Source organism: Dickeya dadantii NCPPB 898 (genome assembly GCF_000406145.1).
In the GTDB taxonomy this organism is placed as follows: Bacteria; Pseudomonadota; Gammaproteobacteria; order Enterobacterales; family Enterobacteriaceae; genus Dickeya; species Dickeya dadantii.
Genome location: NZ_CM001976.1, coordinates 682,088 through 739,758, shown reverse-complemented (window position 1 = coordinate 739,758; position 57,671 = coordinate 682,088). Strand labels below are relative to the sequence as shown.

Here is a 57,671-nt window from a genome sequence, read left to right as displayed (position 1 = left end):
AGCTGTAACTTCCCGATAATCCTGCTGTCGATGTACTGGTCGAAGCTGACCAGCCGCGGCGCCATGATCGGCGGCTGGGCCGGGCTGCTGACGGCAATAATTCTGATGATTCTGGGGCCGACCATCTGGGTGAAAATCCTCGGTCATGCCAGCCCGATTTACCCGTATGAATACCCGGCGCTGTTCTCGATGCTGGTGGCCTTTATCGGTATCTGGTTTTTCTCGATTACCGACAATTCAGCCAACGCCGTCGAAGAACGCGGTAAATTCAAAGCGCAGTTTATCCGTTCGCAAACCGGCCTTGGCATATCCAAAGGGTCATCTCACTAAGAAAGGCGATACTCACGACAACCGGGGAGCTTGCTCCCCGGTTTTTTTTACACCTTCTCGCTTAACACCGCTTCCAGCAAATCCAGTTCCCGCAGCATTTTCTGCAGCGTTTCGTTGCTGATACGCTGCGTGGCGCGCAGGTGATACAGTTCGGCGCGCTCTGCACTAACGGCAGCCAGACGAAAGCGCCGTTCCAGATTTTCCACCGCCATGTTGTTTTCCAGCTCGTCGGTGCCCGCCACGCGGCGATGCAACATACCGATGACGCGGGCGCTCACCTCCGCCAGCACCTGATCGTCCAGATTTTCTTCCCGGTCCGCCGCCAGCCGTTCCTGCATTTTTTTCAGACTATCGATCGCAACCTGCGCCATCGTCACCCGTGCGATGCGTTCCTCTTTTTTCTGCACGCTGTGGTCGGTCAGCGTAATGCCCCTCAACAGCAGCGGTAACGCTATCACCCCGCACAACAGTGAAAACAGGATCACGCCGGTAGCGATAAACACCAGTTGATAGCGGGACGGGAACGGTGCGCCGCTGCTCAGAAACAGCGGGATGGACAACACACCCGCCAGCGTGATGGCGCCCCGTACGCCGGCAAAGGTGCTGATCCAGATCTCGCGCGAGGTGTAGTCGGCAAACAACATCGGACGCTTATTTTGTACATAACGGCTGTAGAGTTTCATCAGCCACAGCCAGGCAAACCGCAACAGCAGCAAAGCGCAATAGATCAGAGCGATGTCGGCGAATAGCATCCAGGTTTCGATGGTCGGATCCAGCTCCGCCTGCACAATCGACTCTTCAATCACGCCGGGCAGTTGCAGCCCCAGCATCAGGAACACCATGCCGTTGAACACAAACTCCAGCATGTTCCACACGCCGTTGGCGCGCAGTCGCATGTTGAGCGGCGCCTGCCGCAGCAGTTGGGTTCGGCTGATAGTCATCCCAGACGCCACCGCCGCCAGAATGCCCGATACGCCGAAATGTTCGGCGATCAGGTAGGCAGCGAACGGCAACAGCAGCAGTAACACGATTTGGGTGGCGGCATCGTCATCGTTCTGATGACCAAGCAACGACAGAGATTTACTGTAAACCCAGGTGACGCCGATCCCGGCCAGCAGGCCGCCCAGCGCGACCTGCAAAAACGCCAGCGTCGCGCCGTAAACCGTAAACACCATGGTTCCCATGGCGATCGCCACCGCAAACTTGAGCGACACCAGCGCCGAGGCGTCGTTCATTAACGCCTCGCCCTGTAGGATCCCCATCAGTTTTTTCGGGATCCGGTCTTCGCCGACAATGCCGGACAAGGCCACCGCATCGGTGGGAGACAGGACGGCAGCCAGCGCAAAGGCGGCCACCAGCGGCATTTCCGGGACCATCCAGTGCAATAGGTAACCGATACCCACCACGGTAATCACCACCAGTACCAGCGCCAGCCCCAGAATTTCACGCATATGGTGCAGAAACTCGCGGGTCGAGGTTTTCCAGCCGTCGGCGAACAGCAGCGGCGGAATAAACAGCACCATAAACAATTCGGGATTGAAGTCGACATGCAGGCCGAATTGCGGCCAGGCCAGCATGGCGCCCAGCACGATCTGCATCAGCGGCAGCGGTATCTGGAAAGGCAGGATGCGCGTCACTACGCCTGAAAGAGAGACGATCAGCGTCATAATCAGAATGGTGAAAAATATTTCCATGTGTTCCCTGGTTGCTTGCCGTTACATGAAAGGACGCCGGGTAGCCGCCATCGGGCGCCGACTGCACCATCCGGTGGATGATCTGTTGAAATAATAACAAGATACAAAGCAATGAACAGGAATCGAAGACAAAAAAAACCGCGTTTTCGGCACAGAGAAATAACAGAGGAATAAAAAAGGGGAACCGCGGTTCCCCTTAGAGCATGATGCGGTGCGGACGGCTTAGAGCGCCCAGCCGCCAGCGTAAAACACTACCAGCGCCACGGCGATAATCACGGTGCCGACATTCAGCTTGCGCCACTCGCCAGAGAACAGGCGGCCCAACACCAGCGCGCCAAAGCCCAGCATGATGCCGGTAACGATGTTACAGGTCAGCACGATGAATACCGCGCACACCAGACCGGACATGGCGTCCACAAAGTCGTTGAAATCCAGTTTGGACACGTTGCTCAGCATCAGCAGCCCGACATACATCAGCGCCGGCGCCGTCGCATAGGCCGGCACCAGATAGGACAGCGGCGACAGGAACAGGATCAACAGGAACAGCACACCCACCACGGTCGCGGTCAGGCCGGTTCTGCCGCCTGCGGCCGTACCCGCGGCGGATTCAATGTAGACCGCCGCCGGCGATGTTCCCACCAGACTGGAGAAAATGCTGCTGACGGAGTCGGCGGTCAGCGCACGGCCGCCATTGATAATCTGGCCGTCTTTGTCCAGCAGGTTGGCCTGCCCGGCTACCGCGCGAATGGTGCCGGTGGCATCAAACACCGCCGTCATCACCAGCGCCAGCACGCTCGGCAGCACCACCGGCTGCAACGCGCCCTTGATATCGAGACTAAAAATCAGCGACTGACCGTTAGCGTCGGTCAGGCTCGGCAGGGCGAACAGCCCCTGATATTTCACGTTAGGGTCAAAAATCAGGCCGATGACCGAAATGGCGACGATCACCAGCAGGATCCCGCCCGGTACGCGGCGTTTTTCAAGACCGATGGTGGCGGCCAGACCGATCAGCGACATCACCACCGGAAACGCGGTGAAATGCCCCAGCGCTACCGGCAAGCCGTCGATCGGGTTTTTAATCACCAGACCAATGCCGTTGGCGGCAATAATCAGCAGGAACAACCCGATACCAATACCGGCGCCGTGCGCCACGCCCATCGGCAAATTGCGCAGGATCCAGGAGCGAATACCGGTAGCGGAAATCGCGGTAAACAGTACGCCCATCATGAAAATGGCGCCCAGCGCGACCGGCACGCTGATATGCTGACCCAGCACCAGACTGAAAGCGGTAAACGCGGTCAGCGAAATCGCACAACCGATCGCCATCGGCAGGTTGGCCCACAGCCCCATCAGCAGTGAACCGACCCCGGCCACCAGACAGGTCGCCACAAACACCGCCGCCGGCGGAAAACCGGCTTTACCCAGCATGCCCGGCACGACGATGACCGAGTAAACCATCGCCAGAAAAGTGGTCAGGCCCGCCAGTACTTCCTGACGAACGCTGCTGCCGCGCTGCGTAATCTTGAAAAAGGCATCAAGCGCGCCTGCGGGACGGGCCGCATCGCCAGCCTGACGAGTGGTATTGGACATGGTGTATCCCCTGAAATGTCGTTGTTATTAAACGTTATAGCTATCAAACGTTATGGTTATCAAACATCCTGGCTATCAAGCGCCGTAACCGGCACCTGACCAGTATTCAGTAAAAACGGTATAATTCGACGCCCTTGCCAGACGCCGGACTGCCTGCCGTTTTCCCACTCCAGCCTGACACGCAAACGATTAACCGTTGCGTTACAAAGCGGCTGAATCCTGCCAGTTGTTGTTGAGGCGGCAGATTATCCTGCCTTCGGGACATCCATTTCAACTGCTATTCCCTGCTTTCACGCCGTAGTCGCGCTGAAAATAACGCCAACCAAACGCCGCATGCCGTTGCCGCAATCGTCAGCCAACGAGCACTCGCCACCGTTCGAACAGCAACATCTTGAGTATGAAAGAAAATAAAACCGTGGTTCAGGAAGAGCAGACTACATGTTCATATTTTTGTGATGTGCATCACAAAAAAGTTGACCACTCCCTGAGCAGGGTGTATCTTTAAAACCGTGAACAACATCACAGAAATAATGAATCACATAGAGGAATACGACAATGAAACTGCTGCACAAAATTATCGCCATGTTTGAAAACTTCACCATCAACTTCGGTACTTTCAACCACTAATTCTTTTATGCGTATGGGGGGAACATCATGAGTATTGTCCGTCAAATCACTCAAATCCTAAAAGCGCTGGGCAAAACCTACCGCGGTGTTAATCCCTACGCGCTGTTTCGTTAATCATCAGTCATTCTCTCCTTTTATGTGGCTGCCTTCGGGCAGCCACTTTTTTTTGCGCCCGGCCTTAGCGATACAGTGACGCCTCGCCGTACGGGCGAGTTTTGAAGCGACGGTGCAGCCACAAATACTGTTCCGGCGCACGCAGGATCTCGCGCTCAATCACCCGGTTCATGTAGTGCGCCGCCTGCTGCTGATCCTGACTCGGGTAGTCCTCCAGTTCCGGCTCAATCACCAGTTGATACCCTTGCCGATTCGGCTTGCGAATCAGCACCGTGGTGATCATCGCCGGTTTGGCCAGACGATGAATGGTGAACGTGCCGCAGGTCGTCGCCGCCTGCTCGACCGCAAAGAAAGGCGCGAACACGCTGCCTTTCGGGCCGTAATCCTGATCGGGCGCAAACCATACCGCTTCACCGCTCTTTAGCGCCTGCACCATGCCGCGCAGATCCTTGCGGTCAATCATCGCCTTGTTGGAGCGAGAGCGTCCCCAGGTCTGCACCAGTTCCATCAACTTATTGTTATGCCGCCGGTACATCGCCATCATCGGCTGGCACAGCCCCATGGCGCGGCCGCCCAGTTCCAGCGACATAAAATGAATGCCAATCACCATCACGCCGCGCTGTTCGCGCGCAGCCTGCTGAAGGTTCTCGAAGCCGGATACCTCGAACCACGCTCTGACCCGCCTGTCCGACCAGAACCAGGCCATGCCGGTTTCCATCAGCGCCATCCCCAGCGAGGCGAAATTCGCCTTCAGCATCGCTTCGCGCTGTGATGCCGGCATATCGGGAAAGCAGAGCTCCAGATTACGGCGGGCAATGCTCACCCGACGTTTGAGAAAATGACGGGAGCTGCGCCCCAGCCAACTGCCCAACCGCATCAGCAGCGGATAAGGCAATTGCACCAGCAGAAACAGCACGGCAAGGCCGAACCACAGCAGCCAGTAGCGGGGGTGGAACAATTCCCTGGTAAAGGTTTGTTGAGTCATTATGAATATCTTCTTGAGTGCCATGACAGCCAGTTTTAACAAACTAACCATGCACGACATTGTCGTTATCCAGGCAACCCGGAGGAAAACACAGTCAATGTGAAAAAAGAGGAGAAACGTGCGGCAAAGTACAGCTCGGTTATCACCGCGCCTCTCTGCCGCTAAAAAGCGACTCAGATTACCCGAAATCCACCAAAGAAAGGAGGGATTCGAGTGTAAAGATTGTGTGCGGCGACGATGTCGCTGCCGCGCGCCATCTAGGCGCGGGTCGCCAGAATGACGCTGGAAGCCTTAATCAGGGCAATCACCGCCGATCCGGCCTGCAATCCCATCTCTTCCACGCTTTCGTTGGTGACGCTGGCGGTCAGTTTCAGCCCTTTGGCGGTGGTGATATGCACCGTGGCGTGCACCGCGCCTTTGACCACGTCGTCAATCGCGCCGCTGAACTGATTACGGGCGGAGAAGTTCAGGCCGCAATCGGCCGAGGCCAGAATCACCCACGGTGCCTTGATCAGCGCCAGCGCCGCTTTACCGGGCGCCAGCCCGAGCGTCGTCACGCTGCTACGGGTAATCACGGTGGTCAGCTGTTCGCCGCTTTCCAGAGTTAGCACCACTTCGCTGTTGACCGCGCCTTCCGCCACGCGGGCTACGGTTCCACTCAGCTGATTTCTTGCAGAAACGGACATAAAACCTCCTGGATAAATCGGTAAATAACCATAAAAGCCGTTAATGGTTCATTAACCGCTTTTTCCCGCCGCAGTACAAGCCGTCAGCAACAGTTTTATTTTATGGAAACCATCGTCACCAAATCGTCACCGACCTGCCATGCCTTTGCAGTATTCCCTGCGCAGCATATGCCTTCCGTTTTACGAAACTCGTTGACTGGCATTAATCATCACCATGCAAAAAAACTGGCTCCCTTGGGTGATTTTATCGCCTTCTTTGCTGTTCCTGCTGTTGTTCACCTATTTTCCACTATTGCGATCCGTCTATGACAGCCTGTTCGATACCCGTATGGCGGGCGCGGGCGCATCGTTTGTCGGTTTGGGAAACGTTGCTCGCCTGCTGAATGACGCCGTATTCTGGCGCGCGCTGCTCAATAATCTGGTTTATATCCTGTTGACGGTGATCCCCGGCGTGGTGCTGGCGTTGCTGCTGGCGGTGGCGCTGTGGGAAAACCACGCGGTCAACCGCTGGCTGCGTACCGCCTTTTTTTTCCCGATGATCATCCCGATGGTCAGCGCCGCCGCGCTGTGGCTGTTTATCTTTATGCCCGGCATCGGCCTGCTGGATTATTATCTGACCAAACTGTTCGGCCCGATGAACAACAACTATCTGGGCCGCAGCAACAGCGCCCTGCTCGCCCTGGCGCTGATTGGCGTATGGAAATTCGCCGGTTACTACATGCTGTTCTTTCTGGCCGGCCTGCAAAGCATCCCGCCGTCCACCCGCGAAGCCGCGATTATGGAAGGCGCCTCGTCGACGCAGGTGTTTTTCCGGGTCACGCTACCGCTGCTGCGCCCGACGCTGAGCTTTGTCATTACTACCGCGCTGATTTACTCCATCACCCAAATCGACCACGTGGCGGTGATGACCCACGGCGGGCCGGACAACGCTACCACGGTGTTGCTGTATTACATCCAGAACCTGGCCTGGGACACCCACGACCTCGGCAAAGCCTCGGCCGCCACCTTCCTGACGCTGGCAGGGCTATTCGTTTTCTCGCTGGTTAACCTGAAAGTGCTTGAGAAAGGGGCGCATTATGAGCGTTGAAATCTCCCCCGCCGTGGCCTGTTCCACCCGCGCGCCTTTGCCGGCATGGCTGCGCTGGCGCCAGTCGCGCCGCGCGACCCTGAGCCTGCTGATGATCTGCGCCGCGCTGCTGTGGGTAAGCCCGTTTATCTGGATGCTCTCGTCGGCGTTCAGCGCCACCACCTTTGGCGCGGGCATGGCGTCGCTGTTGCCGCGCTGGCCGCTGACGCTGGATAACTTCCGCGACGCCTGGCAAAGCGCCGACTGGATAAGCCTGTACGCCAACACCATTTTCTTTACCTTCGGCACCTTTTTCGTCCAGTTGCTGACCATCACCACTGCCGGTTATGTCTTCGCCTGCCACGAATTCCGCGGCAAGCAGACGCTCTTCCTGCTGTTTCTGGTGCAGTTGATGATCATGCCGGTGGCGATGATGGTGCCCAACATGATGACGCTGAAGGCATTCGGTCTGCTCAATACCCTGACCGGCGTGATGATGCCCTATTTCACCTCGGCGTTTGGCGTATTTCTGATGCGTCAGGCGTTCCTGGCTATTCCCAAAGAGATTGAAGAAGCCGCGCTGATGGAGGGTTGCCGCTGGTGGCAGGTGCTATTTCGCGTGCTGCTGCCGATGTCCTGGCCCTCCATTCTGGCGTTCGCCACCGTCAGCATTACCTATCACTGGAACGAGTATCTGTGGCCGCTGATGATGCTCAACGACCCGGACAAACAGGTGTTGACCGTCGGGCTGGTGTCGTTCGCCATGGGCGCCGAATCCGGCGGCCAGTGGGGGATGATCAGCGCCGGGACGCTGATGGTGTGTCTGCCGCTGATGCTGGCGTTTATCGTTTTCCAAAAACAGTTCCTGAGAAGCTTTGGTTTCTCAGGGATAAAATAAGGAGTTTTTCATGCTGTTAGCGCAAATTTCCGACACCCATTTTCGCAGCTCAGGGCAAAAACTGTACGGTTTCATCGACATTAACGCCGGCAACGCCGACGTGGTGTCGCAACTTAACGCCCTGACCGAACGCCCGGATGCGGTGGTGATAAGCGGCGATATCGTCAACTGCGGTCGCCCGGCGGAATATCAGGTGGCCCGCCAGATTCTCGGTAATCTGACCTACCCGCTGTTCATCATCCCCGGCAACCACGACGACAAGACCCACTTGCTGGAATACCTGCAACCACTGTGTCCGCAACTGGGCAACGATCCGCAGAATATGCGCTACGCGATTGACGATTTCGCCACCCGGTTGCTGTTCATCGACTCCAGCCGCGCCGGCACCTCCAAAGGCTGGCTGACGGAAGAGACGCTGACCTGGCTGGAAGCGCAACTGATGCGTGACGACAAACCTACCGCCGTGTTCATGCACCATCCGCCGCTCGCGCTCGGCTCCGCCCAGATGGACCGCATCGCCTGCGAGAACGGCCACCGCCTGCTGGAGCTGGTGGAACGTTTCCCGTCGCTGGTGCGTATTTTCTGCGGGCACAACCACTGCCTGATCATGACGCAGTACCGTCAGGCAGTCATCGCCACCGTGCCGGGTACCGTCCATCAGGTACCCTACTACCACGAAGACACCCGCCCTTACTACGACATGTCGCCGCCCGCCTGCCTGATGCACCGTCAGGTGGACCAGCAGTGGGTCAGTTACCTGCATCCGCTGTCGCACTACGCCGGCCCGTGGTTGTACGACGAAAATATCAGTTGCCCGGTGGATGAGCGTTAATGGCTATGTTACGACTGCACAACGTCAGCAAGCAATTTGACGACAAACCGGCGCTGCGCTCGCTGTCGCTGGAGATCGCCGACGGCGAATTTCTGGTACTGGTCGGGCCGTCCGGCTGCGGCAAAAGTACCCTGCTGCGCCTGCTGGCCGGGCTGGAAACGGTAAGCGACGGCGAGATTTGGCTGGATGGCGACGACATCACCGCCCGGTCGCCGCGCGAGCGCAACTTCGCGATGATCTTTCAGAACTATGCGCTGTTTCCGCACCTGACGGTGAAAGACAACATCACCTTCGGCATGCAGATTCGCCATGAGCCGAAAGCAAGCTGGCAACCCCGGCTGGAGAAAGTGGCGCAATTGCTGCAACTGGACGAACTGCTGGACCGCAAACCGGGCAAGCTGTCCGGCGGCCAGCGCCAGCGAGTGGCGATGGCGCGCGCCATCGTCCGCAACCCCAAACTGTTTCTGATGGATGAACCGCTGTCCAATCTGGACGCCCGGCTGCGCACCGAAGTGCGCGACGGCATCATGACGCTGCACCGGCAGCTAAAAACCAGCACCGTTTACGTCACCCACGACCAGACCGAAGCCATGTCGATGGCGGATCGCATCGTGGTGATGAACCACGGCGAAGTCCAGCAGGTCGGCACGCCGGAGCAGTTGTATGCCTTCCCGACCAACCGGTTCGTGGCGAGTTTCATCGGCTCGCCGGCCATGAACATCATTACGCTGCCTTGCGCTGGCGGCGCGGTGCAGGTGGGTGAGCAAGCGCTTCCTCTGCCGCCGCACGCCAGCCAGCTCCGGCAGGTGTTTTTCGGCATCCGTCCGGAACACCTGACCGATGCCCCGGAAACCGAACCGCACATGCTGCGCCTGCCCGGCACCGTGACGCAACGAGAATTGATGGGCGCGGACTATCTGCTGCACATCAGCACGCCGATCGGCGAACTACGCTACAGCCGCAAAAACCGCGGCGACGCCCCGATGGTTGGCGATACCGTCAGCCTCGGCTTTTCACCTTTTGATGTTCATCTTTTTCATGCTGATACACAGCAGAACGTATACCAGGAGACCCCCCATGCATAAGCCCCTGAAACAGCGGTTACAGGCGCTCACCCTCGGCATCACGCTGGCCTTCGCCGGTTCGGCGCTGGCCAAACAGAACATCGACTTCATGTTTCCGGCCCCGGTGGACGGCAAACTGACGATGGAAATGACCCGCATCATCAAAGAATTCAACGGCTCTCAGCAGGATGTGGAAGTGCGGGGGATTTTCACCGGTAACTACGACACCACCAAAATGAAAGCGGAAGCGGCGCAGAAAGCCGGCCAGCCGCCTGCGCTGGTGATCATGTCCGCCAACTTCACCACCGATCTGGCGCTGAAAAACGAAATCCTGCCGATGGACGAACTGTTCAAATTCGGCAACGAAAAAGCCGGGGCGTTTTTGACCAACGAATTCTGGCCGGCCATGCACAAGAACGCGCAGGTGATGGGCGTGACCTACGCCATTCCGTTCCACAACTCGACGCCGATTCTCTATTACAACAAGACTATGTTCGAGAAAGCCGGCATCACGCAGGCGCCGCAAACCTGGCAGGCGCTGCTGGAAGACGCCAAAAAGCTGACCGACCAGAGCAAAGGCCAGTGGGGCATCATGCTGCCGTCCACCAACGACGACTACGGCGGCTGGATTTTCTCCTCGCTGGTGCGCGCCAACGGCGGTAATTACTTCAACGAGGACTATCCGGGCGAAGTCTATTACAACAGTCCGACGACTATCGGCGCGCTGCGCTTCTGGCAAAACCTGGTCTACAAAGACAAAGTGATGCCGTCCGGCGTACTGGACTCTAAGCAGATCAGCGCCGCGTTCTTCTCCGGCAAACTCGGCATGGCGATGCTGAGCACCGGCGCGCTGGGCTTTATGCGTGAAAACACCAAAGACTTTGAACTGGGTGTGGCGATGCTGCCGGCCAAAGAGCAGCGCGCGGTACCGATCGGCGGCGCCAGCCTGGTGAGCTTCAAAGGCATTTCCGACGAGCAGAAAAAAGCCGCTTACCAGTTCCTGAGCTATCTGGTCAGCCCGCAGGTCAACGGCGCCTGGAGCCGCTTCACCGGCTATTTCTCGCCGCGTAAAGCCTCATACGATACGCCGGAAATGAAAGCCTATCTGGAAAAAGACCCGCGCGCCGCCACCGCGCTGGAACAGTTGAAGTACGCCCATCCGTGGTACTCCACCTATGAAACCGTCGCGGTGCGTAAAGCGATGGAAAACCAGTTGGCTGCGGTGGTGAATGACGAGAAGGTCACGCCGGAAGCGGCGGCCAAAGCCGCCCAGCAGGAAGCGGACACCATCATGAAACCCTACGTGGATCAGACGGCGCTGGCCCCGGTGAAGTAATCTCTTAATCCCTTAACACCATGAAACGCCATGACGATGCCGGCCTGACCGGCATCGTTTTTTATCAACGTACCCGATCGCCGGAACCCTTGCCGACCACCGTTTGCACCAGATAAGTGAAGTAATGTTTTACCGACAGGGTCTGAATCATGCGCTGATCCCACTCCGCCAGTTTCTGCGGCGTAGACATGTCGATAGCATTAACCTGCGCCAGCCCGGTAATGCCCGGCAACACGTCAAATACGCCGCGCGCCTGACGTTCGGCCCTCAACTCCTGTTGATTAAACAGACAAGGACGCGGCCCCACCAGGCTCATCTCCCCTTTGAGGACATTAATCAACTGCGGCAACTCATCCAGCTTGGTTTTACGCAAAAACGCGCCTAACCGCGTCACGGCACTGCGGCTGGCGAGGTGAGTCGCTACCGACTCGGTCGTCACCGCCATCGTGCGGAACTTGATCAGGTTAAACGGGCGTTGATGCCGGCCTACCCGTTGCTGAATGAAAACCGGCGAACCGGTATCAAACAACCCCAACACATAAACAATCAGCATTACCGGCCACAGACACAGCAAGCCAATCAGCGCCAGTAATATATCCAGAACACGCAGCATAATAATCGGTCAACCTTGTTTGGATTCGGACTCGGGAACGCCGGACGTTTCCGCCAGAAACGCCTGCGCCGTGATGGCAATCGCCTGATGATAAGGGACGGCGGGCTGCCAGCCAAGCCGTTGCCGGGTTTCGCGGATATCCACCTGCAGCGAACCCAGCAGGCGCTCCGCCACCGCGGATTTCCCCAGCAGGGCCGCCGCGCTTTTCAGTACCCACGACGGCAGCGGCCAACAGCGGTTTTTCACCCCCAGCGCCGCCGCCATATCCGCCAGCAGACCGGCGGTGGAAACATCGTGGTCGTCCGACGCCAGCCACACCCGCCCCGGCGCCTGCGGATGGCGCAGACTCAGCAGAATCAGGTCGGCCAGATTGTCCACAAACACCATGCTGCGCTGGTTATGAACCGCCGCCAGCGGCAGCGGCACTCCTTTGCCGACCCAGTTCATCATCGCCCGGAAATTGGCTTTGACGCCCGGCCCATACACCAGCGGCGGGCGAATAATCACCACCTCAAGACCGGTTTCCTGCGCCAGACGCTGCAGCGCCTGCTCCGCCTCGTATTTGCTCAAACCGTAAGGATCGGCGGGCGGCACCGCCACGTCGGGCTGGAAAGGCCGGCCTGGCTGAGTCGCTTCGCCATTCACCTTGATGGAGCTCAGAAAGACAAACCGTTTAACGCCGGCTTGCGCGGCCTGCTGCGCCAGTCGCAGCGTTCCCGCCACATTGGTTTCCCGGTACAGTTGCAGCGCTTCGCCGCCGTCCTGCATCTGATGCACTCTGGCGGCGCAGTGCACCACCGCATCCACGCCTTGCAGCGCCGGCATCCAGTCTGTCGCGGCGGTCAGGTCGGCGCGAACCATCTGGCTATCGGACGCCTCTCCGCGCGCGCTGCAATGCCGAACACAGGCGATGCCTTGCTCGCTCGCCAGCGCGACCAGCCGTCTCCCGATAAACCCACGGCTTCCCGTTACTAAGATTTTCAATGTGGTTACCTTCAGCAGGAAAATACCTGATAATACCTTGGTACCCGCGATCCTCGAAATTGAGATTCGCACTGCTGGTCAAGACGTTGTCGGACCACTAAAATGTCCGCCTAATTACTCTAATTGCCGTCTCACACAGACATTCAGGCCCCAGATGTTTAAACCCATTCCAATTTTGCTAAGTGCTGAGCGTAGAAACAAACGCATCATGACGGTGATCTATGACGCGATCGCCATTGTGGTTTCACTTTATCTGGCCGTCGCCGTTCGTCTGGGCACCCTGGATTTTCCCGTAGGTTACGCTGAAATCGCCAGCGTACTGGTCACGTTGTCCATCACCCTGCTGGTATTTGTTCGCTGCGGCATGTACCGGGCGGTGCTGCGTTACATGATGCTGCCGGCGATGGGGTATGTTTTTCTGTCGGTGATTCTGTCGGCTATCAGCCTGGCGCTGAGTAGCTTCTTTTTTCAGTCGTTTGTGCCGCGCAGCGTCCCTTTTATCTATGCCGGGCTGGCGACGCTGGCGCTGGGCAGCCCTCGCGTACTCATCCGCACGTTTTATTACCACTATTACAAACGGCAAAAGCCCAATGTCTTTATCTATGGTGCGGGCGCAACCGGGCGCGACCTGCTCTATTCCCTGATCCAGGGAGACGAGTTTCATCCGGTAGTGGTGCTTGATGATGACGAAAAAAAGATTGGTCAAATCATCTGCGGTATCAAGGTGCACCACAGTCGTGAATTCGAAAAACTGAAACCGTTATATCAACCGGTAAAATTGCTGCTGGCGATTAATAACATCAAAAAAGGCCAGCGGTTGAGATTGCTGGAAAAACTGTCGCACTGGCCGATTGAAGTGCAATCCGTGCCCTCGGTCGAAGACATTGCCGCCGGGAAGGCGACTGCGACAGAAATACGGGATTTGGACGTGGCGGACTTGCTGGGGCGTGAAGCGGTAGGTCCCGACAAACAGCTGATGTCTAAAAACATTACCGGCAAATCGGTGATGGTCACCGGGGCGGGCGGCTCTATTGGTTCAGAACTCTGTCGGCAGATTCTGACGCAACATCCCCGCACGCTGGTGCTGTTTGAACTGAATGAATACAACCTCTATACCATCGACCAGGAGCTTCAGGGCATCAAGAAGCGTTTACTGCTTGATACCAAAATCGTTGCCGCGCTGGGGTCGGTGCAAAAGCAAAACCGGATACAGAAACTGATTCGGGCCTATCAGGTAGAAACCATTTATCACGCCGCGGCTTACAAGCATGTGCCGCTGGTGGAAGACAATGTCATCGAAGGTATCCGCAATAACGTCTTCGGCACGCTGGCCTGCGCCGAAGCCGCGATAGAGGAAGGAGTACGCAACTTCACCCTGATTTCGACGGACAAAGCGGTACGACCCACCAATATCATGGGGACCAGCAAGCGGATGGCCGAACTGATTCTGCAAGCGCTGGCGGAACGGCAAAACCAGACGACCTTCACCATGGTCCGTTTCGGCAACGTATTAGGCTCATCGGGCTCTGTCGTTCCTCTGTTTAAAAAACAGATTCGCCTGGGAGGACCGGTTACGGTAACCCATCCGGACATTACCCGTTACTTCATGCTGATACCCGAAGCGGCGCAACTCGTGATACAGGCAGGCGCCATGGGGATTAACGGACAGGTTTTTGTTCTGGATATGGGGGAACCGGTCAAAATCCTAGATTTAGCGCGCAGAATGATCAACCTGATGGGGATGAAAGGCTACATCGAAGGCTATGGTGAAGAGGGCGATATCGTTATTAAATTCACGGGCTTACGTCCGGGAGAAAAGCTCTACGAAGAGTTACTGATTGGCGAAAATGTGGAAGGCACCAGCCACCCCAGAATCATGACCGCGCAGGAAGAACGGCTAAGCTGGCAGGAGATGGAGCGGTTATTACAAAAGCTCGACAAGAGTTGCCATGATTATGATGTCGGCGACATCAAGAAGATATTGCTGGACGCGCCAACGGGATACACCCCCATCACGAATAATAAAGAGCATAAGCATCAACGGGTATGATTAATGGACGGAGCCGACCACATACCGTGGCTTTTTACCCGCTCCCGCCCATAGGTTTCTGTGATGGCCTGTTTCCGATAGCGCGTCGCTAAAACAGAGCGGCTACACTTACGCCGCCGTGGACGCCGAATTAAGCTCATCGTAGCGCTGCTGAGCGAGCATGACCTCATCGATATTGCTCTCTGCCCAGTGGGTCAGTTCATGTACGGTTTTGACCAGCGTCTTACCCAGCATGGTAATCGAATACTCCACCGTCACCGGCACCGTAGCGAACACCTGACGACGGATCATGCCATCGCGCTCCAGATGCTTCAGCGTCTGCGACAGCACCTTCTGCGATACGCCGTCAATGTCACGCCTCAATTGATTAAATCGTACCGGCTCGCACGCCAGACGATCCAGAATCAACAGCGACCACTTATTCGACAAGCGATCCAGCACCATACGCGCCGGACAGCCTCTGCTGTAGACATTGAATTCAGGCATCTCGTCACCTCTGTTCCATCTGCTATCGTTGATGAGTTTCTATTTCACACCTGAATAACCATACTGCATTTTGTTTCCTTTTGGGAGTTAGTTTATTTTTGAAACCATTAATAATGGGTAGCAGCGTTCGGGCGGCTCAACGTATTCGAGTGCACGCCGTTACGCCGCGGCGGCGATCGTTCTGAACCGGTTCTATCTGATGGATAGCCCGCTTCAGTACGCCGACCGACACCTGCCCCAGCAAAATGGGCGCAATGATCAACAACGCGCATCTCCAGACGAGCGTCTTCGCGGGTTTTAGCCGCCATAGCAACGCGCCCAGTAAAAACAGCGCCGTGATAATACCGAACGGATTACTCACCGTTTGCGTCAGAAAATAAAAAAAGGTCAGCAATCGGGATGGCGCATCCGGGTTCCACTGCCAGCCCGTCATCCATGCGATACCGGGCACCACCAATAATACAGCCAGGCAAATCCCCAATCCGGGGAATATTTTCGGTTGTTTTTTCATTACGCGAACATCTCTTTTTTTAGCGTACTATCAGCCGCTTTTTTAATACGATAAAACGCCTGACCGGTCAGTATCACTTCACCGGAATAAGGATTTCTTTGCTGTTATTGATTAGCAATAAAAAAGGGGATTATGGTTATTTTCCACTTTATTTATCGGTGGAAAACGGATGAAGTAAATCATTATTTTTCGTCGACTTTTCATTCATATCTAACGGGTGATTCTCGTGTATCTCATCCGCATGGGGATACCAGGCCGCCGGCGAAAGTATCCAGGTATTCCCCACTTTATTAACGCTCGCGTCGGCGGAACTTTGCTCAATCATAAAAAACGATACCACCGCCAGCATGATGTATAAGATATTTATCTTCATCCCGCACTCTCTATATATAAATAAAGGAAATAGCCAATCAATGCCTTATGCATCCGGCAGCGTACAGACATAAACCAGCGCGGGCGGAACGTTTTTCACCACGATAATCCGTTGCCAGTTAAAATAATGCGACAATAATTTCTCCGACAGCGGACTATATTGAAACTGAACAAACGTACTGTGCGGCGCCATGCGTTTATGAATCTGATTCAGAATGCGCATGCTAATTCTGGTCGGCATCGACAACAGCGGCAGGCAGGAAAAAACGATATCATAATGATTAATGAGCGTTTCTGCCGATGCCGCGACGACATTAAGCCGTTTATCCTCAATCTTTTGTAACTGATTAACGAATCTCGGATTAATTTCATACGCATCCAGCACGGCGTCGGCGCGCATCCGCTCAAGAATACCGTTGGTCAATACGCCGTTCGCCGCGCCAAGTTCGGCGATAGAAAGATTAGTGCACCAGTCCACCTGATTCATCATCGCGCGGCACAGCGTGGCGGATGACGGAATAACCGAACCTACCGAGCGCGGCGCGGCAATAAACTGCCGGACATATGAAAAATAATTTTTCAGTTGAGCACGAGACAACGCGCTATTTTGCCTATTCTGAATCATAGTCTGAACCAGCCTCCTGTATGCCGACAGGGTCTATTATCAGTTTGTCATGATGACCCAGGCTCAACGCATAAATTACAATTTTGTCAGGTTGACGATATCGTCTTTGCGCGCCGGCAGCACCAGCGTAAAACAACTGCCCTTCCCTTCCTCGCTCGCCACCTGGATTTTACCGCCATGCATCTCGGCGATGGTTTTCACCAGCGCCAGCCCTAAACCGGTGTTTTCCGCGTTGCTGCGGGCGTCGTCCACCCGATAGAAACGGTCGAAAATATGCGGCAAATGATCCGCGCTGATGCCTTCGCCGTTATCAATCACGCTCAGCCAGACCTTGCCGTTGTGGCTGGCCGCGCTCAGCAGGATTTTCCCGCCCGCCGGCGTATGGCGCAGCGCGTTGGACAGCAGATTCGCGAGCGCGCGTTGCACATGAATGGGGTCGGCATAGAACACGGCGTCGCCTTCGCTCGACAGCTCGATATCTTTTTCTTCCGCGAGAATATCGTAGAAATTGATCAGCCGGGCGAATTCGGTTGCGCTGTCCAGTTGTTCCACATTGAGCGGTTCGCGGCTGTTATCCGCCCGGGCCAGAAACAGCATGGATGAAATCATGCGCGACAGCCGTTCCCCTTCCTCTACAATCGCCGCCAGCGTTTCACGGTACTCCTCCTGGCTGCGCGCCTTGCTTTGCGTCACGCTGGCCGCCGAAATCAAATTGTTGATTGGGCCGCGCAGCTCATGGGCGATATCCGATGAAAATCGGCTCAGCTGTTTAAACGACGCTTCCAGACGGGTCATCATGCCGTCGAACGAGGCGGCCAGCGTATTGAGTTCCGACGGCCAGCGCTGCGTGGACAGGCGGGTGTGCAAGTCTTCCGCGTGAATATGCTCGATTTCCCGGCTCATGGTCCGCAGCGGCAGCAGCCCTTTGCGGGCCAACCAGTAGCCGATGGCGGAAAAAATGATGATGGACAACGCCGCGGCAATTTGCATGCGCTTCCAGTAATCTTCAATGATTTCATTGTTCTTTGAGACGTTTAGCGCCGCCTGCACCAGCCACGGCTGATTATCCTTGAGGACGAAATCGGTCGAGGCGATCAGGTATTTTTCGCTGGCTTCGTGCGCGCGGTAACGCCATGAGCTGTAGCGAAATTCACTGGATGGCGCAGGGAAATCCCGCTGCGGGACGCGCATATTTTTCGACTGCGCCCAGACCTTGCCGTCTGGGCTGATTATCCTGAGCGAAAGGCGCTCCTGACGGGCGACGAATTCGAACAGCTCCTGCTGCCAAAGGTCTTTCGGCCCCTGACGTTCGCTGATGGTAGCGGCGATTTCCTGCTGAAAGCGTAGCGTACTGCGCAGCTCATCTTCATCTTTCTGGCTAAGCTGGTTGCGCATCGTGGAGTACAGCAGCCCCGAAACGCTGTAAAGCACCAGGCTCATGGCAAGGGAAAAATAAAGCGTCAGCCTCAGGGTGATCGGGAAATTACGCGGTATCAGCATCATTTCTCACTTCCAGGACATATCCGGCGCCGCGGATGGTGTGCAGCAGTTTGACCTCATAATCATCATCGATTTTGCTGCGCAGCCGGCGAATCGCCACGTCAATGACGTTCGTTTCAGGGTCAAAATTCATGTCCCAGACCTGCTCCGCCAGTACGGTACGCGACAGCACTTCGCCGCTGCGGCGCATCAACAGGCTCAACAGCAAAAATTCCTTTTGCGTCAGCTCGATGCGTTTTCCGCCGCGCGACACGCGATGTTTCAAGAAATCCAACTGCAAGTTGCTGATTTGCAGCACGGACTCTTCCACCGCCGGCATATGTACCGCCTGCCGCCGCATAATCACGCGCACCCGCGCCAGCAGTTCGCTAAAGGAAAAGGGTTTGATCAGATAATCTTCCGCGCCCAGCTCCAGACCACGCACCCGGTCCTCTACCTCGTCGCGCGCCGTCAGGAACATGACCGGGGTCGGTTTCCCGGCCTGACGCGCCAGCTCCAGAATTTTCCAGCCGCTCATACCGGGCAGCATGACGTCGAGGATCGCCAGATCATAATCGTTGGTCAGCAGATAATGCAGGCCATCCACGCCATCGTGGGCGACATCGACCACGAAATCATTCTCCTTGAGCCCTTTGGAGATGTAATCCGCCGCCATGGTTTGGTCTTCTACCAGCAATAGTCTCATTGTTCCTCCACCCGATGCACCATGGTCGTCATGCCAACCTCAGGCCGATCAAACAGCAGATACAGCACGGGGGTAATAAACAGCGTAATCAGCTGCGAGAACAGCAGCCCGCCCACCACCGCCACGCCCATCGGCTGACGCAGCTCAGCCCCGGCACCCCAGCCAAAGGCGATAGGCAGCGCCCCCATCATGGCGCACAGCGTCGTCATCATAATCGGCCGGAAGCGCTGCATGCACGCCTGCACAATGGCGTCATGGGGCGACATCCCCTGCGTACGCTGTGCGGCCAGTGCGAAATCGATCATCATGATGGCGTTCTTTTCACGATGCCAATCAGCAACAGAATGCCAATCATGGCGATAAACGTCAGATCCAGATTCAGCAGCCGCAGCGCCAGCAGCGCCCCCACCGCGGCGGACGGCAGCCCCAGCAGGATAGTCAGCGGATGGATCCAACTTTCATACAGTACGCCCAGAATGACGTAAATCACCGCCAGCGCCATCACGATCAGCCAGATCTGGCTGGTCTGGGACTGCTGATAGAGCGCTGCCTGCCCCGCGTAGCTGCCGATCACCGAATTAGGCATCTGGATAGCCTGCTGCACCTGCGCGATCGCATTGGTGGCGTCGGACAGCGATTTCCCGGGCGCCAGATCGAACGACACGGTAATCGCCGGAAGCTGCCCCTGATGATTAACCGCCGTCACCCCCTGGGCGCGCGTGATATGGGTAAAGGTCGTCACCGGCAGCAACGTGTTCGCCGACGAGCGGACATAGATTTTCGACAGGTCGCTTTCATTCTGCCGGAAGGCGCTGTCCACCTCCATGATGACCTGATAGCTGTCTTCCGGCGCGTAGATAGTCGATGCCTGCTGCGTACCGAAGGCGGCGTACAGGTTGCTGCGGATCTGATCGATATCCACACCCATCAGCGACGCTTTGTTGCGGTCAATCTGCAACTGCGCCTGCAAGCCGTTCAGTTGCGCGTCGCTGTTCACGCCCACGAAAACGCCGGTTTTTTTCATTCCGTCCATCAGCTTATTCGCCCAGTCATTTAACGATAGCCCATCGCCGCTGTTCACCGACTGTAGCGTGTACTGGTAGTTGCTTTTTGACGAGCGCCCGCCGACCTTCAGGTTTTGCACCGGGCTGTAAAACACGGTAATCCCCGGCAGATAGCGCGTTTCGGCGCGCATTATCTGCAACACCTGCGCCATCGGCGGCCGTTGCGCGCTGTCTTTTAGCGTCAGCATCAGCTGCGTGGTGTCATGGTCCACTTTGGTGACCATGTCGCTGACGGCGGGATCCTGCAACAGCGTATTGCCCAACTGCTGCGCCACCTTCAGCCGCCCCTCATAGGACATGTCCTGCGGCGTATCGATATTCGCCGTCACCTGGCCGAGATCTTCCTGCGGGAAAAAGCCTTTGGGCGCACTCCAGTACAGTAAAACGCTGAGTAATACCGTCGCCAGCGCGGTGGACACCATCACCCAGCGATGCCCGATGGCCCAGTCGAGCGCGTGGCCATACCCGCGGCGCAGGGACTCAAACCCGCGCTCAAATAGCTGGCTCCAGGCCGGTTCCGGCGCCGGATGCGCCTGATGCTTGATCAACATCGGCACCAGCAGCGGAATCACCGTCAGCGACGCCGCCGCCGACACCAGTATCGCCAGCGACACCACCCAGGCGAATTCATGAAACAGCAGCCCCAACGTGCCGGGCATAAAGAAAATGGGGATAAACACCGCCACCAGCGACAGCGAAATCGACACCACGGTGAACGCCACTTCCCTTACCCCCAGCAGCGCCGCCCGCCAGGGCGACTCGCCCTCTTCCATGTAACGCATGATGTTTTCCAGCACCACAATGGCGTCGTCCACCACCAGCCCCACGGCAATCGTCAGCCCCATCAGCGAGATATTGTCGAGGCTCATCCCGAGCAGATACATCAGCGCAAAAGCGCCCAGCAGGGACACCGGCACACTGAGCGCCGGGATCAGCGTAGCGCGAAAATGGCGCAGGAACAGCAGAATCACCAGCACCACCAGCGCGATGGTCAGCATCAGGGTGATATTCACATCATGGATCGCCTGACGAATTGAGAGCGAACGATCGTTCAGCAGCTTCACTTGTACCGACGGCGGCATCTGCGCCTGCAATGTGGGCAACAGCCGGTTGATGGCGTCGAGCGTCGCCACGATATTCGCCCCCGGCTGGCGGTTGATGCTCAGTACAATCGCGGTATGTCCGTTGACCGCGCTGTAGCTTAGGGCGTTTTCGATGCTGTCCTGCACGCTGGCGACATCTGAAAGCCGTACCGGCTGCCCGTTGCGCGTGGCGATAATCACATTGGCGAAGTCCGCCGCCTTCATCAGATTGCCGCTGGTTTGCAGCACCATCATCTGACGCTTGCCGTCCAGCTCGCCGATGGGCGAATTCGCATTGGCGGCCTTCAGCGCCGTCTGCACTTCGGACAGCGTCATATCCGTCGCCGCCAGCCTGTCGGGGTCGATTTCCACCCGCACCGCATAGCGTTTCTGGCCGATCACATTCACCTCCGCCACGCCTTTAATGGTCGATAGCGCGGGGGAAATCAGGTTATCCGTGAAACGGTTGAGATCGGAAAGCGTCATCGATGGCGAGTCGATGCCAATCGCCACGATGGGCGCGTCCGCAGGGTTCACCTTGCGAAACGAGGGCGGCGTCGTCATCTGCGACGGCAGCTTTTTCATCGTCTGGTAGAGCGCCGACTGCACGTCTACGGCGGCCGCGTCGATGTTCACCGACGGGTCGAACTCCAGCACGATAGTGGTCGCCCCCTGCAAGCTGGTCGAGGTCAACATCGATAAACCGGGGATCGTGGACAGGTTCTTCTCCAGCGGCGTAGCGACCGACGACGCCATGGTTTCCGGGCTGGCGCCGGACAGCGACGCACTCACCCTGATGGTGGGCATATCAAACGACGGCAACGCCGCAACGGGCAGTTTCGTCCAGCAGATGACCCCGGTGACAATCACCGACAGCCATAGCAGCATCACGGCAATCGGGCGAGACAGGCAAAGTTCGGCGAGCTTCATCAGTTCAGCCCTGCCGCATCGGTTTTCGCCACGGCGACGTTCATACCGGGGCGCAGATTATTCGCGCCCTCTATCACCACATTGGTCCCCTGCGATATGCCGTCCACAACGGCCATCTGCTGCTGGATACGCAACAGGTTCACCGGCTGCATCACCGCCTGATTATGCTTATCGACGATATAGACGAAATGCCCGTCCGGGCCGTTCTGAATCGCCTGCGGCGGCAGCACGACGACGTTTTCCGTGCCAGCATCAACGTTGACCGCCTGATACGCGCCCGGCCACAGCAGATTACCGGCGTTGCTAAAGCGCGCCTTCAGCGCGATGGTGCCGGACTCGGTGCTGACGGTGTTATTAATAAAATCCAATACCCCCTCCACCGCCTGCCCTTTAGCGTTATTCACCCACACCCGCACCGGCCCCTGCGCCTGTGCGGCCAGCACCGGGTTGAGATCTTTTTCCGGCAGCGTAAACGAGACGCCGATCGGGTCGAACTGGCTGACGGTGACAAGCGGCAGCGAACTGCCGGGTTGCACCAGACTGCCCGGATGGACGTTCAACGCGCCGGTTTTGCCGTTAACCGGCGCGTAAATGCGCGTATAGCCAAGCTGCGCCTGCGCGCTGCGAATATCGTCCCGCGCCGCGTTAAACTGCGCGTCATACTGCTGCCGCGCGCTTTGCAACGCGTCCCAGTCGGACGCCGAGATATAATTCTGCGCTTTCAGCGCGCGCCCGCGGTTGAGATCCCGCTGCGCTTTATCCAGCAGCGAGCGTGATTCCGCCTGCGACGCCACCGCCCGGTGCAGGGTCGTCTGCTGTGTGTTGTCATCCAGCGTGAACAGCAGCTGCCCCTGATGCACCACATCCCCTTCTTTAAACTCCACCGATTTAACGGTTCCGGTAATCTGCGACTGGATATCAACCTGATTTAACGAAACCACGTGCCCCTGCGTGGCGAGCGTCAGCGGCAGCGATTTGACCTGCGCCGGCACCAGGCTCACCAGCGGAACGGGCGCGCTGCGCGGCGTAGCGGAAACGGTGCTTTGGCGGGAATACAGAAAATAGAGCATGACGGCGCCGAACATTAGGCTGACGACGATAAACGGCCTTGAGCGTAATAATTTCATCGCAATGAACACCCGGAAAGAAATTGCTCAAGTCTACCCACCGCTAACAGACAGAAATGCGCTGCCCAGATGACAATTTTGTCATCTCAATAAAGAAATACCTGTGCGCTGCTTACCGCACTGGAACGAGCACGGAGTGGGGTAAGTCACATCAGAAGAATTACGGATGGTCGTGCGATTCTGCGCAGTGATTTTATCAGGCGTTCTTACGCCTATCACATAGTGCTGTTTTACAGCGTAATACAGGAATAGCAGGTGTAAAAATAGGGATTAAGACCTTAAAATAGGGCTTTAAATTGACAATATAGGGATTAAATCCTATATGGTGTATTGAGTGGTAGACAAGCTTTAAACACTCAGGGGAAACAGGATGGCCCAAGTAGTCTGGGCGGGTAAGGCGGTTAAAGACCTTCGTAAACTCCCAGCCAACGATCAGAAAACGATACGGACAAGCGTTAATTCACCAGGACTACCCCGCGACAAAGAGTAAGCCGCTCGATGTTACCAAGTTGACGGATCGCGGCAGCGCGTATCGCTTGAGGGTGGGAAATTATCGCGTACTGTTTGAGTTACAAAAAGGGGAACCCGTCATTATTGAAATTCAGCGTATATTACGCCGCACCAGCACCACGTACTAAACAGGCCCGAAAATCGAGCCAACATGAGTCGAAACGAAGCGTTAAAGATTAGGAAAATCTATCATGTCAAACATTCAATACATTACCGATGATCGTGGGCAGAAGATTTCCGCCGTCATTCCGATGGCATTGTTTGAAAAGCTTATTCATAACTGTGAGCTCGACGAACTGTATGAACTGGTGCAAAACGATATCGGCCCCAGCGATGATGTGCACTATCCCAATGAAGTGATCAATATCCTGTCATCCAAAAATTGCACGATGCAAGCCGCCTGGCGCATCTATCGAGGAATGACGCAAAAGCAGGTCGCAGAAAAGTTAGGCATAAAACAATCCACGGTTTCCGAATTCGAGAAATCAGAACGGCCACGTAAAGAAAATATTGAGCGGCTGGCCGAACTGTATAACTGCAAACCCGAACAGTTGATCCTTGAATAACATGTGTTAGCTCAGATTTGAGCTGACACTTTTGTGGCTCAGGGCCATACCTAATCTGACAGGCAACTTTGTGCCAGGAGCGGACGTTGCTAATATCGTGCTATGTTAATCTATGGGGAGTAGGTCAAGGTGTCCCAAGTTCTTCAAGGAGACGTTGCATCGTGAAAGTAGTTTTTAATGTCAATGGGAAGAAAGTCCCGCTCAAATCTTTGCAATACATAAGTAAAGCAAACCAGCTCGAAGTAATGCGCAATTGGTTTTTTGAGAACTTCGAAGACCCCGCAAATTCCTGCCCTTATGAAACCCGTGAAGGTGGATATGCTTACATATATGGCGGCCCATACGAGGCAAGTGAAGAGCTGCAAGCAATGTTTGAAGGGTACGTAAAGTTTGGTTATATCCAAGAGTTAGTAAACGAGTTGCAAGAGCAGTGTTACGAATGGTCAGGCAATTCCAATAATATTGATGATTGGTATGATGAAGACTTGTACGATGCAGTAACATCTTCCGAAAAACCTTTTTTTAAGTTCGTTGAAAATATTGACGGAATAAAATCACTGGCAAAAGGTGAATATACAAATGAGCAAGAAGATCGTCTGCTTAGTATCTTGTACACCAACGTTATTACAGCCTTGGAAACGCTTTATGTCGAGTTATTCATTAATTCTATAGATAAAGATGAGTCCTATATTGCCGACTTCATAGAAAAGGGTAAGACGGAGTTCAAAGTAAGCAAAGAAATTGTAGCTTTGCCGTTCAAAGGTGAACCCATTGAAAAAATAAGGGAGGAACTAATCAAAGCAATCAAGGAGCATTTGATTAGTGCCAGCTGGCATAACACAAACCAAGTTGTGAAGCGTTACAAGGCTACGTATGACATTAACGTACAAAAAGACTGGCCGATAGACGCGATTGAAATCGCAACGCTAAAGCGCAACCACTTAGTGCATCGTGGCGGTAAGGATAAAGACGGCAATCCAGTGGTGATTACAGAGCAAGATTTAGAACAGTTGTTGGATCAAGCAATGTCGCTTGGCAAAAAATTGTACGATAGCCTCGACAATGCAATGCAGAAAAAAACCGTATGGCCGAGTGAGAATTTTAAGCAAGAGGAGCCGCTTAGCAGCCCACACTGAATCATCATGACTAATCTAGACACTTCCATACCATCTCTACTCACGGCATAACGTCCGCTTTTCGCTGCGAGTTCAACTGATCGATGCAACGCTATCCTTAAACAAGGAGGGCGCTACCATGAAAAAAAGAAAACGCATTCACTACACATCAGAGCAGAAAGCGTGTAGTGGCCACACTGAATTTGGCCACCTGAACAGAGGTGATATGCTCACCTCAGAACAATACAGGTATCCCAATGAAAAGAAGAAATTTCAGTGCAGAGTTCAAACGCGAATCAGCTCAGTTGGTTGTTGATCAAAACTAAACCATCGCCGAAGCGGCCAAAGCTATGGATGTAGGCCTCTCAACAATGCCCCGCTGGGTCAGGCTGTTACGGGAGGTAGCAACAGTACGTCAGGTGTGCCTTGTCGTATACACGAAACGGGGTAGAGGCAGTTTTTTCGGTTCTGGTTAGATTTCCATCAATGACTGATGGCTGGTGGACTTGAGGAGACGTTGATAAAAGGGAACTTGGAGCGGGCGAAGGGAATCGAACCCTCGTATAGAGCTTGGGAAGCTCTCGTTCTACCATTGAACTACGCCCGCGTCGAAAGTGACTGGCATTATAGCGTCATCTGTCTGGCGGGCAAGACAAAACACCGGCTGATTGCGCGCGTTTTAAGCAGTCGATTCAGCCGGGCTGCGTCCACAGCGTTTGGTATCCGTTCACAATCACCTGTGCGGCGAACACGGCGAACAGCACGGCGGATAACGCGCTGCAATAAAACGACAGTCGGCCTTTCAACGCGCCGCGCCCGAACTGGATTAGCAGCGCCATGAATAGTGTCCAGATCACGCCGCCGATAAAGAATCCGCCCAGAAACAGCGCTACCTGTCTGGCGGAGCCGTCGGTCGCCTGGGCAATCAACGTCCCGCCGACCGCCGCAAACCACAGCAACGCGCTGGGCGATGCCAGCGCCATGCCCATTCCGCTGATAAAATCGCGGTGAGCCGGTGACGACGCGCGTGGTGAAAATACGGTAACGGTGTCGATCGGCAAACCGCGATGCTGGCGGTAGTCGCGCCAGGCGCTACGTGCCATGTTGAACGACAGCCACAGCAGCACGCCGCCGCCGCCAATCCACAGCAGCCAGCGTACCGGCGTATAGTTGAAAATCACCGCCATCCCCAGTACCGACAGCGTGGCGTAAATCAGATCGCCGAAGCAGGACCCCAGGCCGATAAAAAACGCCGCCCCGACGCCGTCCCGAATACCGCGATTAATAATGGCGGTATTGACGATCCCCAAATCCAGACACAGCGACAACGACAGCAGCACGCCGCTCAACATCACCAGTAGCATAGCTTCCCTCAGTTATTCTTTTTTCCGGTAACGTGTTTCCGGTAATTAATGTGCGACGAGCTTACGGTGATATTCGCCGTCTGTATTGTCAAAATTTGATATCGCGAAATTGCCCCGGCGTCATGGCGTTATAACGGCCGAACGTCTTGGTGAAGTGCGCCTGATCGGCAAACCCCAACTCCAGCGCCACCTGGCTGATAGGCATCCCCTGACGCAGCCAGATACGCGCTCGGCGCATACGCACCTGCATCAGCCACGCCAGCGGCGAGATACCTTCCGAATGCGTAAAACCGCGCACCAGATGCGCGGCGGAAATGCCTTCCTGTCGCGCCAGTTCAGACAGCGTTGGAATCTCGGCCAGATCGCTCGCCAGTTGCGCTTTGATACGGCGGATACGGGCCGGCTCGCGTATGGGATGGGGAACAGAAGCGCCGCAGGTCTGCGTCATCAGTTCAGACAACCACATCACGATCTGCTCTTCACGCTGCGCGGGGGTCATCACCGCCGTCACCAGTTGGGTCAATTGGCGGGCCAGCCGGGGAGACACGCAGGCCGGGCGTGAAAACCGCAACGATTGCTGGAAATAGTCGTCGAACGCCTGAGGCTGCACGTACAGCGAGGCGCATTGCCAGCGGTCGTGGCTGTGTTCGCTGCCCTGCAACTGGCCGGGATTATAGGTCGTGACCATTGAGGTATCGGCAACAAAGGTGTCGCCGTCCAGCCAGACCTGCTCTAGCCCGCCCAGATTGGCGCTGATGACGAACTCGTCATGACTGTGACGGGGGAAACGCTTGCCGTTGGTTAACAACGCCAGCTCAAACGCATCATTACGGTACGTGATCATCATCATCCCCGGTGAAAAACAACACACTGACGATAACATGGCGGCTATCGCAACAAGAAGCGATGCCCGTTTTTCCACCAACGACATTCTCCGGTAATAATTATTCCGCGTTAATTTCCCCAGGTAAAGTAAGCGGATTAATTATTTACGCCATATCTATTCCTGACAAAAAAATATTTATATTAAAAATAGACACTTCGGCATGTCATTTATTTTTAATTTGACAGTTCAGGCCGCCGGACTAAATTATCGATACATAACGCGAATAAAATTCTTTATTCCCGCCCTTGTATTAATTGGTTCCATCACGTACACCCCACCAGGCCAGGAATCCAAGCAAAAAACATCAATATATTGATATAAAAAGACTTTACATCAAAAGCCGCTGAGAGGTTGCTATGGCTAATTCTGGGTTATCGAATATTGAGCATATTGTCGTATTAATGCTGGAAAACCGCTCTTTTGATCATATGCTGGGATTTCTTTACGCTGACCGGAATAACCTTTCTCCGCTCGGGCATCCCTTTGCCGGTTTAACCGGCAATGAAACCAATCCAGACAGTAACGGCAATCCGGTTCAGGTATTTAAAATTACGCCGGATACGCCCAATGCGTATTTCATGCCGGGTTCCGACCCCGGAGAAGGGTATTACGCGACGAATTCGCAACTGTTTGGCGATATTCATGCGCCAGGCGCCCCACCCGCCAACAGCAATCAGGGATTTGTCACTGACTACGCCTACACATTGGGCTGGCAGTCGCAGGAAAGCGGCTGGAAAATCCTGCCGGGCACCCAGGCCGGCAATATCATGGGGTGCTTTACGCCACAGACGCTTCCGGTGTTATCCGCGCTGGCAACAGGTTACGCCGTCTGTGATCATTGGTACGGCTCCGCCCCCACCGAGACGCTGCCCAACCGGGCGTTCGTTTCGGCTGCCACCTCGCAAGGACACATGAATGACAAGACCAAGAGCTACACTTGTCCGTCCATTTTTGGTCGGCTCAGCCAGTCCGCAGTCACCTGGTCCATCTACGGTTATGACCAGCCGCCGCTGACCCGCCACAATTTTCCCGATACCCAACAGGCTGATGATAGTCACTTCGGTTTGTTCAGCGATTTTCAGCAGGCGGCCCGCAACGGCACGCTGGCGTCGTATGTCTTTCTGGAACCCAGTTGGGGTGAGGACGGCAATAGCCAGCACCCGGTCGCCGACGTCGCATTGGGAGAACAGCTGATTCACGATGTTTACTATGCCCTGCGCACCAGCCCGCTCTGGAACAAGACGTTGCTGATCATTACCTACGATGAGCACGGCGGCTGTTACGATCATCTGCCTCCGCCGTGGAACGCCACGCCGCCGGATGCCAGTACCGGCGAGTACGGTTTCGACTTTACCCGTTTCGGGCCGCGCGTGCCCACCGTGCTGGTTTCACCCTGGATTGAAGCGGGCACCGTATTCCGGGTTGCGGATCAGGCGACACCGCTGGACCACACCTCGATCCTCAAAACCGTGCAACAACGCTGGGCGCTGTCGCCTCTGACAAACCGCGATGCCGCCGCCCCCGGCGTGGGGGACGTACTGACGCTCGCCACGCCGCGCACCGACGATCCGCTGACTGGGGTGACCGTTCCCTCCTCGACCGGAAAAAATCCGGCGCAGGGCATGCCATCCCACCTGCAACAGGTCCATGCCGAGCTGGTCAGCGAGCTGCCGGTATCGGATGCGCAAGGCGGAATGCACCATCAAATGCCCGACATGACCACTGCGGCCGAGTACGCCGACTACATCAGCCAGCGCACACAAGACTGGCTGAATTCCCGTTAACCGTTTCCCGGCCAAGACCGGGATCAGGACGACAGTATCAGTGGGGAGCGACCGCTCGGCCCGCGTCCCCGCTGTGTTTTGGCAAGGTTTTCACCCGCAATGCTTAGAACCTTGCCGTTTTCTTTCTCCTGCGCATTTCTGTGAGGACCTATGTCTGACATCAACACACAGCATTACCTTAGCGCCCAACTGGCGCCGCTGGGTACAACTACGCTGGACGCCATGTGGCAGCTGTTTGTGCACATCGGCAAATTCTGGCGCAATCTGGACGACTCGCCCAGCTATCAGCCGCTGCTGTATTCCTTTATGGCGAACCGCATTAATACCGACCCGCTGTACCAACAATATTACGCCACCGCTCAAACGGTGATCGCGCAGTTGATACAGGAGCATGGCCCGGAAGACGCCTATACCGTTCTGTTTACCGACGCCAGCGCCAACCAGCCCCCGGCCCTGACGCCGATGACCATTACCCGGCAGAAAGTTTCCAATGAATTCATCGCCCTACAGTTATCGCTGGGCGGCTTCAAATCCTTCGGCGGCGCGCTGAACTATCCGGGGTACTTTGGCGGCGCCAACGTTCCCGGCGCTCCAGTACCCTATCGTTCATTCTGAGGGCTTCATCATGCGTGTCGATACGTTAATTATTGGTTCTGGCATCGCCGCCGCCGCCCTGTCGCAGCGTCTGCTGGATTACGATCCCAACGCTTCCATCCTGCTGCTGGAAGCCGGCGGCAGGGTGAAAATGCAGGATTACAACACCTGGACGACCTATCTGGTCAACGGCAAGCTGCCTTATGAACGGTATTACGATCTCCCCTACCCGGACCGGGATCATCCGGGAGAAAACCTGAACGCGGGCGGTACGGAAATCCCACTGGCCGGTGCGCGTGCGCTCACCTACGGCGGTTCGACCATCCACTGGGGCGGCTGGTCCTTCCGTCTTAAACCGGAAGATTTTTACCTGCACAGCAATACCGGCGAGTCGATCGACTGGCCATTCGATTACCACGAACTGGAACCCTATTACTGCGCCGCGGAGCATTACATCGGCGTCTCCGGCGATTCCCACGACCCCACCGTACCGCGCAGCGCGGGCTACCCGTTCCCTGCTTTCCCCTATTCGCTGGAAGACCAACCGATGGCGACGGCGATGGAGTCGCTCGGCATCGGTTATAGTCATGTCCCAATCGCGCGACACGGCATAACGGATACCGTGTCGCGCCACGCGCCGTGCCAGACGACCGGAACCTGCAAGTACTGCCCGTTCGGCGCCCGTTACGCCGCCACCAACTTCCTCAACGATATGCAGGAATGGGAAAACCACGAAAACTTCCATATCCGCACCAACGTCGTCGTGGGGAAAATCCTGATGGACGACAAGCAGTCGGCAACCGGCGTGGAATGCGTGGATAAAGAGAGTGGACAAACGGAAGTTATCCATGCCAAACGCATCATCGTGGCGGCAGGCACTATCGAATCCGCCAAACTGCTGCTGCGTTCAGCGTCGACAAACTGGCCCGGTGGGCTTGGCAACCAGCATGACCTGGTCGGCAGAAATTTTATTACTCACCCTTATTTCATCTTCACCGCCAACCTGCCGGATAACCCGCAGGCGCTGCAACCGGAGATGAATTTTCCCACCCTGTGCTCCCGCCATTTCGACAGCCCGGAACAACAGGCCAAAGGGAAATTCATACTGATTAACCCGCCCGGCAGCCCGCTGCTCAATCTGGCGCAGCAGATGCAAAACGGCCTGACGCGCGAAAAGATGGATGCCTATGTCTCCGGTCCGACGCAAATCCAGTTGCACGGCATGCTCGAAGTGTTTTCACGCTATGACAACCGCATCCTTAACTTTAACAAGATCAATCATCTGGGAATGGAAGAAACCCTTGTCGACTACACCAAAGACACCACTTTCGACCAACGGATGATGGAAATTCAGTCCCATGTCAGCCAACTGTTCGGGCAAATTGGCGCCACGCTGTCAGGCAAACCCAGCGTTTCCTGGCGCGCCGACCACGCCGCCTGCGTGACCCGGATGAGCCACGATGCCAGACAAGGGGTGGTCGATCCGCATCTGTGCATTCACGGTACCGACAATGTCTACATCTGCTCGAATGCGGTGTTCCCTTCCACCGGCGCCATCAACCCAACCCTGACGTTGGCGGCCCTGTCTCTGCGTCTGGCGGATCACCTCCACCATCGTGGCCTGTAAGGAGCCGAACATGAGCCTTGAAACCCAAAAAACCGAATTGCTCGACTGGCTGAAAACCGCCATGACGCTGGAGTTTGGCACCATTCCGCCTTACATGATGGCACTCGTCAGCCTGCATCCGGATAAAAACCGGGTGCCCGCCAACCTCATCAGGGCGGTGATGATTGAAGAGATGCTGCACATGACGCTGGTCGGTAACCTGATCAACAGCCTGGGCGGCCGGGTCGACCTCGGGCCGGACTCGCTGCCGAGCTATCCGCTGGCGATGGAGTTCAGAGGAAAGCGCTTCAAAGACCGGAAGTTTGACGTCAACCTGCAGGCGTTCAGCCCGCAGGCGATCGAAATTTTTATGATGATTGAACTGCCTTCCGACTGGGCGGAACGGGAGCCGTTGATGCTGATGGCCGCCGACGAACTGGATATCGACGGCCTGACGATCGGCGACTTTTACCTCAACATTCTGCATCAACTGGAAGAACTGTGCGGTAAGTATGGCGAAAGCGCCGTTTTTTGCGGCGACCTCGCCTTGCAGATCAGTCAGGATTATTACTGGTCCAGCGGCGGCAAACCTATCGTGATCACCAATCTGTCCAGCGCCCGGGAAGCGATTAATACCATTATCGAACAGGGTGAAGGATCATCCACCAGCATCTACGACGATGACCACCGGACCTTCGGGCAGCCGATGGAACTGGCGCATTTCTATCGGTTCAGGGAGATCTATTTCGCCCGCTATTACCAGCCCGGCGATAAGCCGCACCAACCGCCCAGCGGCGAGGCCTTTCCGGTCGACTATCAGGCCGTGTACCCGATCAAGACCAACCCGGTTGCCGGCGATTACGCGCCGGACACACCGCTGGCGGCGCTCAATGAGCAATTCAACCGGCAATACACGCTGATGCTGTTGCAATTGCAGCAAGCCTTTAGCGGCCAACCGAGAGCCCTGTATACCGCGATCATGAACGGCATGCACGGCATGGTGCCCATCGCCGTCAATATGGCCAGCCAGCCGATACCCGGCGATGCCGAACAGCGTCATGGCACGCCGACATTCAGCTGGTTTACGCCTTAGCGCGCCCGGCGCAAATTGCAGCCGTAAAAAAACCGGTGCCAGCAGGCACCGGTTTTTCATCGTGCAATCGTCACCCGACAGAATTACTTCTGCGGACGCATCGCCGGGAACAGGATCACGTCGCGGATGGTGTGGCTGTTGGTGAACAGCATCACCAGACGATCGATACCGATGCCCAGGCCGGCGGTCGGCGGCAGGCCGTGTTCCAGCGCGGTAACGTAGTCTTCGTCGTAGAACATGGCTTCGTCATCGCCGGCGTCTTTCGCAGCAACCTGATCCTGAAAGCGTTGCGCCTGATCTTCAGCGTCGTTCAGCTCGGAGAAACCGTTGCCGATTTCACGTCCGCCGATGAAGAATTCAAAGCGGTCGGTAATTTCCGGATTCTGGTCGTTACGACGCGCCAGCGGAGAGACTTCCGCCGGGTACTCAGTGATGAAGGTCGGCTGAATCAGATGTGCTTCGGCGGTTTCTTCGAAGATCTCGGTGACGATGCGGCCCAGACCCCAGCTCTTCTCCACCTTGATGCCGATAGATTCCGCGATGGCTTTCGCCGCGTCGAAGCTGTCCAGATCCGCCATGTTGGTTTCCGGGCGATATTTCTTGATCGCCTCACGCATGGTCAGCTTCTCGAACGGCTTGCCGAAGTCGAACACCTGGTCGCCGTACTGCACTTCGGTCGCGCCCAGCACGTCCTGCGCCAGCGTGCGGAACAGCGACTCGGTCAGTTCGATCAGGTCTTTGTAGTCCGCGTACGCCATGTAGAGTTCCATCATGGTGAACTCAGGGTTGTGACGCGGCGACACGCCTTCGTTACGGAAGTTGCGGTTGATTTCGAACACGCGTTCAAAACCGCCCACCACCAGACGCTTCAGGTACAGTTCCGGCGCGATACGCAGGTACATGTCGATATCCAGCGCGTTGTGATGGGTGATGAACGGACGCGCCGCCGCACCGCCGGGGATCACCTGCATCATCGGCGTTTCCACTTCCATGAAGTCGCGGCCGACCATGAACTGGCGGATGCCGGCCATAATCTGCGAGCGTACGCGGAAAGTATGGCGAGACTCTTCGTTAGCGATCAGGTCCAGATAGCGCTGACGGTAACGGGTTTCCTGATCCGCCAGGCCGTGGAACTTGTCCGGCAACGGGCGCAGCGCCTTGGTCAGCAGACGCAGTTCGGTACAGTGGATCGACAACTCGCCGGTTTTGGTTTTGAACAACTTGCCGCGCGCGCCGACGATGTCGCCGAGGTCCCATTTTTTGAACTGTTCGTTGTAGACGCCTTCCGGCAGATCGTCGCGCGACACATACAGCTGAATGCGGCCGCCCACGTCCTGCAGCGTCACGAACGACGCCTTGCCCATGATACGACGGGTCATCATGCGGCCGGCCACGTTCACTTCCAGACCCAGCGCTTCCAGCTCTTCGTTGTCTTTTTCGTCGTAGCTGGCGTGCAGTCGATCAGAAATGCTGTCACGGCGGAAATCATTCGGGAAAGCCACGCCGGTTTCACGCAACGACGCCAGTTTCTCGCGGCGCGTTCTGAGTTCGTTATTAAGATCCAGCGCCTGTTCGGCACCCTGATTTTGTGGTTCAGACATGAGAATTCCTTATAACCCCGCTTTTAAACTTGCTTCGATAAACTTGTCCAGATCACCGTCCAGCACCGACTGGGTATTGCGTGTTTCCACCCCGGTGCGCAGGTCTTTAATACGGGAGTCATCCAGCACATAAGAACGAATCTGGCTGCCCCAGCCGATGTCGGACTTGTTGTCTTCCAGCGCCTGTTTCTCCGCGTTCTTCTTCTGCATTTCAAACTCATACAGCTTGGCTTTCAGCTGCTTCATGGCCTGATCTTTGTTCTTGTGCTGGGATCGATCGTTCTGGCACTGAGTAACGATATTGGTGGGAATGTGGGTGATACGCACCGCGGATTCAGTACGGTTAACGTGCTGGCCGCCGGCGCCGGACGCGCGGTATACGTCGATACGCAGGTCCGCGGGATTAATCTCGATATCAATGTCGTCATCCACTTCCGGGTAGACGAAGGCAGAGCTGAACGAGGTGTGACGGCGACCACCGGAATCGAACGGGCTCTTACGCACCAGACGGTGTACGCCAGTTTCGGTACGCAGCCAGCCAAACGCATATTCGCCCATGATTTTGATGGTGGCGGACTTGATACCGGCCACTTCACCTTCGGACTCTTCAATGATTTCGGTCTTGAAGCCTTTGCTTTCCGCCCAGCGCAGATACATGCGCAGCAGCATGCTGGCCCAGTCCTGCGCCTCGGTGCCGCCGGAACCGGCCTGCAGGTCGAGGTAGCAGTCGGCGCTGTCGTACTCGCCGGAGAACATACGGCGGAATTCCAGCTGACCCAGCTTGCTTTCCAGCTGATCCAGCTCGGCAACGGTGTCGTTGAAGGTGTCTTCGTCGTCTTCTTCCACCGCCAGTTCCAGCAGACCGGAAACATCGTCCAGCCCCTGAACCATCTGATCAATGGTGTCGACAATCATTTCCAGGGAGGAACGCTCTTTCCCCAGCGCCTGCGCGCGTTCAGGTTCGTTCCATACGTCGGGCTGTTCCAGCTCGGCGTTTACCTCTTCCAGACGCTCTTTCTTGGCGTCATAGTCAAAGATACCCCCTCAGAACAGCTGTCCGTTCAGACAGGTCCTGAATGCGGTTTTTTACCGGATTGATTTCAAACATGGTGTTAGGATCTTAATGTTGTTTGTCGATGAGATAATGCATGTAAACGGCAAATTGTAGCGGATCCGCGCCGTGGTTTATAGCTTTTTACCTATTTTAGCGGGATACGCCGCATGGCGAAAAGAAAACGCCGGGGGGAACCCCGGCGTAGGTTTCAGCGCCTGTGCGCTACAGCGGCCACAGGTGCTCGATCAGCAGTTGTACCGAACGTTTGCCGCGGAATTCGTTGACGTCCAGTTTGTAAGCCAGCTCGACTTCGCGCACGCTGCTATCGGGCCACAACAGGGTGTCGACGTTGAACGCGATGCCGTCCAGCAGCGGGCCGCCGCCCAGCGGCTCCACCATCACTTTGAGGTGGCGCTCGCCGACCAGCCGTTGCTGCAACAGGCGAAAGCGCCCGTCGAAAGTCGGCTCCGGAAACGCCTGCCCCCACGGCCCCGCTTCACGCAGCATCTCGGCAGTGCCCAGCGTCAGCTCAGGGATCGCCAGCTCGCCGTCGGACCAGACGACGCCTTCCAGTTGCGAGGCATCCAGCCACTCGCCCACCAGGTCGGCAAAACGCTGGCGAAACTCGTCAAAGCGATCTTCCACCAGCGACAATCCCGCCGCCATGGCGTGGCCGCCGAATTTCAGCATCAGGCCGGGGTGACAGGTATCAAGGCGTTCCAGCGCGTCGCGCAGATGCAACCCGGCGATAGACCGCCCGGAACCTTTCAGAATGCCGTCGCCCGCGGGCGCAAACGCGATAACCGGGCGGTGAAAGCGCTCCTTGATGCGCGACGCCAGAATCCCCACCACTCCCTGATGCCACTCCGGATGGTACATCGCCAGCCCCAGCGGCAGCGTGTCGCGGCTGCGCTCCAGCTGTTCGCACAAGTGCAACGCTTCCACCTGCATCCCGGCTTCGATTTCACGGCGACTCTGGTTCAGCGCATCCAGATCGCTGGCCAGCATCCGCGCCTGCACGATGTCGTTACACAGCAGCAGTTCCACGCCGACGGACATATCGTCCAGCCGGCCGGCGGCATTAAGACGCGGCCCGAGCGCAAACCCCAGATCGCTTGCCACCAGTTGGACGGCGTCGCGGTTGGACACTTCCAGCAACGCGCGAATCCCCGGTCGGCATTTGCCGGCGCGGATCCGGCTTAATCCCTGCGAGATCAGAATACGGTTGTTGGCATCCAGCGGCACCACGTCCGCCACCGTGCCCAGCGCCACCAGATCCAGCAGTTCCGCCAGATTCGGCTCGGCCAGCCCGCGTTCGACAAACCAGCCACACTCCCGCAGGTTAGCCCGCAGCGCCATCATCAGGTAAAACGCGACGCCCACCCCGGCCAGCGCTTTCGACGGAAACGTGCAATCCGACAGGTTGGGGTTGATCATCGCCTCCGCCGCCGGCAGGGTTTCCCCCGGCAGATGGTGGTCGGTCACCACCACCGCGATGCCGCGCCGGTGTGCATCGTCCACCCCGGCGTGGGACGAAATACCGTTATCGACGGTCACGATCAGCTCCGCGCCTTTAGCGGCGGCTTGCGCCACCACTTCCGGACTGAGCCCGTAGCCATCTTCAAACCGGTTGGGCACCAGATACTGAACTTCACGGCCGCCCATGCTACGCAACGCCAGCACCGTCAGCGCGGTGCTGGTGGCGCCGTCGGCGTCGAAATCGCCGACGATCACGATGCGGCGGTTATCCGCCAGCGCCTGACGCAACACCTCGACCGCCTGCGTAATGCCGCCAAGCAGACGGTAATCCAGCAGGCCGCGCAGACTGCGTTCCAGTTCCTGCATCTGTCGTACGCCGCGCTGGGCGTATAAACGACGCAACAATGCGGGGAGGGAGTCGGGTAACTCTGTCTCCGCCGTCGGGCGACGACGGAGTTGGGTAACAACATTCACGCTTGATTAACCACTCGATTCAATTAACCACTCGATTCAATTAACCGCCTGATTTCAGCGAGGCTTTGTGCGCATCCAGCATCGCCATCATCTCTTTGGGCGGCTGATATCCCGGCACCACCGTGCCATCGTCCAGCACGATCGCCGGCGTCCCCTGCACGCCGAACAGCACGCCCAGCTGATAATGGGCGCCGATATCGGTTTTACAGGTGGCAGGCGACACGTCATCGCCTTTCATGGCGGCGTCAAACGCCTTGTTGCGATCCGCCACGCACCAGATCGACTGCATGTCTTTTGCCGCCTGAGAATTCATGCCCTGACGGGGATACGCCAGATAACGCACGGTAATGCCAAGCGCGTTGTAGTCTTTCATCTGCTCGTGCAGCTTGTGGCAGTAACCGCAGGTGATGTCGGTAAACACGGTAATGACATGTTTTTCCTGCGGCGCCTTATAGACGATCATCTGGTCTTTCAGCGCATCCAGACGCTCGTTCAGAATATGGTTGGTAACGTTCACCGGGGTCTTGCCGCTGACGTCATACAGCGGCCCCTGCAGCAGGTGTTTGCCGTCCTCGGTGATATAGAGCACGCCGTTCTCGGTCAGCACGGTTTTCATCCCGCCGATGGGGGAATCCTTCACTTCCGCGCTCTGCAAACCCAGACGGTTTAGCGTCTGCTTGATTGCGGCGTCATCGGCGCGCGCCACGCCGCTCAGGGCCAGAGTCAGCAATGAAAAGAGTACTACACGTTTTTTCATGGAATTATCCTGTTATCAGGGCGCAAGCGCCGTGCTTATCCATCATTGGCGGGGAACCCGCCATGACATCCTGTCAGCCCACCGGACCTCATGCCCGGGGATGGTGCTGTTGATGCAGCTGTCTCAGCCGCTCCGTCGCAACGTGGGTATAAATCTGCGTGGTGGAAAGATCGCTGTGGCCCAGTAACATCTGTACCACTCGCAGATCCGCACCGTGATTCAGCAGGTGGGTTGCAAAGGCATGACGCAAAACATGCGGAGAAAGTTTATTGCTGTCAATAGACGCCAGTGTCGCATAGTGCTTGATGCGGTGCCAGAACGTCTGGCGCGTCATTTGCTGGGCGCGGTTGCTTGGGAACAGCACATCCAGCGTCTGGCCGTTCAGTAGCCAGGGGCGGCTGTACTCCAGATACTGTTCCAGCCAGTACACCGCCTCTTCTCCCAGCGGTACCAGCCGTTCTTTGTTGCCCTTCCCTATCACGCGCACCACGCCCTGTCGCAGGCTGACGTCGCTGATGGTCAGCCCCACCAGTTCCGATACGCGCAGGCCGGTGGCGTACAGCAGCTCCAGCATCGCTTTGTCCCGCAGTTCGATCGGTTGATCGGTAACCGGCGCCGCCAGCAGCGCTTCTACCTGCGCCTCCGTCAGATCCTTCGGCAGCCGCTGCGGCAGTTTGGGCGAAGACAGCGGCGCGCTCGGGTCGTCGGGGCGCTGTTTTTCCCGGTACAGGTACTGGAACAAGCGTCGCATCGCGCTCAGCAGACGGGCCGAACTGGTCGCCTTGTAGCCGCCTTCCAGGCGTTCAGCCAGAAAGTCCTGCAAATCCGACGGCTGCGCCTGCAACAGGCTACTGTCATGATGAGCCAGCCAGTCCGCCAGCGAGCGCAGGTCATTGCGATAGGACGACAGCGTATTTTCCGCCAGATTGCGCTCCAGCCACAGAGCATCCAGAAACTGCTCGATTAACGTCTGATCCTGTTTTGGCATCACTCTCTCCCGTCATGCCGCCAACGGCTCCATTCAACCATTATGCCTCACCGAGTATGTTCGGGGTACAATTCGGTAATCATTCTCAACTTCATCACATCCTGTGGCAAAACGAAGCGCGAAAGGGATTATATTTTCTTATTCCAGCGTATCCCGGAATGCCGTTGCCACAAGGGCCGGCATCAGACGCGGCGCTGGTTTGAAAAGAACTTTTTTCTATGCATAGAATGCGGGTCCGTGTGTTACAAAAAAGCAAAAAACTATGCAAGCCTCCATTTCATCCACTATTGATAATCAAACACCAGACGCGCCGGTAAACTCGCGCAACAAAGTGGTGGTCGCCTCGCTGATCGGCACCGCCATCGAATTCTTCGATTTTTACATTTATGCTACCGCCGCCGTGCTGATATTTCCGCACATTTTCTTCCCGCAGGGTGACGCTACCGCCGCCACGCTGCAATCGCTGGCCACCTTCGCCATCGCGTTTGTGGCACGCCCGATCGGCTCCGCGCTATTCGGCCACTTCGGCGACCGCGTCGGCCGCAAAGTGACGCTGGTTGCGTCGCTGCTGACCATGGGGATCTCCACCGTATTGATCGGTCTGCTGCCGAGCTATGAAACCATCGGCGTCCTGGCTCCGCTGCTGCTGGCGCTGGCCCGTTTCGGCCAGGGGCTTGGCCTCGGCGGCGAATGGGGCGGCGCGGCGCTGCTGGCGACGGAAAACGCCCCGGCCCACAAGCGCGCGCTGTACGGCTCCTTCCCGCAGCTGGGCGCGCCGATCGGCTTCTTCTTCGCCAACGGCACCTTCCTGCTGCTGTCCTGGGTGCTGACCAATGAACAGTTCATGGCCTGGGGATGGCGCGTGCCGTTCATCGCCTCTGCCGTGCTGGTGATCATTGGCCTGTACGTGCGCGTATCGCTGCATGAAACCCCGGTATTCGCCAAGGTCGCCAAAGAAGGGAAACAGGTGCGCGTGCCGCTGGGCACCCTGCTGAGCAAACATGTGAAAGCCACCGTTCTGGGCACGTTCATCATGCTGGCGACCTACACCCTGTTTTACATCATGACCGTCTACTCCATGACCTACGGCACCACACCGGCGCCGGCCGGGCTTGGCATTCCGCGCAACAGCTTCCTGTGGATGCTGATGATGGCGGTGATCGGTTTCGGTTTGATGATCCCGGTGGCGGGCTATCTGGCTGACGCGGTCGGCCGCCGCAAAACCATGATCACCGTGACCTGCATCATGCTGGTGTTCGCCATGGCGTTCCCGTCTTTGCTGGGCTCCGGCAATCAGGCGTTGATTATGGCGTTTCTGGTATGCGGCCTGAGCCTGATGGGGCTGACCTTCGGCCCAATGGGCGCGCTGCTGCCGGAACTGTTTCCGACCGAAGTGCGTTATACCGGCGCGTCGTTCTCCTATAACGTCTCCTCTATTCTGGGGGCGTCCGTAGCGCCGTACATCGCCGCCTGGCTGACCAGCCATTACGGGTTGTTCTATGTGGGCGTTTACCTCGCCGCGATGGCATCGCTGACGCTGATCGCCTTGCTGCTGACGAAGGAAACCCGTCACCAGTCTCTCAGTTAAGTCAGTTAGGGATGAAGACGCCGTCTTCATCCCTTCTTCCGCTCCCGCCCTGTACGCCCCTGTGATATTCCGTTAGGCTAAACGCTCTGCGATACCGCCTTTATTGATGCAATCACGATCAGACACTTATGAATATAGGACTTTTTTACGGCACCAGCACCTGTTACACCGAGATGGCGGCGGAGAAAATCCGCGACATTCTGGGCGAGGAGCTGGTAGACCTGCACAACGTGAAAGACGTCGCGCCCCAGGAAATGGAAAACTACGAGATGCTGATCCTTGGTATCCCCACCTGGGACTTCGGTGAAATTCAGGAAGACTGGGAAGCCATCTGGGCGCAGCTGTCGGCGCTGAATCTGAAAGACAAAATTGTCGCGCTCTACGGCATGGGCGACCAGTTAGGGTACGGCGAATGGTTTCTGGACGCGCTTGGCATGCTGCACGACCAGCTCAAGCCGCTGGGGGTGCGTTTTATCGGCTACTGGCCGACAGAGGGCTACGACTTCACCAGCCCGAAACCGGTTACGGAAGACGGTAAGCACTTTGTTGGTCTGGCGCTGGATGACGTGAATCAGTACGACATGAGCGACGAGCGGATTCAACAGTGGTGCGAGCAGATTCTGCACGAAATGGCGGAGTTACTTTGACGCACAGCCTGACGCGCGACGTCAGGGCTGGCGTTCAGGCGTTGCGTGTGCAGCATGGATGCAACGCCTGATGCCGGTTTGATGCGGCTCCCGCCATTAATGATGGTGGGAGGATTCCGTTCCCTGCAGCGAATGCTGCTGCAGCAGTTGGCGCAACAGCCGCCACTCTTCGTTTCCCATACTGTCAGACGCCAGCCACAGGCGTTGATGCCCTTTGCCATCCACCGCCCGCAATGACAGCAACACGCCGTTGCGCATCAGCCACGGCCGCCGGACTATCTGCCAGTCACGCTTCTGCCAGTGCAGTTGGTTTTCCCCATGCAGGGAAATCTCCCCCTGACGCGTCTTGATGATGCGCTGGCTGAACACAAAACCGAACACCACCAGCGTCACCAGCCCCAGCCACAGCGGCGCATAGCCGTCCGGCCAGGGGGCCAGCAGGATCATCAGCACCAGAAACCCGTGCGTCAGCAGCGAAAACAGCTGCATGCGCCAGGATACGCGTAAATCACATTGCCACTGGGCCACGGTCTTTATTTCGCGTCTGAATAAGGGAAACCATGCGTTTCAGCGCCGGATCCACCGGCTCGCCATGGTTCATCAACCAGTTGAACAAGTCGGGATCGTCGCACTGCAACAGACGGATGAACTGCTGCTTGTCGTCGTCGCTCAGCGTGTCGTACTCATGCTCGAAAAACGGCATGATGGAGATATCCAGTTCACGCATTCCGCGTCTGCACGCCCAGTGAATACGTGATTTGTTATTGATGTCCATGTTCATTTCGCCCACTTCTCTGTATGGTTATCCGCGCAGGTTGATGATGAATGTCGGTGTAACCCTATTCTACCTGATGGCCTTCGACTAATAGTAACACTTTGACATATTTTCGCGTACTATCGCGTGTACTATTTCACGGATGCGCAGCATATCGCACAATTAGACCAATTCACTTCGCCTTCTCGCCTCCGCCTTCTGTTCCGTCGTTCACCGCCTTATGACAGAACACAGCCTAAACTGCTTGCAAAGCGTTGTCGCTCTTTTACCATTGGGTCATTCACTGACATTACGCATCGCAGGACTGTCATATGGCTCATCCGTTTACCGCACAACCGCTGTTTTCTTCCGCTCAACTGCCCGCTACCCTGATATCGCTGGATGATTGGGCGCTGGTCACCCTGGCCGGGCCGGACACGGTCAAATACCTTCAGGGCCAGCTTACGGCCGACGTTGATACCCTACAGGCCGGTCAGCACGTGTTGTGCGCCCACTGCGACGCCAAAGGTAAAATGTGGAGCAACCTGCGCCTGTTCCATTATGGCGACGGGCTGGCTTATCTGGAGCGCCGCAGCATTAGAGATACCCAACTGGCGGAGCTGAAAAAATACGCTGTCTTCTCCAAAACCACCATCGCGGCCGATGACAACGTCGTGCTTCTGGGGGCTGTGGGTCTCGACATCCGCGCGCATCTGGCGCCCCTGTTCTATGCCCTGCCCGACGCCGATAACGCCGTGGTACAGCAACCGGGAGCGACGCTGCTGCATCTGGCTCACCCCGCCGAACGTTTCCTGCTGGTGCTGGATGCACAACGCGCCGCCGCGCTCATCGAAACGCTGTCATCCAGCGTCAAACTCAACGACAGCCGCCAATGGCAGGCGCTGGATATCGCCGCCGGGCAGCCCATTATTGACAGCGTCAACAGCGCACAGTTCATTCCACAAGCCACCAACTTACAGGCGCTGCAAGGCATTAGCTTCACTAAAGGATGCTACGCCGGTCAGGAAATGGTCGCGCGCGCCAAATACCGCGGCGCCAACAAACGTGCGCTGTACTGGCTGGCGGGCACTGGCGCGCAGGCGCCCGCAGCGGGCGATGAGCTGGACCTGAAACTCGGCGATAACTGGCGCCGTACCGGCACCGTGCTGGCGGCCAGCCAGTTGCATGACGGTACATTGTGGGTTCAGGCGGTGCTGAACAACGATCTGGAAGCTGACAGCGTGCTGCGGGTACGCGACGACAGCGGCAGCCAGCTCGCTATTCAGCCGCTGCCTTACTCGCTGGAAGAGTAACCGGGCCTTCAAAAGCATCAGGGAGCCGCGGTTCTCTGATGCTCATCCGACCAACAGCAATATCCGCACGGGTTATTCCACGTACAGGTAAATCGCCAGAAAGTGGCACACGCTGCCCCCCAGCACAAATCCATGCCAGATGGCGTGATTGAACGGAATACGCTTGCAGACGTAAAACACCACGCCCAGCGTATACACCGCGCCGCCTATCGCCAGCAGCGTCACGCCGCCGATGGACAGTTTCATCGCCAGCTGATAGACCACAATCAGCGACAGCCAGCCCATCAGCAGATAGGTAATCAGCGACAGCACCTTAAACCGGTGTGCAAACGCCAGCTTGAATATGACGCCCAGCAGCGCCAGGCTCCAGATAGCGATCATCAGTCCGCGCGCCAGCGGCGAATTAAGCCCCACCAGCAGAAAAGGCGTATAGGTCCCGGCAATCAGCAGATAGATGGCGCAGTGATCAAATTTCTTCAGCCAGCGTTTTGCGCGCTGATGAGGAATGGCGTGATACAACGTCGATGCGAGAAACAGTAAAATCAGGCTACCGCCATATAAACTATAACTGGTGATAGCGAGAGAAGTGGCGCCGTTGTCCACCGCCTGCACCAGTAATAACACCAGCCCGACAATCCCAAAGACAAAACCGATTCCATGGCTGATACTGTTGGCGATTTCTTCCGCCAGCGTATACCCCGACTCCCCCGTTTTTTTCTTCATGCCAACCTCTTGTCACACTTACCCATACGCCTGCGCCTGCGGCCTTCCCTGCCACGCTGAGCAAGCTTTGAGCAGATTAACTGAGAACAATTCCAGTGTACACCTGTACGCTAAAATAAAAATCATCGGCTTTCAGACGGTAATCGTGCATGTTCATCCTATGGTGCATCCCCTACAATGGAGCCTCTTTATTGCAGGAGATTAACGGATGTCGCTCGCTTTACCCGTACTGGATTTCGGCCCCATGACCGATGTCGTCCGGTTTCTGATGGAAATCGACAAACTCAAGAGTGTTCAGCGCCGCTCCAAGGTGATTGGCACCGATCGTCAGGAAGACTCCGCAGAGCACAGCTGGCATTTTGCGGTTGCGGTGATGAGTCTGGCGCCTTATGCCGATGACGGCATCGACATCACCCACGTGCTGAAAATGGCGCTGATTCACGACATCGTGGAGATCGATGCCGGCGACGTGCTGGTGTATGACCTGAAAGCCCGCGCAGCCATTCAGGAGCAGGAGCAAGCCGCCGCTGCACGTATTTTCGGCCTGCTGCCGCCACCACAACGCGACCAGTTTCTGGCGCTGTGGCACGAGTACGAAGCCGGCGACACCGCTGAAGCGCGCTTTGCGCTAATGATAGACCGCGTGATGCCGGTGCTGATGAACCTGCACAACGGCGGCCAGAGCTGGGTGGAGCACGGTATTCGGCTGGAGCAGGTGCTGAGTCGCAACGATTTTATCCACGATATTAATCCGGCGCTGTGGGGCTATCTGAAGCAGCATCTGGAAGACGCGCAGGCAAAAGGCTGGTTGAAATAACCGGCGCTCACCACCGCATGAGCGGCGCCAGCGGCCGCTCATCTCGGTGAACGAACATGTCTGTACCGATCAGTTTTTTGCCGTCATCACCAGCTTCACGCCCAGTGAAATAAACAGCACACCAATGGTCTTATTCAGCCAGAAACGCACCGCCTTGCTGACTTTCAGCTTGCTGCTGGCCAATGCGGTAGACGCGGCCAAAAAGTGACACCACAGCATGCCGTTGAAATTGAAGATCAATCCTAAAACGATAAACGCCAGCGCTTTCTGCGGTGCCTGCGGGTCAATGAACTGAGGCACGAACGCCAGAAAGAACAGCGCCACTTTCGGATTTAGCACGTTGGTGAGAAACCCCTGCCAGTAGATTTTCCGCATGGAAAGCACAGGCCGGTTGGCCGGCAGCGCGCCGCTGTCGGCCTTGGCGCGGTGGGCGGATTTATCCAGTAACGCCTGCACGCCGATATAAACCAGATAGACCGCCCCCAGCACTTTCACCACCGTAAACGCGGTGGCCGAGGTAGCCAGAATGGCGGACAACCCCAACGCCGCGGCCAGAACATGCACCAGCGTGCCGGAACCGATGCCCAGCGCCGCAGCAGAACCCGCGCGCCATCCCTGTGACGAACTCTTCGTCATAATCAGCAACGAATCCGGCCCCGGCATGATGTTGAGCAAAATGCCGGACAGGATAAACAGTGAAATATCGTGAATGCCTAACATGATTTTCCCGCCATCTGTTAATTCTGCCTCACCTCCCTCTTTATTTTTTCGGGGGGGAGAAGCGACCACTCTACCATGTCAGCCCCCAAAACATGCCGGACAAAAAAACGGGTGCGGCTTACGCCGCACCCGCTTGTCCCAGGAAGCACTCGAACCGCCTCCCGATTATTCTCACTGTAAAAACCGCGTTTACTGGTACTCGCTCATCGGCACGCAGGAACAGAACAAATTACGATCGCCGTACACGTCATCCAGGCGTTTCACCGCCGGCCAGTATTTGTGGGTCTGTCCGGCCGGGAATACCGCCAGCTCGCGGCTGTACGGGTGCGACCAGTCGGCCGCCAACTCGGTCTGAGTGTGCGGCGCGTTTACCAGCGGATTGTCTTCGTGCGGCCATTCGCCCGCCGCCACGCGGTCGATCTCGGTACGGATCGCCAGCATCGCGTCGATAAAGCGGTCCAGCTCCACTTTGCTTTCCGACTCTGTCGGCTCGATCATCAACGTACCCGCCACCGGGAACGACATGGTCGGCGCATGGAAACCGTAGTCGATCAGGCGCTTGGCGATATCCATTTCGCTGATGCCGGTGCTCTCTTTCAGCGGACGAATGTCCAGAATGCACTCGTGTGCCACGCGATCGTCACGGCCGGTATACAGCACCGGATAAGCGTCTTTCAGGCGCGTCGCCACGTAGTTGGCGTTCAGGATCGCCAGCTGGCTGGCCTGTTTCAGCCCCTGCGCGCCCATCATGCGGATGTACATCCAGCTGATCGGCAGGATAGAAGCGCTGCCGAACGGCGCGGCGGAAACCGCGCCCTGACGCGTCAGCACGCCATCCATTGCCACGACCTGATGACCCGGCACGAACGGCGCCAGATGCGCTTTCACGCCGATCGGCCCCATGCCCGGGCCGCCGCCGCCGTGCGGAATGCAGAACGTTTTGTGCAGGTTGAGGTGCGACACGTCCGCGCCGATGTAACCCGGCGAGGTAATGCCCACCTGCGCGTTCATGTTGGCGCCGTCCAGATACACCTGACCGCCGTACTGATGGACGATCTGGCACACTTCGCGGATGGTTTCTTCGTACACACCGTGGGTGGACGGGTAAGTCACCATGATGCAGGAAAGTTTATCGCCCGCCTGCTGCGCTTTCTCCCGCAGGTCGTGCAGGTCGATGTTGCCCTGCTTGTCGCAGGCCACCACCACCACCTGCATCCCCGCCATCTGGGCGGAGGCCGGGTTGGTGCCGTGGGCGGAGCTCGGGATCAGACAGAGGTTGCGCTCGCCTTCATTGCGGCTCTCGTGATAACGGCGGATCGCCAGCAGACCGGCGTATTCACCCTGCGCGCCGGAGTTCGGCTGCATACACACCGCGTCATAGCCGGTCAGTTGCACCAGCCAGTCGGACAGTTGCGTGATCAGTTGACGGTAACCCAGCGCCTGCTCGGTCGGGCAGAACGGGTGTAGCTCGGCGAATTCCGGCCAGGTGATCGGCAGCATTTCCGCCACCGCATTGAGTTTCATGGTGCAGGAACCGAGCGGGATCATCGCCTGATTCAGCGCCAGATCCTTGCTTTCCAGACGGTGCAGATAGCGCATCATCTCGGTTTCGCTGTGGTACTGGTTGAATACCGGGTGCGTCAGAACGTCGTCACTGCGCAGCAACGCCGCCGGGATCGACGCCGACTGGCTGCTGACCGCCGTATCCAACGTGTCGATATCCAGCCCGTGCTCGTCGCCCAGCAATACGGCGAACAGCGCCAGCACGTCGTAGCGGCTGGTGGTTTCATCCAGCGCGATGCCGACCGCGCCATCCAGATCGGCGCGCAGATTGATACCGGCGCTCAGCGCGCGACCCAGCACCGCCGCCTTATCGGCGACCTCAACGGTCAGGGTATCGAACCAGTACTGATGACGCAGCGTCAGACCGCGTTGGGTCAGCCCGGCGGCCAGAATGTCGGCCAGACGGTGGATACGCCCGGCAATGCGCTTCAGCCCCTGCGGCCCGTGGTACACCGCGTACATGCCGGCAATGTTGGCCAGCAGCACCTGCGAGGTACAAATGTTGGAATTGGCTTTTTCGCGGCGGATATGCTGCTCGCGGGTCTGCATCGCCATGCGCAACGCGGTGTTGCCGGCGGCATCGCGCGAAACGCCGATAATCCGGCCCGGCATGGCGCGTTTGTATTCGTCGCGGCAGGCGAAAAACGCCGCGTGCGGGCCGCCGTAGCCCATCGGTACGCCGAAACGCTGGGCCGATCCCAGCACAATGTCGGCGCCCTGTTTGCCCGGTGCGTCCAGCAGCACCAGCGCCATGATGTCCGACACCACGCTGACGATCACTTTGCGGTTTTTCAGCTCGGACATCAGCGCGCGATAGTCGTGCAACTCGCCGGTGGTGCCGACCTGTTGCAGCAATACGCCGAAGACGTCGTCATACTTCACGGCGTCGGCGGCGTTGCCGGTGACGATGTCAAAGCCGAAGGTCTGCGCGCGGGTACGCACCACATCCAGCGTCTGCGGATGCACGTCGTCGGCAACGAAGAAACGGTTGGCCTGCTTGAGTTTGCTGACGCGTTTGGCCATCGCCATCGCTTCCGCGGCGGCGGTCGCTTCATCCAGCAACGAGGCGGAAGCCAGCTCCAGACCGGTCAGATCCTGCGTCACCTGCTGGAAATTCAGCAGCGCTTCCAGACGACCCTGCGACACCTCCGGCTGATACGGCGTATACGCGGTATACCAGCCCGGATTCTCCAGCACGTTGCGCAGAATCACCGGCGGCGTCAGCACCGCGTGGTAGCCCATGCCGATGTAGCTTTTGTAACGCAGGTTGCGGCCGGCGATCGCCTTCAGTTCGGCCAGCGCCTGATACTCGGTGGCGGCGTCGCCTACCGCCGGCGGATGGGGCAACTGGATATCGGCGGGGACGATTTGGCAGGTAAGCCCGTCCAGCGAATCCGCGCCGATGGCGGCCAGCATCTGCTGTTGCTGAGCGGCTGACGGGCCAATATGGCGCTCCGTGAAGGCACTGCCGTGTTCGAGTTGACTGAGAGTCTGGGTCATGTGGGGGAATTTCCTGCATTTGGCACAGTGATGTGCAGCACATTCAAACCAATCATAAAAACAAGCGGACCATAAAAACGCCCCGTTGCGGGGAGCGAACGGGGCGTCAGGCTTATTCTTCTTCGTCGCTGTCTTCTTCTTCCAGCAGCGCCTGATAGCCGGCGGCATCAAGCAATTCGTTCAGTTCGTCTTCGTCAGACGCCTTGATGCGGAACAGCCAGCCTTCGGCATACGGCGCGCTGTTCACCAGCTCCGGCGCGCCTTCCAGCTCTTCGTTGACTTCCACTACTTCGCCGCTGATCGGCGCGTAGATGTCGGACGCGGCCTTGACGGATTCCGCCACCGCGCAGTCGTCACCGGCGTTGACCGTGCTGCCCACTTCCGGCAGGTCGATAAACACCATATCGCCCAGCAATTCCTGCGCGTGCTCGGTGATGCCCACGCTGTAAACGCCGTTGCCTTCCGCCATCACCCATTCATGGGACGAGGTATATTTCAATTCTGCCGGAACATTGCTCATTGCCACCTTCTCCTTCCATTAACGCCAAAAATTAAAACTGAACCAACGCCTTGCCGGCGCGGACGAAATTGGGTTTGGTCACATGCACCGGCATCTCGCGATTGCGAATCTGCACGATAGCCTGTTCGCCGATACCGGCGGGAACACGGGCCAGGGCGATACTGACGCCCAGCGTGGGCGAAAACGACCCGCTGGTGATCACCCCTTCCTGCATAACGCCATGATTATCGGTAAAGCGGACCGGCTGACCGTGACGCAGCACGCCTTTTTCGGTCATCACCAGGCCGACCAGTTGTTCAGTGCCTTCCGCCTGCTGGCGCTCCAGCGCTTCGCGGCCGATGAACTGACGGTCTTCCGGCTGCCAGACGATGGTCCAGCCCATGTTGGCCGCCAGCGGAGAGACGGATTCATCCATGTCCTGACCGTACAGATTCATGCCCGCTTCCAGGCGCAGCGTGTCGCGCGCGCCCAGCCCGCAGGGTTTGACGCCGGCCGCCAGCAACTGTTGCCAGAAGCCGACCGCCTGTTCCTGCGGTAGTGCGATTTCATAGCCTGCTTCGCCAGTATAGCCAGTGGTGGCGATAAACAGGTCGCCCGCCTGCACGCCAAAGAAAGGTTTCATGCCGGCCACCTGTTCGCGCTGGGCATCGGTCAGCAGGCGGCGTACTTTTTCCTGCGCCTGCGGCCCCTGCACCGCAATCAGCGACAAATCCTCACGCTCGGTAATCTCCACCATAAACGGTTTGGCATGCTCGACGATCCAGGCCAGATCCTTCTCGCGGGTGGCGGAGTTCACCACCAACCGGAAATAGTCCTCGGTCTGGAAATAGACGATCAGATCGTCGATCACGCCGGCGGACGGCGTCAGCATGGCGGTATAGAGCGCTTTGCCGGGCTGGGTGAGTTTGGCAACGTCATTCGCCAGCAGATAACGTAAAAATTCACGCACGCGAACGCCGCGCAGATCCACGATGGTCATGTGCGACACATCAAACATGCCGGCGCTATTGCGTACGATGTGATGTTCGTCGAGCTGAGAGCCGTAGTGCAGCGGCATCATCCAGCCATGAAAGTCCACCATTTTGGCACCATCGGCCAGATGCTGTTGATACAACGGAGTGTGGTTTGCCATTCTTTTCTCTCTACGTTAGCCGCGCGTTGTGACGCCAGGCCCCACGACGCAAACGTTTATCCTGCCCCAGAACTTACCACCGAAGCACGCGTTCCACCACTCCTTCAACCATAAGTTTATCTATATAAAAAGCCAGAACAGCCTTGAATTACCCAATCACCCAATCAGGATATAAATCTGAAAAAATATACATAATTAAAACTTAGCGCCAAATTAAAAAATAAAACCAACACCACGAATTATTAAAACTTGATTTTTTGGTTTGATGTCAGAAGAGACAATCACAAGTTAAATTAGATTAAGTAATGCGAAAAAACCCTAAAATTAGATTATTTCAGGTAAAGCGACGACTGCCTTCCGCTCCCCTCACCTACTGATTCTGTGATCGCCGTCGTGGACATCTTCCCGCCAGCGACAGTACGACGCGGCGGATGGCAGCCGTGAGAAGGCGGTGAGTCCCGGCTGGTTTCACACTGGATTCATCGGCGAGTGATCCATCTGACAAAGGGTTGACTTTTATCAACCAGAAGCGAGCTTTTTCCTCTCCCTGCACGGCACACGACTAGATTAACGATTAACCCTATCGGCTACTGTAACCACACCGGCTACTGGCGCAAATGGATAACCGATTCGCCTCAATGATTAAAAATCAATGTGTTAAGGAGAAATCATGGCACACAGAATGATATTGAATGAAACGTCCTATTTTGGCAGCGGCGCCATCGCTCACCTGACTGAAGAAGTGCAGCGACGCGGCTTTCGCAAAGCGCTGGTGGTGACGGACAAGGAACTGATGAAGTACGGCGTAGCGGGTAAAGTCACCGCGCTGATGGACAAGGCGGGCCTGCCTTATGACATCTATGACGGCGTGATTCCCAATCCGACCATCGCCGTTGTCCAGCAGGGGGTCGAACGTTTTCAGGCCTCCGGCGCCGACTACCTGATCGCTATTGGCGGTGGTTCACCGCAGGACACCTGCAAAGCCATCGGCATCATCATCACTAACCCGGAATTCGCCGATGTGCGCAGCCTGGAAGGGGTCGCGGCCACCCGCAAACCCAGCGTGCCGATTCTTGCCATTCCCACCACCTCCGGCACCGCGGCGGAAGTCACCATCAACTACGTCATCACCGATGAAGAGAGACGGCGCAAATTCGTCTGCGTCGACCCACACGATATCCCTATCGTGTCGTTTATCGACGCGAACATGATGAGCAGCATGCCCGCCTCACTCAAAGCCGCCACCGGTATCGACGCCCTGACCCACGCCATCGAAGGCTTTACCACTCAGGGTGCCTGGGAATTAACCGACATGCTGCACCTCAAAGCCATCGAAATCATCAGCCGTTCGCTGCGTGATTCGGTAGCGGGTAAACCGCATGGCGTGGAAGCGATGGCGCTGGGGCAATATATCGCCGGCATGGGTTTTTCCAACGTCGGTCTGGGGCTGGTGCACGGTATGGCGCATCCGCTGGGCGCTTTCTATAACACCCCGCACGGCGTCGCCAACGCGATTCTGTTGCCCCATGTGATGGCCTGGAACGCGGAATACACCGGTGAGAAATTCCGCGCCATCGCCGTGGCGATGGGTGTACAAGGCGCGGACGTCATGCCGCTGGCGCAGGCGCGAAACGCGGCGATTCAGGCGGTGCGGCAACTGGCGCAGGATGTGGATATCCCGGCGCAATTGCGTCAGGTCGGCGTGAAAGAACAGGATATTCCGGCACTGGCGCAGGCGGCATTCGACGATGTCTGCACCGGCGGCAATCCGCGCCCGGCCAGCGTGAAGGAGATTGAGGCGTTGTATCAGTCGATCTACTGATAATCGATTTACTGATAATCGATCTACTGATCATCTATCTACTGATAAACAAATCGCCGATTGTGCGATTTGTCGATACGTGGCGGGAAGTGACAAAAAACGCGCGTCCTGCCAATAACGAACCGGAACCTGCCGCGTCAAACGCCGCGACAGGCCGGTCAAGCCCCTTATTACTATCGGGGGCTTCAGGACGCGTGGAGCAACCAGCGCCTGTGACGAAACATTCAACATTCGCCATACGGCGTTTACGATGAAATATTCGTCACAGGCGAATACGGCTCAAAAGGCTGCAAAGCCTTGCAGCAGGTAGGATCGTAGCACCTGAACCGAGCGTATTACGCTCAGATCAGCTGACTGATATTCACGTTCTCCATCAGGTAATGGTTGTCGGAGTAATCCACCGGAATGGCGATCACCGCCGGGCCGTCTACATCCATCGCCTGCCAGAGTTTCGGCACCAGTTCGGCGGCGGATTCCACGGCAAAACCTTTAGCGCCGAAAGCTTCCGCATAGGCTTTAAAGTCAATCGGCCCGAACTTGACGCCGGAAGCGCGGTGATATTTTTTCTCTTCCTGAATTTCCACCATGTTGTAGGCGTTATCCACCCAGATGATGTGCAGAATGTTGGATTTCAGCCGCACCGCGGTTTCCAGCTCCATGCTGGACTGCATGAAACCGCCATCCCCGGACACCGACACCACCTTCTGTTTCGGATTCACCAGCGCGGCGGCGATCGCCCACGGCAACGCCACCCCCATGGTCTGCTGGCCGTTGGTCATCAGCACCTGACGAGCGCGGAAGCTGTAGAGATAACGCGCCAGCCAGATATGGAAACTGCCCATGTCCACGCACAAGGTAACGTCTTTATTGACCAGATCCTGCATCACCCGCACCAGCCGTAACGGATGGATGGCGAAGCCGTCCATGTTGATGGCACGGGTCGCCAGTTCATGACGCAGTTGACTGCGCTCTTCCAAAATCGCCGCCGACTGTGACGACAGCACGATCGGCGAACTGAGTTGCTCATTGAGCGCATCAATGGTGATGCTGATGTCGCCAACCAGTTCCACATCCGGGCGGTAGGCGCTTTCTACTTCGGCGGGCAGCACATCAATATGCACCAGCGTGGCATTGCCGGAATTCCACAGCGCCGGCGCATATTCTACCGGGCTGTAACCGACCGTGACGATAAGGTCTGCCTGCTGTAGCAGCTTGTCGCCGGCCTGGTTGTTGAACAAGCCGACCCGTCCGGCAAAATGGTCAAAATGCTGTTGATCAATCACCCCGGCGGCCTGATAGGTACTGGTTACCGGCAGGCGGCTGTGATGCAGCAGGCGGCGCAGCGCCTCGGCGTTTTTCGGCTGGCTGGCCATCAGCCCCAGCAGCAGGATCGGATTTTTGGCTTGCTTTATCAGCCCGGCCACCCGTTCAACATCCTTACGCGGCGCGCTGTTGAGGGTTGGCAGCGCAGTACGGGCCAGAATCGGGCTGTCCACCGGTTCATTGACGATATCCTCCGGCAGACTGATGAACGCCGCGCCCGGCCGCCCAAGTTCAGCGGCGCGAAAGGCGTTAGCCATCACTTCTGAAATCGCGGACGACACCGTGATTTCAGCACTGTATTTGGTCACCGGCTGAAACAGGCTGACGGTATCCAGGCTCTGATGGGTCAGCTTCAGGCGGTCGGCGCGTTTGACCGCGCCCCCCAGCGCTACCAGCGGGTCACCTTCCGCCGTCGCGGTAGCCAGCCCGGTCACCAGATTCGAACAGCCCGGCCCCGACGTCACCAGCGTCACGCCGGCCTTGCCGGTAAGACGCCCGACGGCGGCCGCCATAAAGGCGCCATTGGCCTCATGCCGTACAGGAATGGTCTGGATCGACGAATCCACCAACGAATCAAACACGCGGTCTACTTTTGCACCAGGAATGCCGAAGACATAGTTGACGCCTTGCTGTTCAAGATGTTTTACGATCAGCTCCGCACCGCTAGACCAATGCTGTTGACCATCCATATTTTCCATAATGTTTATCCTCTGCATAACAGTGTGCTTTTGCTTTCAGTACCTGCTCGACGCTTCAGCTCTCCACAGAGTGAATGACGCTATCGAGATCTTCAGGGGATAAATTGGCTTTCAGGAAATCCCTGTCGCGGGGAAGGTCAATAACCAGTTTGGCGATAGAGCCAAAGGTCAATACGCCTTCTTCCAGTCGATAATCAAGGATATGTCCGCCGCCTTTGCGGTCATCGGTGATGAAATGCTCGTGATAACCAGCAACATTAATCCCCTGAACATAGGCAGGACTACGGAAACCGATAACGCTGCCCTGACACTGTTCGAAACGGAACGTGGGTTGTTGGGCAATCGCTTCCAGCATCGGTTTATAAGGACGTTCCTGGCGAGGTACCGTACGGGTTTCCACGTGGCTAAAGCGGCCATCTATCCGCAGGGCACAAAACAGATTATCTGTTGCAATCAAATCATTAATGCGCTGATGAATCGCTTCGCGGCTGGTGGCCTGTCCGAAATGGATCTGCTCCGTCGGCCGGAAAAAGGTCATTACCGCGAAAGGCGTTTTCTGATTCGACAGCGCCGCACGTGCGCTGCCATCCTCACGGAGCTGGAAGATGCGGCTGTTAAGCGCCACCAGTTCGCCGTCGAGATCATTAAACGTCCCTAATCCAAAATCGCCATGTTTCAGAAGTTCTTCCATGGTGATGTTACCTTCATAAACGCCATTAATAAGCCCGCTCATTAATGACGTTTGATAAATAACGCACTCTGGATGCTGTTTCTGATGATGAAGTGCAAAGCTGGCCAGTTCCCTGACACAGGGGTCGACGCAGTTAACATCTTTCATATCCATTCCCTTCTGACGATGATCAACTTAAATTTATTTAATGTTTCCCTTGAATATTGACCTTCGTCACACCAAAGTTCCAATACAGAGATGTGGCCGTTTGGAGATCGAAAATATATGGAATTACGTTACCTGCGCTATTTTGTCGCAGTGGCCTCAACCCGGCATTTCACCCGCGCGGCGGAAATTCTCGGCATATCACAGCCGCCGTTAAGCCAACAGATTCAAAAACTTGAGCGGGAAATTGGGACGCCGCTGTTCAAGCGGCTGACCCGTGGCGTGGAAATGACGGAGGCTGGCGAAGCGCTGTATCAGGACGCCAGTCATATTCTGGAACTGGCCGATTCGGCCGTGGAGAGAGTACGCAGCATCGCCCGCGGGGAAAGCGGCGCGATCAATGTCGGCTTCTCCTGCGCAGTCACCTTCCACCCGGCGGTACTGGCGCTGCTGCGCCGCTATCGGCAGCAGTATCCCAACGTCCGGCTGCAGCCGCGTGAAGAACATATTTATGAGATTCTGGAGAGCCTGCGTAATCGCACCACCGACATCGCGTTTGTACGCCTGCCATGCGATATCGGCGAGGAGTTTGAAGGCGAATTACTGGCGGACGAGCCGATGCGGCTGGTGCTGCCGGAAAACCATCCGTTCAGCGATCAAACGCAAATCAATCTGGGGCAGTTGCGGCAGGAACCGTTGATCATCTTTCCGCGCGAACTTTGCCCCAGTCTGCACGACCTGATTATCCGCGCCTGCTATCTGTCGGGCTACCAGCCCCAAATCAATCCGCTGGCGCCGCATATCACCGCCACCATCAGCATGGTGGCGTCTGGTTTTGGCGTCACCTTTGTTCCTGAATCGCTGTCCAGCATCCAGACCGGCAACGTGACCTATCACGACACCAACACGCCGCACCTCACCACACAGATTGCCGTAATCTGGCGCAAACATGACCGCTCCGCCACGCTGCTGAACATGCTGCAACTGGTACGCGGCTATCTGCACAACACCTGACCCTCTGCGGGCGTAAAAAAACCTGCCGTCGTCAAACGGCAGGTAATACAAAAATCACGCGGCACCGGTTGTATAGCGGCAAATCTGATATATGATATTAGTTATCATTATCAACAATGGAAGCCACAATGCTGACCGCCATGATCGCCGCCTGCGGGCTATGGGGAATAAGCTGGTATTTTGGCAAACGTCTGTCCAGCGCCTGGGGCGTTCTACTGCCGGCGGCGCTGATGCCGTTGCTGGCCCTGCCGGAGCTGAATCTGACCCATCTGAAGTACATCTGCGCGCTGGCGATGCTGCTCACGTTGAGCATGCTGTTTCACCGACGTATGCGTCACTATCTGCTGCTGCCGTCCTGTATTGCGCTGGCAGGCGGCCTGGCGGCGCTGTCGCTTACGCTAAAGGGATGGTAACGCCTACCCTGAACGGGCATAACACACTAAAACCAGAGGGAAGAAACACGCCGTTGATTTTATAAGCGAGGAAAATTGCGGTGCTGGAAAAAAGAATAAGGATGAGGAGATTGGTGCGAAGAGAGGGACTTGAACCCTCACGTCCGAAGGACACTAACACCTGAAGCTAGCGCGTCTACCAATTCCGCCACCTTCGCACTGTTTACTACAATATTCGGTTTTGCTACTACAAGGCTTTGATTTGTATCCCAGTGGTGCGAAGAGAGGGACTTGAACCCTCACGTCCGAAGGACACTAACACCTGAAGCTAGCGCGTCTACCAATTCCGCCACCTTCGCAGGTACTGTGAAATACAAATCTGTGGTGATTTTGGTGCGAAGAGAGGGACTTGAACCCTCACGTCCGAAGGACACTAACACCTGAAGCTAGCGCGTCTACCAATTCCGCCACCTTCGCAAACCAAGCAACATTACGTCACACAATGTCACCACGGAGGCGAATTCTAGAGATTTTCGCACCGGCGTCAATCATTATTTCCATCTTGTATCAGCGTTTGCTGTAAAAAACAGCATTCAGACAAACGGTGCCTGCTGGAAGCATTGCGCAAGCCACTCGATAACCACCCGGATGCGCGGCGCCAGAAAGCGCCCGGAGGGATACATCACATACAGCGGCATATCGGGCGGCGGCAACTGCGGCAGGATCTCCACCAGTTCGCCGCTCGACAGCAGCGGTACCAGGCCGTAGCGAGGCGCCTGAATAATCCCCATTCCGGCCTGACAGGCGGCGATATAGGCATCGGCGCCGTTGATTTCCACCAGACTGGGCAAAGTGCGGGTGATGATTTGCCCCTGCTGCATGAACTCCAGCGGGTAGCGATGCGATGTGCGCAGCGAAAAATAGCCCACCATACGGTGGGACATCAGCGCCTCCAGCGTGTCGGGCACGCCGAATTCGGCACAATAAGCGACTGAAGCGCAGGTGACCTGCGGCAGCGACGGCAGCGAACGCGCCACCAGCGAGTCATCATCCACCTGCCAGGCGCGCAGCACGCAATCCACACCTTCACGCATCACGTTAATCGCTGAATCGTTGGCGCTCAGCACCAGCGAAATCTGCGGGTAGCGGCGGTAAAACTCGGGCAACGACGGAATCACCACCTGCCGG

Annotated in this window: 50 protein-coding genes, 4 tRNA genes and 2 pseudogenes (2 of these 56 running past the window's edge); 21 read left to right on the top strand and 35 right to left on the bottom strand. The window is 56.8% G+C overall.

Features of this window, described 5'->3' with window-relative positions; genetic code table 11:
* Positions 1 to 330 carry the 3' portion of a cation/acetate symporter ActP gene (gene actP, locus DDA898_RS03865; RefSeq protein WP_013316401.1) on the top strand. 1,329 nt of this gene lie to the left of the window's left edge, so the window shows 330 of its 1,659 coding nt (coding positions 1,330-1,659); the start codon falls outside the window, past its left edge; its stop codon occupies positions 328 to 330.
* Positions 331 to 377: 47 nt separating this feature from the next.
* Here the strand turns inward: actP and DDA898_RS03860 are convergent, their stop codons facing one another.
* From DDA898_RS03860 to DDA898_RS03845, 4 genes are all read right to left on the bottom strand, one after another.
* Positions 378 to 2,024, bottom strand: coding sequence for a Na+/H+ antiporter (locus DDA898_RS03860; protein WP_013316400.1), 1,647 nt, complete (start codon positions 2,022 to 2,024; stop codon positions 378 to 380).
* Between the two features lie 222 nt (positions 2,025 to 2,246).
* Positions 2,247 to 3,614 carry an NCS2 family permease gene (locus DDA898_RS03855; RefSeq protein WP_038910263.1) on the bottom strand — a complete coding sequence of 456 codons (1,368 nt, stop codon included), beginning with the start codon at positions 3,612 to 3,614 and terminating at the stop codon, positions 2,247 to 2,249.
* 805 nt (positions 3,615 to 4,419) lie between these two features.
* Positions 4,420 to 5,343: a kdo(2)-lipid IV(A) palmitoleoyltransferase gene (gene lpxP, locus DDA898_RS03850; RefSeq protein WP_107768436.1), complete on the bottom strand. Its 924-nt coding sequence runs from the start codon at positions 5,341 to 5,343 to the stop codon at positions 4,420 to 4,422.
* A gap of 254 nt (positions 5,344 to 5,597) precedes the next feature.
* A complete protein-coding gene (locus tag DDA898_RS03845) occupies positions 5,598 to 6,026 on the bottom strand; it encodes a TOBE domain-containing protein (protein ID WP_013316396.1) in 429 nt (142 codons plus the stop codon).
* A gap of 214 nt (positions 6,027 to 6,240) precedes the next feature.
* Here DDA898_RS03845 and DDA898_RS03840 point away from each other — a divergent pair, with 214 nt between their 5' ends.
* From DDA898_RS03840 to DDA898_RS03820, 5 genes are read left to right on the top strand one after another with little or no spacing between them, the layout of a single operon-like run.
* Positions 6,241 to 7,113, top strand: coding sequence for a carbohydrate ABC transporter permease (locus DDA898_RS03840; RefSeq protein WP_038910262.1), 873 nt, complete (start codon positions 6,241 to 6,243; stop codon positions 7,111 to 7,113).
* A complete protein-coding gene (locus DDA898_RS03835; protein ID WP_038910261.1) occupies positions 7,103 to 7,990 on the top strand; it encodes a carbohydrate ABC transporter permease in 888 nt (295 codons plus the stop codon). The genes DDA898_RS03840 and DDA898_RS03835 overlap by 11 nt, the downstream gene beginning before the upstream one ends.
* A gap of 10 nt (positions 7,991 to 8,000) precedes the next feature.
* Positions 8,001 to 8,822 (top strand): glycerophosphodiester phosphodiesterase GpdQ, encoded by an 822-nt coding sequence (gene gpdQ, locus DDA898_RS03830; RefSeq protein ID WP_038910260.1) that lies wholly within the window; start codon positions 8,001 to 8,003, stop codon positions 8,820 to 8,822.
* Between the two features lie 5 nt (positions 8,823 to 8,827).
* The gene (locus tag DDA898_RS03825; RefSeq protein ID WP_038912419.1) at positions 8,828 to 9,907 is read left to right on the top strand and encodes an ABC transporter ATP-binding protein; all 1,080 of its coding nucleotides are present in this window, start codon (positions 8,828 to 8,830) and stop codon (positions 9,905 to 9,907) included.
* A complete protein-coding gene (locus DDA898_RS03820; protein ID WP_038910259.1) occupies positions 9,900 to 11,222 on the top strand; it encodes an ABC transporter substrate-binding protein in 1,323 nt (440 codons plus the stop codon). The genes DDA898_RS03825 and DDA898_RS03820 overlap by 8 nt, the downstream gene beginning before the upstream one ends.
* A gap of 64 nt (positions 11,223 to 11,286) precedes the next feature.
* On the opposite strand, the gene DDA898_RS03815 is transcribed toward DDA898_RS03820, so the two are convergent.
* Positions 11,287 to 11,835, bottom strand: coding sequence for a sugar transferase (locus DDA898_RS03815; protein ID WP_038910258.1), 549 nt, complete (start codon positions 11,833 to 11,835; stop codon positions 11,287 to 11,289).
* A 9-nt stretch (positions 11,836 to 11,844) separates the two neighbouring features.
* Positions 11,845 to 12,819 carry a UDP-glucose 4-epimerase family protein gene (locus DDA898_RS03810; protein ID WP_038910257.1) on the bottom strand — a complete coding sequence of 325 codons (975 nt, stop codon included), beginning with the start codon at positions 12,817 to 12,819 and terminating at the stop codon, positions 11,845 to 11,847.
* 154 nt (positions 12,820 to 12,973) lie between these two features.
* Here DDA898_RS03810 and DDA898_RS03805 point away from each other — a divergent pair, with 154 nt between their 5' ends.
* The gene (locus DDA898_RS03805) at positions 12,974 to 14,869 is read left to right on the top strand and encodes a polysaccharide biosynthesis protein (RefSeq protein ID WP_038910256.1); all 1,896 of its coding nucleotides are present in this window, start codon (positions 12,974 to 12,976) and stop codon (positions 14,867 to 14,869) included.
* 108 nt (positions 14,870 to 14,977) lie between these two features.
* Here DDA898_RS03805 and DDA898_RS03800 read toward each other — a convergent pair whose 3' ends face one another.
* The 8 genes and pseudogenes from DDA898_RS03800 to DDA898_RS03765 all read right to left on the bottom strand — a co-directional run bounded on the left by DDA898_RS03800 (position 14,978) and on the right by DDA898_RS03765 (position 23,251).
* Complete coding sequence (locus DDA898_RS03800) at positions 14,978 to 15,355, bottom strand: winged helix-turn-helix transcriptional regulator (protein ID WP_013316387.1); 378 nt, start codon at positions 15,353 to 15,355, stop codon at positions 14,978 to 14,980.
* Between the two features lie 136 nt (positions 15,356 to 15,491).
* On the bottom strand, positions 15,492 to 15,866 hold the full coding sequence (locus DDA898_RS03795; RefSeq protein WP_050570179.1) for a phosphatase PAP2 family protein: 375 nt from the start codon (positions 15,864 to 15,866) through the stop codon (positions 15,492 to 15,494).
* Between the two features lie 148 nt (positions 15,867 to 16,014).
* Positions 16,015 to 16,239, bottom strand: a complete 225-nt coding sequence (locus tag DDA898_RS03790; RefSeq protein ID WP_152490665.1) for a hypothetical protein — start codon at positions 16,237 to 16,239, stop codon at positions 16,015 to 16,017.
* Between the two features lie 45 nt (positions 16,240 to 16,284).
* A complete protein-coding gene (locus tag DDA898_RS03785; protein WP_038910254.1) occupies positions 16,285 to 16,863 on the bottom strand; it encodes a class I SAM-dependent methyltransferase in 579 nt (192 codons plus the stop codon).
* Between the two features lie 75 nt (positions 16,864 to 16,938).
* Complete coding sequence (locus DDA898_RS03780) at positions 16,939 to 18,366, bottom strand: heavy metal sensor histidine kinase (protein WP_081639211.1); 1,428 nt, start codon at positions 18,364 to 18,366, stop codon at positions 16,939 to 16,941.
* Positions 18,347 to 19,048, bottom strand: coding sequence for a heavy metal response regulator transcription factor (locus tag DDA898_RS03775; protein WP_013316382.1), 702 nt, complete (start codon positions 19,046 to 19,048; stop codon positions 18,347 to 18,349). The genes DDA898_RS03780 and DDA898_RS03775 overlap by 20 nt, the downstream gene beginning before the upstream one ends.
* A pseudogene (locus DDA898_RS03770) lies at positions 19,045 to 22,082 on the bottom strand (efflux RND transporter permease subunit). The gene DDA898_RS03775 and the pseudogene DDA898_RS03770 overlap by 4 nt, the downstream one beginning before the upstream one ends.
* Positions 22,083 to 22,123: 41 nt before the next feature.
* A complete protein-coding gene (locus DDA898_RS03765) occupies positions 22,124 to 23,251 on the bottom strand; it encodes an efflux RND transporter periplasmic adaptor subunit (RefSeq protein WP_038910253.1) in 1,128 nt (375 codons plus the stop codon).
* Between the two features lie 701 nt (positions 23,252 to 23,952).
* Between DDA898_RS03765 and DDA898_RS03760 the strand changes: the two genes are divergently transcribed.
* From DDA898_RS03760 to DDA898_RS23005, 3 genes and pseudogenes are all read left to right on the top strand, one after another.
* Complete coding sequence (locus tag DDA898_RS03760) at positions 23,953 to 24,327, top strand: helix-turn-helix domain-containing protein (protein WP_038910252.1); 375 nt, start codon at positions 23,953 to 23,955, stop codon at positions 24,325 to 24,327.
* A gap of 161 nt (positions 24,328 to 24,488) precedes the next feature.
* A complete protein-coding gene (locus tag DDA898_RS03755; protein ID WP_050570178.1) occupies positions 24,489 to 25,463 on the top strand; it encodes a hypothetical protein in 975 nt (324 codons plus the stop codon).
* 236 nt (positions 25,464 to 25,699) lie between these two features.
* A pseudogene (locus DDA898_RS23005) lies at positions 25,700 to 25,843 on the top strand (transposase); the annotation flags it as partial.
* Between the two features lie 132 nt (positions 25,844 to 25,975).
* On the opposite strand, the gene DDA898_RS03750 reads toward DDA898_RS23005, so the two are convergent.
* The 3 genes from DDA898_RS03750 to DDA898_RS03740 all read right to left on the bottom strand — a co-directional run bounded on the left by DDA898_RS03750 (position 25,976) and on the right by DDA898_RS03740 (position 27,650).
* Positions 25,976 to 26,049: transfer RNA gene (locus DDA898_RS03750), tRNA-Gly, on the bottom strand.
* A gap of 85 nt (positions 26,050 to 26,134) precedes the next feature.
* On the bottom strand, positions 26,135 to 26,806 hold the full coding sequence (locus tag DDA898_RS03745; RefSeq protein WP_038910251.1) for a LysE family translocator: 672 nt from the start codon (positions 26,804 to 26,806) through the stop codon (positions 26,135 to 26,137).
* A gap of 88 nt (positions 26,807 to 26,894) precedes the next feature.
* Entirely contained in the window at positions 26,895 to 27,650 is a 756-nt protein-coding gene (locus DDA898_RS03740) for an AraC family transcriptional regulator (protein WP_038910250.1), read from the bottom strand.
* 398 nt (positions 27,651 to 28,048) lie between these two features.
* Here DDA898_RS03740 and DDA898_RS03735 point away from each other — a divergent pair, with 398 nt between their 5' ends.
* From DDA898_RS03735 to DDA898_RS03720, 4 genes are all read left to right on the top strand, one after another.
* Complete coding sequence (locus tag DDA898_RS03735) at positions 28,049 to 29,476, top strand: alkaline phosphatase family protein (protein WP_038910249.1); 1,428 nt, start codon at positions 28,049 to 28,051, stop codon at positions 29,474 to 29,476.
* 150 nt (positions 29,477 to 29,626) lie between these two features.
* A complete protein-coding gene (locus tag DDA898_RS03730) occupies positions 29,627 to 30,091 on the top strand; it encodes a hypothetical protein (RefSeq protein WP_013316373.1) in 465 nt (154 codons plus the stop codon).
* A 10-nt stretch (positions 30,092 to 30,101) separates the two neighbouring features.
* Positions 30,102 to 31,697, top strand: coding sequence for a GMC family oxidoreductase N-terminal domain-containing protein (locus DDA898_RS03725; protein ID WP_038910248.1), 1,596 nt, complete (start codon positions 30,102 to 30,104; stop codon positions 31,695 to 31,697).
* 10 nt (positions 31,698 to 31,707) lie between these two features.
* On the top strand, positions 31,708 to 32,769 hold the full coding sequence (locus DDA898_RS03720; protein ID WP_038900294.1) for a ferritin-like domain-containing protein: 1,062 nt from the start codon (positions 31,708 to 31,710) through the stop codon (positions 32,767 to 32,769).
* Positions 32,770 to 32,852: 83 nt separating this feature from the next.
* Here DDA898_RS03720 and lysS read toward each other — a convergent pair whose 3' ends face one another.
* The 5 genes from lysS to xerD all read right to left on the bottom strand — a co-directional run bounded on the left by lysS (position 32,853) and on the right by xerD (position 39,122).
* Positions 32,853 to 34,370 carry a lysine--tRNA ligase gene (gene lysS, locus DDA898_RS03715; protein ID WP_013316370.1) on the bottom strand — a complete coding sequence of 506 codons (1,518 nt, stop codon included), beginning with the start codon at positions 34,368 to 34,370 and terminating at the stop codon, positions 32,853 to 32,855.
* Between the two features lie 9 nt (positions 34,371 to 34,379).
* A protein-coding gene (gene prfB, locus DDA898_RS03710) for a peptide chain release factor 2 (RefSeq protein WP_013316369.1) occupies positions 34,380 to 35,478 on the bottom strand; the annotation gives its coding sequence in 2 pieces (ribosomal slippage) (positions 34,380 to 35,402 and positions 35,404 to 35,478; 1,098 coding nt in all).
* Positions 35,479 to 35,646: 168 nt separating this feature from the next.
* Entirely contained in the window at positions 35,647 to 37,377 is a 1,731-nt protein-coding gene (gene recJ, locus DDA898_RS03705; protein WP_038910247.1) for a single-stranded-DNA-specific exonuclease RecJ, read from the bottom strand.
* Positions 37,378 to 37,417: 40 nt separating this feature from the next.
* A complete protein-coding gene (gene dsbC, locus DDA898_RS03700) occupies positions 37,418 to 38,134 on the bottom strand; it encodes a bifunctional protein-disulfide isomerase/oxidoreductase DsbC (protein ID WP_013316367.1) in 717 nt (238 codons plus the stop codon).
* Positions 38,135 to 38,222: 88 nt separating this feature from the next.
* On the bottom strand, positions 38,223 to 39,122 hold the full coding sequence (gene xerD, locus DDA898_RS03695; protein ID WP_013316366.1) for a site-specific tyrosine recombinase XerD: 900 nt from the start codon (positions 39,120 to 39,122) through the stop codon (positions 38,223 to 38,225).
* Between the two features lie 262 nt (positions 39,123 to 39,384).
* On the opposite strand from xerD, the gene DDA898_RS03690 reads away from it, so the two are divergent.
* The gene (locus DDA898_RS03690; RefSeq protein WP_038910246.1) at positions 39,385 to 40,710 is read left to right on the top strand and encodes an MFS transporter; all 1,326 of its coding nucleotides are present in this window, start codon (positions 39,385 to 39,387) and stop codon (positions 40,708 to 40,710) included.
* 128 nt (positions 40,711 to 40,838) lie between these two features.
* Positions 40,839 to 41,357 carry a flavodoxin FldB gene (gene fldB / locus DDA898_RS03685; protein WP_038910245.1) on the top strand — a complete coding sequence of 173 codons (519 nt, stop codon included), beginning with the start codon at positions 40,839 to 40,841 and terminating at the stop codon, positions 41,355 to 41,357.
* A gap of 96 nt (positions 41,358 to 41,453) precedes the next feature.
* Here the strand turns inward: fldB and DDA898_RS03680 are convergent, their stop codons facing one another.
* The gene (locus DDA898_RS03680) at positions 41,454 to 41,885 is read right to left on the bottom strand and encodes a protein YgfX (RefSeq protein ID WP_038910244.1); all 432 of its coding nucleotides are present in this window, start codon (positions 41,883 to 41,885) and stop codon (positions 41,454 to 41,456) included.
* Positions 41,866 to 42,132: an FAD assembly factor SdhE gene (sdhE, locus tag DDA898_RS03675; RefSeq protein ID WP_013316361.1), complete on the bottom strand. Its 267-nt coding sequence runs from the start codon at positions 42,130 to 42,132 to the stop codon at positions 41,866 to 41,868. The genes DDA898_RS03680 and sdhE overlap by 20 nt, the downstream gene beginning before the upstream one ends.
* A gap of 311 nt (positions 42,133 to 42,443) precedes the next feature.
* Here sdhE and ygfZ point away from each other — a divergent pair, with 311 nt between their 5' ends.
* A complete protein-coding gene (ygfZ, locus tag DDA898_RS03670) occupies positions 42,444 to 43,424 on the top strand; it encodes a tRNA-modifying protein YgfZ (RefSeq protein WP_038910243.1) in 981 nt (326 codons plus the stop codon).
* A gap of 72 nt (positions 43,425 to 43,496) precedes the next feature.
* On the opposite strand, the gene trhA is transcribed toward ygfZ, so the two are convergent.
* The gene (gene trhA / locus DDA898_RS03665) at positions 43,497 to 44,147 is read right to left on the bottom strand and encodes a PAQR family membrane homeostasis protein TrhA (protein ID WP_038900288.1); all 651 of its coding nucleotides are present in this window, start codon (positions 44,145 to 44,147) and stop codon (positions 43,497 to 43,499) included.
* 208 nt (positions 44,148 to 44,355) lie between these two features.
* Here trhA and DDA898_RS03660 point away from each other — a divergent pair, with 208 nt between their 5' ends.
* On the top strand, positions 44,356 to 44,964 hold the full coding sequence (locus DDA898_RS03660) for an HD domain-containing protein (RefSeq protein WP_013316358.1): 609 nt from the start codon (positions 44,356 to 44,358) through the stop codon (positions 44,962 to 44,964).
* 69 nt (positions 44,965 to 45,033) lie between these two features.
* On the opposite strand, the gene DDA898_RS03655 is transcribed toward DDA898_RS03660, so the two are convergent.
* From DDA898_RS03655 to gcvT, 4 genes are all read right to left on the bottom strand, one after another.
* Complete coding sequence (locus DDA898_RS03655; protein ID WP_038910242.1) at positions 45,034 to 45,684, bottom strand: LysE family translocator; 651 nt, start codon at positions 45,682 to 45,684, stop codon at positions 45,034 to 45,036.
* 189 nt (positions 45,685 to 45,873) lie between these two features.
* Entirely contained in the window at positions 45,874 to 48,747 is a 2,874-nt protein-coding gene (gene gcvP / locus DDA898_RS03650) for an aminomethyl-transferring glycine dehydrogenase (protein ID WP_038910241.1), read from the bottom strand.
* A 112-nt stretch (positions 48,748 to 48,859) separates the two neighbouring features.
* Positions 48,860 to 49,267, bottom strand: coding sequence for a glycine cleavage system protein GcvH (gcvH, locus tag DDA898_RS03645; protein ID WP_013316355.1), 408 nt, complete (start codon positions 49,265 to 49,267; stop codon positions 48,860 to 48,862).
* A gap of 31 nt (positions 49,268 to 49,298) precedes the next feature.
* Positions 49,299 to 50,399, bottom strand: coding sequence for a glycine cleavage system aminomethyltransferase GcvT (gcvT, locus tag DDA898_RS03640; protein ID WP_038910240.1), 1,101 nt, complete (start codon positions 50,397 to 50,399; stop codon positions 49,299 to 49,301).
* Positions 50,400 to 51,069: 670 nt separating this feature from the next.
* On the opposite strand from gcvT, the gene fucO reads away from it, so the two are divergent.
* Complete coding sequence (gene fucO, locus DDA898_RS03635) at positions 51,070 to 52,221, top strand: lactaldehyde reductase (protein WP_038910239.1); 1,152 nt, start codon at positions 51,070 to 51,072, stop codon at positions 52,219 to 52,221.
* A 341-nt stretch (positions 52,222 to 52,562) separates the two neighbouring features.
* On the opposite strand, the gene alsS is transcribed toward fucO, so the two are convergent.
* Both alsS and budA read right to left on the bottom strand, forming a co-directional pair.
* On the bottom strand, positions 52,563 to 54,242 hold the full coding sequence (alsS, locus tag DDA898_RS03630; RefSeq protein WP_033111590.1) for an acetolactate synthase AlsS: 1,680 nt from the start codon (positions 54,240 to 54,242) through the stop codon (positions 52,563 to 52,565).
* A 55-nt stretch (positions 54,243 to 54,297) separates the two neighbouring features.
* Entirely contained in the window at positions 54,298 to 55,086 is a 789-nt protein-coding gene (gene budA, locus DDA898_RS03625) for an acetolactate decarboxylase (RefSeq protein WP_013316350.1), read from the bottom strand.
* 111 nt (positions 55,087 to 55,197) lie between these two features.
* Between budA and DDA898_RS03620 the strand changes: the two genes are divergently transcribed.
* Entirely contained in the window at positions 55,198 to 56,091 is an 894-nt protein-coding gene (locus tag DDA898_RS03620; protein ID WP_033111588.1) for a LysR family transcriptional regulator, read from the top strand.
* Positions 56,092 to 56,219: 128 nt separating this feature from the next.
* Complete coding sequence (locus DDA898_RS03615) at positions 56,220 to 56,504, top strand: DUF1435 domain-containing protein (protein ID WP_013316348.1); 285 nt, start codon at positions 56,220 to 56,222, stop codon at positions 56,502 to 56,504.
* A gap of 111 nt (positions 56,505 to 56,615) precedes the next feature.
* On the opposite strand, the gene DDA898_RS03610 is transcribed toward DDA898_RS03615, so the two are convergent.
* The 4 genes from DDA898_RS03610 to DDA898_RS03595 form a co-directional block, all read right to left on the bottom strand.
* A tRNA-Leu gene (locus tag DDA898_RS03610) sits at positions 56,616 to 56,701 on the bottom strand.
* Positions 56,702 to 56,756: 55 nt separating this feature from the next.
* A tRNA-Leu gene (locus DDA898_RS03605) sits at positions 56,757 to 56,842 on the bottom strand.
* A gap of 32 nt (positions 56,843 to 56,874) precedes the next feature.
* Positions 56,875 to 56,960 (bottom strand) — tRNA-Leu (locus DDA898_RS03600).
* A gap of 116 nt (positions 56,961 to 57,076) precedes the next feature.
* Positions 57,077 to 57,671, bottom strand: the 3' portion of a protein-coding gene (locus DDA898_RS03595) for a LysR family transcriptional regulator (RefSeq protein WP_038910238.1). 308 nt of this gene lie beyond the right edge of the window; only the last 595 of its 903 coding nucleotides appear in the window; the start codon falls outside the window, past its right edge; its stop codon occupies positions 57,077 to 57,079.

What these genes read in the sequence shown, in the direction of transcription:
- ygfZ (WP_038910243.1), top strand. Translation starts at nt 42,444, where the DNA reads ATGGCTCATCCGTTTACCGCACAACCGCTGTTTTCTTCCGCTCAACTG.
- DDA898_RS03745 (WP_038910251.1), bottom strand. Translation starts at nt 26,806, where the DNA reads ATGCTACTGGTGATGTTGAGCGGCGTGCTGCTGTCGTTGTCGCTGTGT.
- DDA898_RS03620 (WP_033111588.1), top strand. Translation starts at nt 55,198, where the DNA reads ATGGAATTACGTTACCTGCGCTATTTTGTCGCAGTGGCCTCAACCCGG.
- DDA898_RS03725 (WP_038910248.1), top strand. Translation starts at nt 30,102, where the DNA reads ATGCGTGTCGATACGTTAATTATTGGTTCTGGCATCGCCGCCGCCGCC.
- gcvH (WP_013316355.1), bottom strand. Translation starts at nt 49,267, where the DNA reads ATGAGCAATGTTCCGGCAGAATTGAAATATACCTCGTCCCATGAATGG.
- sdhE (WP_013316361.1), bottom strand. Translation starts at nt 42,132, where the DNA reads ATGGACATCAATAACAAATCACGTATTCACTGGGCGTGCAGACGCGGA.
- DDA898_RS03780 (WP_081639211.1), bottom strand. Translation starts at nt 18,366, where the DNA reads ATGATGCTGATACCGCGTAATTTCCCGATCACCCTGAGGCTGACGCTT.
- gcvT (WP_038910240.1), bottom strand. Translation starts at nt 50,399, where the DNA reads ATGGCAAACCACACTCCGTTGTATCAACAGCATCTGGCCGATGGTGCC.
- DDA898_RS03775 (WP_013316382.1), bottom strand. Translation starts at nt 19,048, where the DNA reads ATGAGACTATTGCTGGTAGAAGACCAAACCATGGCGGCGGATTACATC.
- DDA898_RS03805 (WP_038910256.1), top strand. Translation starts at nt 12,974, where the DNA reads ATGTTTAAACCCATTCCAATTTTGCTAAGTGCTGAGCGTAGAAACAAA.
- trhA (WP_038900288.1), bottom strand. Translation starts at nt 44,147, where the DNA reads ATGAAGAAAAAAACGGGGGAGTCGGGGTATACGCTGGCGGAAGAAATC.
- DDA898_RS03615 (WP_013316348.1), top strand. Translation starts at nt 56,220, where the DNA reads ATGCTGACCGCCATGATCGCCGCCTGCGGGCTATGGGGAATAAGCTGG.
- budA (WP_013316350.1), bottom strand. Translation starts at nt 55,086, where the DNA reads ATGGATATGAAAGATGTTAACTGCGTCGACCCCTGTGTCAGGGAACTG.
- xerD (WP_013316366.1), bottom strand. Translation starts at nt 39,122, where the DNA reads ATGCCAAAACAGGATCAGACGTTAATCGAGCAGTTTCTGGATGCTCTG.
- DDA898_RS03660 (WP_013316358.1), top strand. Translation starts at nt 44,356, where the DNA reads ATGTCGCTCGCTTTACCCGTACTGGATTTCGGCCCCATGACCGATGTC.
- gpdQ (WP_038910260.1), top strand. Translation starts at nt 8,001, where the DNA reads ATGCTGTTAGCGCAAATTTCCGACACCCATTTTCGCAGCTCAGGGCAA.
- DDA898_RS03825 (WP_038912419.1), top strand. Translation starts at nt 8,828, where the DNA reads ATGTTACGACTGCACAACGTCAGCAAGCAATTTGACGACAAACCGGCG.
- DDA898_RS03735 (WP_038910249.1), top strand. Translation starts at nt 28,049, where the DNA reads ATGGCTAATTCTGGGTTATCGAATATTGAGCATATTGTCGTATTAATG.
- DDA898_RS03820 (WP_038910259.1), top strand. Translation starts at nt 9,900, where the DNA reads ATGCATAAGCCCCTGAAACAGCGGTTACAGGCGCTCACCCTCGGCATC.
- DDA898_RS03840 (WP_038910262.1), top strand. Translation starts at nt 6,241, where the DNA reads ATGCAAAAAAACTGGCTCCCTTGGGTGATTTTATCGCCTTCTTTGCTG.
- fldB (WP_038910245.1), top strand. Translation starts at nt 40,839, where the DNA reads ATGAATATAGGACTTTTTTACGGCACCAGCACCTGTTACACCGAGATG.
- alsS (WP_033111590.1), bottom strand. Translation starts at nt 54,242, where the DNA reads ATGGAAAATATGGATGGTCAACAGCATTGGTCTAGCGGTGCGGAGCTG.
- DDA898_RS03730 (WP_013316373.1), top strand. Translation starts at nt 29,627, where the DNA reads ATGTCTGACATCAACACACAGCATTACCTTAGCGCCCAACTGGCGCCG.
- DDA898_RS03815 (WP_038910258.1), bottom strand. Translation starts at nt 11,835, where the DNA reads ATGCTGCGTGTTCTGGATATATTACTGGCGCTGATTGGCTTGCTGTGT.
- DDA898_RS03760 (WP_038910252.1), top strand. Translation starts at nt 23,953, where the DNA reads ATGTCAAACATTCAATACATTACCGATGATCGTGGGCAGAAGATTTCC.
- DDA898_RS03690 (WP_038910246.1), top strand. Translation starts at nt 39,385, where the DNA reads ATGCAAGCCTCCATTTCATCCACTATTGATAATCAAACACCAGACGCG.
- DDA898_RS03860 (WP_013316400.1), bottom strand. Translation starts at nt 2,024, where the DNA reads ATGGAAATATTTTTCACCATTCTGATTATGACGCTGATCGTCTCTCTT.
- DDA898_RS03800 (WP_013316387.1), bottom strand. Translation starts at nt 15,355, where the DNA reads ATGCCTGAATTCAATGTCTACAGCAGAGGCTGTCCGGCGCGTATGGTG.
- fucO (WP_038910239.1), top strand. Translation starts at nt 51,070, where the DNA reads ATGGCACACAGAATGATATTGAATGAAACGTCCTATTTTGGCAGCGGC.
- DDA898_RS03655 (WP_038910242.1), bottom strand. Translation starts at nt 45,684, where the DNA reads ATGTTAGGCATTCACGATATTTCACTGTTTATCCTGTCCGGCATTTTG.
- DDA898_RS03835 (WP_038910261.1), top strand. Translation starts at nt 7,103, where the DNA reads ATGAGCGTTGAAATCTCCCCCGCCGTGGCCTGTTCCACCCGCGCGCCT.
- lysS (WP_013316370.1), bottom strand. Translation starts at nt 34,370, where the DNA reads ATGTCTGAACCACAAAATCAGGGTGCCGAACAGGCGCTGGATCTTAAT.
- DDA898_RS03765 (WP_038910253.1), bottom strand. Translation starts at nt 23,251, where the DNA reads ATGAAATTATTACGCTCAAGGCCGTTTATCGTCGTCAGCCTAATGTTC.
- DDA898_RS03795 (WP_050570179.1), bottom strand. Translation starts at nt 15,866, where the DNA reads ATGAAAAAACAACCGAAAATATTCCCCGGATTGGGGATTTGCCTGGCT.
- DDA898_RS03845 (WP_013316396.1), bottom strand. Translation starts at nt 6,026, where the DNA reads ATGTCCGTTTCTGCAAGAAATCAGCTGAGTGGAACCGTAGCCCGCGTG.
- DDA898_RS03720 (WP_038900294.1), top strand. Translation starts at nt 31,708, where the DNA reads ATGAGCCTTGAAACCCAAAAAACCGAATTGCTCGACTGGCTGAAAACC.
- dsbC (WP_013316367.1), bottom strand. Translation starts at nt 38,134, where the DNA reads ATGAAAAAACGTGTAGTACTCTTTTCATTGCTGACTCTGGCCCTGAGC.
- DDA898_RS03785 (WP_038910254.1), bottom strand. Translation starts at nt 16,863, where the DNA reads ATGATTCAGAATAGGCAAAATAGCGCGTTGTCTCGTGCTCAACTGAAA.
- DDA898_RS03790 (WP_152490665.1), bottom strand. Translation starts at nt 16,239, where the DNA reads ATGAAGATAAATATCTTATACATCATGCTGGCGGTGGTATCGTTTTTT.
- DDA898_RS03740 (WP_038910250.1), bottom strand. Translation starts at nt 27,650, where the DNA reads ATGATCACGTACCGTAATGATGCGTTTGAGCTGGCGTTGTTAACCAAC.
- DDA898_RS03855 (WP_038910263.1), bottom strand. Translation starts at nt 3,614, where the DNA reads ATGTCCAATACCACTCGTCAGGCTGGCGATGCGGCCCGTCCCGCAGGC.
- gcvP (WP_038910241.1), bottom strand. Translation starts at nt 48,747, where the DNA reads ATGACCCAGACTCTCAGTCAACTCGAACACGGCAGTGCCTTCACGGAG.